This window comes from Prochlorococcus marinus str. AS9601, assembly GCF_000015645.1.
GTDB classification, from domain to species: Bacteria; Cyanobacteriota; Cyanobacteriia; order PCC-6307; family Cyanobiaceae; genus Prochlorococcus_A; species Prochlorococcus_A marinus_O.
The window spans coordinates 1,541,414-1,599,084 of the sequence record NC_008816.1 but is presented as its reverse complement, the minus strand read 5'-3'; the positions used below and the strand labels follow the sequence as shown (position 1 = coordinate 1,599,084).

The 57,671-nt window shown below is 33.2% G+C and carries 56 protein-coding genes, 2 tRNA genes and 1 other RNA gene (2 of these 59 running past the window's edge); 38 read left to right on the top strand and 21 right to left on the bottom strand.

Annotation, left to right across the window (positions count from 1 at the left end; all coding sequences use genetic code 11):
• A protein-coding gene (gene tig, locus A9601_RS17905; protein ID WP_011819265.1) for a trigger factor crosses the window boundary here: on the bottom strand, positions 1-1,061 show its 5' portion. The gene continues 364 nt to the left of window position 1, outside the view; only the first 1,061 of its 1,425 coding nucleotides appear in the window; it begins with the start codon at positions 1,059-1,061; its stop codon lies off the left edge, out of view.
• A 124-nt stretch (positions 1,062-1,185) separates the two neighbouring features.
• Here tig and A9601_RS17900 point away from each other — a divergent pair, with 124 nt between their 5' ends.
• The 3 genes from A9601_RS17900 (at position 1,186) to A9601_RS17890 (ending at position 5,185) form a co-directional block, all read left to right on the top strand.
• Positions 1,186-2,217, top strand: a complete 1,032-nt coding sequence (locus tag A9601_RS17900) for an aspartate-semialdehyde dehydrogenase (RefSeq protein ID WP_011819264.1) — start codon at positions 1,186-1,188, stop codon at positions 2,215-2,217.
• The gene (dapA, locus tag A9601_RS17895; protein ID WP_011819263.1) at positions 2,214-3,116 is read left to right on the top strand and encodes a 4-hydroxy-tetrahydrodipicolinate synthase; all 903 of its coding nucleotides are present in this window, start codon (positions 2,214-2,216) and stop codon (positions 3,114-3,116) included. The genes A9601_RS17900 and dapA overlap by 4 nt, the downstream gene beginning before the upstream one ends.
• Positions 3,117-3,196: 80 nt before the next feature.
• Positions 3,197-5,185 carry a ribonuclease J gene (locus A9601_RS17890; protein WP_011819262.1) on the top strand — a complete coding sequence of 663 codons (1,989 nt, stop codon included), beginning with the start codon at positions 3,197-3,199 and terminating at the stop codon, positions 5,183-5,185.
• On the opposite strand, the gene tilS is transcribed toward A9601_RS17890, so the two are convergent.
• Positions 5,182-6,192 (bottom strand): tRNA lysidine(34) synthetase TilS, encoded by a 1,011-nt coding sequence (gene tilS, locus A9601_RS17885; protein WP_011819261.1) that lies wholly within the window; start codon positions 6,190-6,192, stop codon positions 5,182-5,184. The genes A9601_RS17890 and tilS overlap by 4 nt on opposite strands.
• An 85-nt stretch (positions 6,193-6,277) precedes the next feature.
• On the opposite strand from tilS, the gene A9601_RS17880 reads away from it, so the two are divergent.
• Together A9601_RS17880 and uvrB are read left to right on the top strand one after the other, a co-directional pair.
• Entirely contained in the window at positions 6,278-7,054 is a 777-nt protein-coding gene (locus A9601_RS17880) for a DUF561 domain-containing protein (RefSeq protein WP_041484641.1), read from the top strand.
• Between the two features lie 29 nt (positions 7,055-7,083).
• Entirely contained in the window at positions 7,084-9,123 is a 2,040-nt protein-coding gene (uvrB, locus tag A9601_RS17875; protein ID WP_011819259.1) for an excinuclease ABC subunit UvrB, read from the top strand.
• Positions 9,124-9,130: 7 nt separating this feature from the next.
• On the opposite strand, the gene A9601_RS17870 is transcribed toward uvrB, so the two are convergent.
• On the bottom strand, positions 9,131-10,891 hold the full coding sequence (locus A9601_RS17870) for an aspartate kinase (RefSeq protein WP_011819258.1): 1,761 nt from the start codon (positions 10,889-10,891) through the stop codon (positions 9,131-9,133).
• Positions 10,892-10,930: 39 nt separating this feature from the next.
• Complete coding sequence (gene holA / locus A9601_RS17865) at positions 10,931-11,932, bottom strand: DNA polymerase III subunit delta (protein ID WP_011819257.1); 1,002 nt, start codon at positions 11,930-11,932, stop codon at positions 10,931-10,933.
• 58 nt (positions 11,933-11,990) lie between these two features.
• On the opposite strand from holA, the gene A9601_RS17860 reads away from it, so the two are divergent.
• Entirely contained in the window at positions 11,991-12,614 is a 624-nt protein-coding gene (locus A9601_RS17860; RefSeq protein ID WP_011819256.1) for a precorrin-8X methylmutase, read from the top strand.
• 31 nt (positions 12,615-12,645) lie between these two features.
• On the opposite strand, the gene mutS is transcribed toward A9601_RS17860, so the two are convergent.
• Complete coding sequence (gene mutS, locus A9601_RS17855) at positions 12,646-15,387, bottom strand: DNA mismatch repair protein MutS (protein WP_011819255.1); 2,742 nt, start codon at positions 15,385-15,387, stop codon at positions 12,646-12,648.
• Positions 15,388-15,528: 141 nt separating this feature from the next.
• Between mutS and psbZ the strand changes: the two genes are divergently transcribed.
• The 4 genes from psbZ (at position 15,529) to A9601_RS17835 (ending at position 16,863) form a co-directional block, all read left to right on the top strand.
• A complete protein-coding gene (psbZ, locus tag A9601_RS17850; protein WP_002807211.1) occupies positions 15,529-15,726 on the top strand; it encodes a photosystem II reaction center protein PsbZ in 198 nt (65 codons plus the stop codon).
• A gap of 49 nt (positions 15,727-15,775) precedes the next feature.
• Positions 15,776-16,252 (top strand): 6,7-dimethyl-8-ribityllumazine synthase, encoded by a 477-nt coding sequence (ribH, locus tag A9601_RS17845; RefSeq protein WP_011819254.1) that lies wholly within the window; start codon positions 15,776-15,778, stop codon positions 16,250-16,252.
• A 62-nt stretch (positions 16,253-16,314) separates the two neighbouring features.
• Positions 16,315-16,386, top strand: a tRNA-Gly gene (locus A9601_RS17840).
• A gap of 45 nt (positions 16,387-16,431) precedes the next feature.
• Positions 16,432-16,863: a nuclear transport factor 2 family protein gene (locus A9601_RS17835; protein WP_011819253.1), complete on the top strand. Its 432-nt coding sequence runs from the start codon at positions 16,432-16,434 to the stop codon at positions 16,861-16,863.
• Between the two features lie 27 nt (positions 16,864-16,890).
• Here A9601_RS17835 and A9601_RS17830 read toward each other — a convergent pair whose 3' ends face one another.
• Positions 16,891-17,346 (bottom strand): GNAT family N-acetyltransferase, encoded by a 456-nt coding sequence (locus A9601_RS17830; RefSeq protein WP_011819252.1) that lies wholly within the window; start codon positions 17,344-17,346, stop codon positions 16,891-16,893.
• 175 nt (positions 17,347-17,521) lie between these two features.
• On the opposite strand from A9601_RS17830, the gene secA reads away from it, so the two are divergent.
• Positions 17,522-20,353 carry a preprotein translocase subunit SecA gene (gene secA / locus A9601_RS17825; RefSeq protein ID WP_011819251.1) on the top strand — a complete coding sequence of 944 codons (2,832 nt, stop codon included), beginning with the start codon at positions 17,522-17,524 and terminating at the stop codon, positions 20,351-20,353.
• 8 nt (positions 20,354-20,361) lie between these two features.
• Here secA and cysE read toward each other — a convergent pair whose 3' ends face one another.
• The 4 genes from cysE to miaA all read right to left on the bottom strand — a co-directional run bounded on the left by cysE (position 20,362) and on the right by miaA (position 23,691).
• Positions 20,362-21,096 (bottom strand): serine O-acetyltransferase, encoded by a 735-nt coding sequence (gene cysE / locus A9601_RS17820; protein WP_011819250.1) that lies wholly within the window; start codon positions 21,094-21,096, stop codon positions 20,362-20,364.
• 6 nt (positions 21,097-21,102) lie between these two features.
• A complete protein-coding gene (locus A9601_RS17815; RefSeq protein WP_011819249.1) occupies positions 21,103-22,089 on the bottom strand; it encodes a GntR family transcriptional regulator in 987 nt (328 codons plus the stop codon).
• 77 nt (positions 22,090-22,166) lie between these two features.
• The gene (gene infC, locus A9601_RS17810) at positions 22,167-22,739 is read right to left on the bottom strand and encodes a translation initiation factor IF-3 (RefSeq protein WP_011819248.1); all 573 of its coding nucleotides are present in this window, start codon (positions 22,737-22,739) and stop codon (positions 22,167-22,169) included.
• Positions 22,740-22,791: 52 nt separating this feature from the next.
• Complete coding sequence (gene miaA, locus A9601_RS17805; RefSeq protein ID WP_011819247.1) at positions 22,792-23,691, bottom strand: tRNA (adenosine(37)-N6)-dimethylallyltransferase MiaA; 900 nt, start codon at positions 23,689-23,691, stop codon at positions 22,792-22,794.
• A gap of 149 nt (positions 23,692-23,840) precedes the next feature.
• On the opposite strand from miaA, the gene gyrB reads away from it, so the two are divergent.
• From gyrB to A9601_RS17775, 6 genes are all read left to right on the top strand, one after another.
• Positions 23,841-25,808, top strand: a complete 1,968-nt coding sequence (gene gyrB / locus A9601_RS17800; protein WP_011819246.1) for a DNA topoisomerase (ATP-hydrolyzing) subunit B — start codon at positions 23,841-23,843, stop codon at positions 25,806-25,808.
• Positions 25,805-26,134 (top strand): hypothetical protein, encoded by a 330-nt coding sequence (locus A9601_RS17795; RefSeq protein WP_011819245.1) that lies wholly within the window; start codon positions 25,805-25,807, stop codon positions 26,132-26,134. The genes gyrB and A9601_RS17795 overlap by 4 nt, the downstream gene beginning before the upstream one ends.
• 3 nt (positions 26,135-26,137) lie before the next feature.
• Entirely contained in the window at positions 26,138-26,509 is a 372-nt protein-coding gene (locus tag A9601_RS17790; RefSeq protein ID WP_011819244.1) for a FluC/FEX family fluoride channel, read from the top strand.
• Positions 26,506-26,835: a FluC/FEX family fluoride channel gene (locus A9601_RS17785; protein WP_011819243.1), complete on the top strand. Its 330-nt coding sequence runs from the start codon at positions 26,506-26,508 to the stop codon at positions 26,833-26,835. Before A9601_RS17790 ends, A9601_RS17785 begins: the two co-directional genes overlap by 4 nt.
• A gap of 43 nt (positions 26,836-26,878) precedes the next feature.
• The gene (gene mgtE, locus A9601_RS17780) at positions 26,879-28,285 is read left to right on the top strand and encodes a magnesium transporter (RefSeq protein WP_011819242.1); all 1,407 of its coding nucleotides are present in this window, start codon (positions 26,879-26,881) and stop codon (positions 28,283-28,285) included.
• A 100-nt stretch (positions 28,286-28,385) separates the two neighbouring features.
• On the top strand, positions 28,386-29,387 hold the full coding sequence (locus A9601_RS17775; RefSeq protein ID WP_041484575.1) for an RpoD/SigA family RNA polymerase sigma factor: 1,002 nt from the start codon (positions 28,386-28,388) through the stop codon (positions 29,385-29,387).
• Here A9601_RS17775 and A9601_RS17770 read toward each other — a convergent pair.
• Positions 29,372-30,286, bottom strand: coding sequence for an alpha/beta fold hydrolase (locus A9601_RS17770; protein WP_011819240.1), 915 nt, complete (start codon positions 30,284-30,286; stop codon positions 29,372-29,374). The genes A9601_RS17775 and A9601_RS17770 overlap by 16 nt on opposite strands.
• A gap of 89 nt (positions 30,287-30,375) precedes the next feature.
• Between A9601_RS17770 and A9601_RS17765 the strand changes: the two genes are divergently transcribed.
• Positions 30,376-31,374, top strand: a complete 999-nt coding sequence (locus tag A9601_RS17765; protein WP_011819239.1) for a carbohydrate kinase family protein — start codon at positions 30,376-30,378, stop codon at positions 31,372-31,374.
• Here the strand turns inward: A9601_RS17765 and tsaE are convergent.
• Positions 31,332-31,769, bottom strand: coding sequence for a tRNA (adenosine(37)-N6)-threonylcarbamoyltransferase complex ATPase subunit type 1 TsaE (gene tsaE, locus A9601_RS17760; RefSeq protein WP_011819238.1), 438 nt, complete (start codon positions 31,767-31,769; stop codon positions 31,332-31,334). The genes A9601_RS17765 and tsaE overlap by 43 nt on opposite strands.
• Positions 31,770-31,820: 51 nt before the next feature.
• Here tsaE and ahcY point away from each other — a divergent pair, with 51 nt between their 5' ends.
• Positions 31,821-33,239: an adenosylhomocysteinase gene (ahcY, locus tag A9601_RS17755; protein ID WP_041484639.1), complete on the top strand. Its 1,419-nt coding sequence runs from the start codon at positions 31,821-31,823 to the stop codon at positions 33,237-33,239.
• Positions 33,240-33,241: 2 nt separating this feature from the next.
• Positions 33,242-33,898 (top strand): DedA family protein, encoded by a 657-nt coding sequence (locus A9601_RS17750; protein WP_011819236.1) that lies wholly within the window; start codon positions 33,242-33,244, stop codon positions 33,896-33,898.
• On the opposite strand, the gene A9601_RS17745 is transcribed toward A9601_RS17750, so the two are convergent.
• Entirely contained in the window at positions 33,895-34,266 is a 372-nt protein-coding gene (locus A9601_RS17745) for a single-stranded DNA-binding protein (protein ID WP_011819235.1), read from the bottom strand. The genes A9601_RS17750 and A9601_RS17745 overlap by 4 nt on opposite strands.
• 132 nt (positions 34,267-34,398) lie before the next feature.
• Here A9601_RS17745 and A9601_RS17740 point away from each other — a divergent pair, with 132 nt between their 5' ends.
• The 6 genes from A9601_RS17740 (at position 34,399) to A9601_RS17715 (ending at position 39,516) form a co-directional block, all read left to right on the top strand.
• Positions 34,399-35,451, top strand: a complete 1,053-nt coding sequence (locus A9601_RS17740; RefSeq protein WP_011819234.1) for a rod shape-determining protein — start codon at positions 34,399-34,401, stop codon at positions 35,449-35,451.
• Positions 35,452-35,455: 4 nt separating this feature from the next.
• Positions 35,456-36,205 (top strand): rod shape-determining protein MreC, encoded by a 750-nt coding sequence (gene mreC / locus A9601_RS17735; RefSeq protein ID WP_011819233.1) that lies wholly within the window; start codon positions 35,456-35,458, stop codon positions 36,203-36,205.
• Entirely contained in the window at positions 36,205-36,723 is a 519-nt protein-coding gene (locus tag A9601_RS17730) for a hypothetical protein (protein ID WP_041484638.1), read from the top strand. The genes mreC and A9601_RS17730 overlap by 1 nt, the downstream gene beginning before the upstream one ends.
• A 182-nt stretch (positions 36,724-36,905) precedes the next feature.
• Positions 36,906-37,652, top strand: a complete 747-nt coding sequence (gene rpaB, locus A9601_RS17725) for a response regulator transcription factor RpaB (RefSeq protein ID WP_011819231.1) — start codon at positions 36,906-36,908, stop codon at positions 37,650-37,652.
• Between the two features lie 50 nt (positions 37,653-37,702).
• Complete coding sequence (gene lysS / locus A9601_RS17720; RefSeq protein WP_041484574.1) at positions 37,703-39,214, top strand: lysine--tRNA ligase; 1,512 nt, start codon at positions 37,703-37,705, stop codon at positions 39,212-39,214.
• A gap of 56 nt (positions 39,215-39,270) precedes the next feature.
• The gene (locus A9601_RS17715; RefSeq protein WP_011819229.1) at positions 39,271-39,516 is read left to right on the top strand and encodes a hypothetical protein; all 246 of its coding nucleotides are present in this window, start codon (positions 39,271-39,273) and stop codon (positions 39,514-39,516) included.
• 26 nt (positions 39,517-39,542) lie between these two features.
• On the opposite strand, the gene smpB is transcribed toward A9601_RS17715, so the two are convergent.
• The gene (gene smpB / locus A9601_RS17710; protein ID WP_011819228.1) at positions 39,543-40,037 is read right to left on the bottom strand and encodes an SsrA-binding protein SmpB; all 495 of its coding nucleotides are present in this window, start codon (positions 40,035-40,037) and stop codon (positions 39,543-39,545) included.
• A 52-nt stretch (positions 40,038-40,089) separates the two neighbouring features.
• Here smpB and ruvB point away from each other — a divergent pair, with 52 nt between their 5' ends.
• The 5 genes from ruvB to thiC all read left to right on the top strand — a co-directional run bounded on the left by ruvB (position 40,090) and on the right by thiC (position 44,891).
• On the top strand, positions 40,090-41,148 hold the full coding sequence (gene ruvB / locus A9601_RS17705; RefSeq protein WP_011819227.1) for a Holliday junction branch migration DNA helicase RuvB: 1,059 nt from the start codon (positions 40,090-40,092) through the stop codon (positions 41,146-41,148).
• Positions 41,135-41,923: a tetratricopeptide repeat protein gene (locus tag A9601_RS17700; protein ID WP_011819226.1), complete on the top strand. Its 789-nt coding sequence runs from the start codon at positions 41,135-41,137 to the stop codon at positions 41,921-41,923. Before ruvB ends, A9601_RS17700 begins: the two co-directional genes overlap by 14 nt.
• Before the next feature lie 3 nt (positions 41,924-41,926).
• Complete coding sequence (locus A9601_RS17695) at positions 41,927-43,111, top strand: amidohydrolase (protein ID WP_011819225.1); 1,185 nt, start codon at positions 41,927-41,929, stop codon at positions 43,109-43,111.
• Positions 43,108-43,323, top strand: coding sequence for a DUF3188 domain-containing protein (locus A9601_RS17690; protein WP_011819224.1), 216 nt, complete (start codon positions 43,108-43,110; stop codon positions 43,321-43,323). The genes A9601_RS17695 and A9601_RS17690 overlap by 4 nt, the downstream gene beginning before the upstream one ends.
• A 197-nt stretch (positions 43,324-43,520) precedes the next feature.
• Positions 43,521-44,891 carry a phosphomethylpyrimidine synthase ThiC gene (gene thiC, locus A9601_RS17685; protein WP_011819223.1) on the top strand — a complete coding sequence of 457 codons (1,371 nt, stop codon included), beginning with the start codon at positions 43,521-43,523 and terminating at the stop codon, positions 44,889-44,891.
• 14 nt (positions 44,892-44,905) lie between these two features.
• Here the strand turns inward: thiC and tkt are convergent, their stop codons facing one another.
• The 3 genes from tkt to acpP are packed head-to-tail and all read right to left on the bottom strand — an operon-like array spanning position 44,906 to position 48,446.
• The gene (tkt, locus tag A9601_RS17680) at positions 44,906-46,912 is read right to left on the bottom strand and encodes a transketolase (protein ID WP_011819222.1); all 2,007 of its coding nucleotides are present in this window, start codon (positions 46,910-46,912) and stop codon (positions 44,906-44,908) included.
• Between the two features lie 43 nt (positions 46,913-46,955).
• Complete coding sequence (gene fabF, locus A9601_RS17675) at positions 46,956-48,200, bottom strand: beta-ketoacyl-ACP synthase II (protein ID WP_011819221.1); 1,245 nt, start codon at positions 48,198-48,200, stop codon at positions 46,956-46,958.
• 6 nt (positions 48,201-48,206) lie between these two features.
• Entirely contained in the window at positions 48,207-48,446 is a 240-nt protein-coding gene (gene acpP / locus A9601_RS17670) for an acyl carrier protein (RefSeq protein WP_002808065.1), read from the bottom strand.
• Positions 48,447-48,579: 133 nt separating this feature from the next.
• Here acpP and psaC point away from each other — a divergent pair, with 133 nt between their 5' ends.
• Both psaC and glmS read left to right on the top strand, forming a co-directional pair.
• Positions 48,580-48,825, top strand: a complete 246-nt coding sequence (gene psaC, locus A9601_RS17665) for a photosystem I iron-sulfur center protein PsaC (RefSeq protein ID WP_007099573.1) — start codon at positions 48,580-48,582, stop codon at positions 48,823-48,825.
• A gap of 80 nt (positions 48,826-48,905) precedes the next feature.
• Complete coding sequence (glmS, locus tag A9601_RS17660) at positions 48,906-50,801, top strand: glutamine--fructose-6-phosphate transaminase (isomerizing) (RefSeq protein WP_011819220.1); 1,896 nt, start codon at positions 48,906-48,908, stop codon at positions 50,799-50,801.
• 29 nt (positions 50,802-50,830) lie between these two features.
• On the opposite strand, the gene rimM is transcribed toward glmS, so the two are convergent.
• Positions 50,831-51,370 (bottom strand): ribosome maturation factor RimM, encoded by a 540-nt coding sequence (rimM, locus tag A9601_RS17655; protein WP_011819219.1) that lies wholly within the window; start codon positions 51,368-51,370, stop codon positions 50,831-50,833.
• 25 nt (positions 51,371-51,395) lie between these two features.
• Between rimM and A9601_RS17650 the strand changes: the two genes are divergently transcribed.
• Complete coding sequence (locus tag A9601_RS17650) at positions 51,396-51,581, top strand: NAD(P)H dehydrogenase subunit NdhS (RefSeq protein ID WP_011819218.1); 186 nt, start codon at positions 51,396-51,398, stop codon at positions 51,579-51,581.
• 3 nt (positions 51,582-51,584) lie between these two features.
• Here A9601_RS17650 and A9601_RS17645 read toward each other — a convergent pair whose 3' ends face one another.
• Both A9601_RS17645 and rnpB read right to left on the bottom strand, forming a co-directional pair.
• Complete coding sequence (locus tag A9601_RS17645) at positions 51,585-52,334, bottom strand: ribonuclease III family protein (RefSeq protein WP_011819217.1); 750 nt, start codon at positions 52,332-52,334, stop codon at positions 51,585-51,587.
• Positions 52,335-52,356: 22 nt separating this feature from the next.
• Positions 52,357-52,734, bottom strand: an RNA gene (rnpB, locus tag A9601_RS18260) — RNase P RNA component class A.
• Positions 52,735-52,773: 39 nt separating this feature from the next.
• On the opposite strand from rnpB, the gene A9601_RS17640 reads away from it, so the two are divergent.
• From A9601_RS17640 to A9601_RS17630, 3 genes are all read left to right on the top strand, one after another.
• Positions 52,774-52,847, top strand: a tRNA-Arg gene (locus A9601_RS17640).
• Between the two features lie 78 nt (positions 52,848-52,925).
• Positions 52,926-53,258 carry a hypothetical protein gene (locus A9601_RS17635; RefSeq protein WP_011377237.1) on the top strand — a complete coding sequence of 111 codons (333 nt, stop codon included), beginning with the start codon at positions 52,926-52,928 and terminating at the stop codon, positions 53,256-53,258.
• 31 nt (positions 53,259-53,289) lie between these two features.
• The gene (locus A9601_RS17630; RefSeq protein ID WP_011819216.1) at positions 53,290-53,745 is read left to right on the top strand and encodes a hypothetical protein; all 456 of its coding nucleotides are present in this window, start codon (positions 53,290-53,292) and stop codon (positions 53,743-53,745) included.
• Here the strand turns inward: A9601_RS17630 and A9601_RS17625 are convergent.
• Entirely contained in the window at positions 53,738-56,284 is a 2,547-nt protein-coding gene (locus tag A9601_RS17625) for a glycogen/starch/alpha-glucan phosphorylase (protein ID WP_041484573.1), read from the bottom strand. The two genes, A9601_RS17630 and A9601_RS17625, sit on opposite strands and share 8 nt — an antisense overlap.
• Before the next feature lie 154 nt (positions 56,285-56,438).
• Between A9601_RS17625 and A9601_RS17620 the strand changes: the two genes are divergently transcribed.
• Positions 56,439-57,671, top strand: partial view of a cation:proton antiporter gene (locus tag A9601_RS17620; RefSeq protein ID WP_011819214.1) — the 5' portion only. It continues 135 nt past the right edge of the window; only the first 1,233 of its 1,368 coding nucleotides appear in the window; the start codon lies at positions 56,439-56,441; the stop codon falls past the right edge of the window.

Genomic DNA, 57,671 nt, shown 5'->3' with positions numbered 1-57,671 from the left:
GACTTAACTAATTCTGGAGTGAAAGTAGATTTAACATCAAGACCTTGTTGAGCGAATCTTTGAGCGGTTTGTTCAATATTATTCCTCACTTCTATATCAATCATAGATTTTGGAATTTCAGCAACCAATTCGTTTGTTAAGGCATCTAATAAAGCTTCAATTTTGATATCTTTTTGAGTTTTTTCAAAATTGTCTTTAAGTTGCTTTTCAATATCTTTCTTTAACTCTTTTAATGATTCTTTGTTGCCAGACTGTTTTGCAAAATCGTCATTAAGTTCAGGCAATTCTTTTTCCTTAAGATCCTTAAGATTTACTTCAAAAATTGCTTCTTTGCCTCTTGAATCCTCATGAGAATAATCATCAGGAAATTTAAGGTTAAGTGTTTTAGTATCACCAATTTTCATCTTTACGATTCCCTCAACGAAACCGGGAATCATTTTGTTCTTTTCTAACTCAAGATCCATTGATTCACTTGTTCCACCATCAATCTCTTTACCAGAATCTTTATATTTTCCTTTGAAACTAACTACAGCAATATCTCCTAATTTTGCTGCTCTATTGGTAACTGGAATAATGTTTGCAAACTGATTTCTAGATTTTTCTAGCGCTTCATCTATTGACTTAGGATCAAACTTTGTCTTTGATATTTCAACACTAAGTCCTTTGGATTTTTTAAGTTTTAATTCTGGGGCAACATCAGTTTGAAGAGTAACCTTAAGTGATTTTTCAGGACTAAACTTTGCAAGTAAAGATTCAAATCCATCCACCAATTCTGGCTCACTTAGTGGCTCTATAGATTTTATTTTTAACGCTTCTTGCCATGATTTATCAATAATTTTTTCCAGAGCAGAAGCATGTAATTGTGTGATGCCAATTCTTTGGATTAAGACTTGTTTAGGAATCTTACCAAGTCTAAATCCCGGAATTTTAGCTGAACGACTGATAGAATTGATTGTTTCATTTACACACGTTTTGCATGTCTCAGATGGTATTTCTAATTCGAATGAAATTCTACTTTGAGGCAGAGGAGTTGTTTTGACTATTAGTGCATCTTTAGCCATGTTTTTCTAAGTTATTACTTTGAACCGAATCTTAATTATTTCACATTATGTGATTTCCTTGAAAGTTAATTTTTTGATAAAGTAAAAAAAATAGTCAATCTATTCATAAAAATCATTTTAAAGTGTGAGACAATTTCCTTATTTGCCTAATAGGCCATTAAAAGTTGCTGTTTTAGGTTCTTCAGGTGCTGTGGGATCTGAATTGCTAAAAATTCTTGAACAACGTGATTTCCCAATATCAGAATTGGTCTTGCTTTCATCAGAGCGGTCAGAAGGAAAAAAAATTATTTGGAAAGGTGAAGAACTAGTTACAAAAAAAACAACTAAGGAAGAATTTAAGAATCTTGATCTAGTTTTGGCGTCAGCTGGCGGAAGTATTTCAAAAAAGTGGTTATCTACCATTATTGATCAAAATGCTTTACTGATAGATAATTCAAGTGCTTTCAGATTAGATAAGAACGTTCCTCTTATAGTCCCTGAAGTTAATGCTAGTGACGTACTTAATCATGATGGGGTAATAGCCAATCCAAACTGCACTACCATTTTGTTGACATTAGTTTTAGCTCCATTAAACAAACTTTCTACTATTCAAAGAGTTATTGTCTCAACATATCAATCTGTCAGTGGTGCAGGCCAACTGGCGATGGAGGAACTAAAACTTTTAACTGAAAAATATCTTCAAGGAAATCCTCAAAAAAGTGAAGTTTTGCCATACTCCCTTGCTTTTAATTTGTTTTTACATAATTCTCCTATGCTTTCAAATAATTACTGCGAAGAAGAGATGAAAATGGTTAATGAGACAAGGAAAATATTAAATATTGCTGATTTAAAGCTCTCTGCTACATGTGTTCGAGTCCCAGTTCTAAGAGCACATTCTGAATCGATCAACATTGAATTTGCCGATGTAGTTGAGCCTAAAGAAGCTCTTGAAGAATTAAAAAAATCTCCTGGAATTGAAATTATTGAGGATTACAAAAATAATAGATTTCCTATGCCAAATGACGTTATGGGAAGGGATAATATTGCTGTTGGCAGGCTAAGAACTGATATAAGTCATCCTCATGGATTAGAATTATGGTTATGTGGAGATCAAATAAGAAAAGGAGCAGCTCTGAATGCTGTTCAAATAGCTGAGTTATTAATTCCAAAAAAATGATTACAGACAAAACTGAGTGTAATAATCCATTATTTGGAAGAATATTGACTGCAATGGTTACTCCATTCACTGAGAATGGAGATGTAGATTATGAACTAGCTATAAAACTTTCAAATTATCTTTTTGAGAACGGTTCCGATGGAATTGTGTTGTGCGGTACTACTGGAGAATCTCCGACTCTTTCATGGGCGGAGCAGCATGATTTATTTATTGCGGTAAAAGGATCTTTGGATGCAAGCTGTAAAGTAATAGTTGGCACTGGTAGCAATTGTACAAGCGAAGCTGTGGAAGCTACAAAAAAAGCTTACGACTCTGGTGCCGACGGTGCTTTGGTCGTTGTTCCTTATTACAATAAGCCGCCTCAAGAAGGTCTTTATAAACATTTCAGTTCTATTGCTAAATCTGCAAAGGATTTGCCTCTTATGCTCTACAACATTCCTGGCAGGACTGGATGCAATTTATTACCTGATACTGTGAAGAAACTTATGGATTTCTCAAATATTCTCAGTATTAAAGCTGCAAGCGGTAGAATAGAAGAAGTAACAGAATTAAGAGCTATTTGTGGCTCCGAACTCTCTGTATATAGTGGCGACGATTCATTGTTGCTTCCAATGTTATCGGTAGGTGCTGTAGGAGTAGTAAGTGTTGCAAGTCATTTAGTTGGATTGCAATTGAAAGAGATGATTCATTCTTTTCAAAGTGGAAAGGTTTCCAATGCTCTTGCTATTCATGAAAAACTTCAGCCTCTTTTCAAAGCACTCTTTATGACTACTAATCCAATCCCAATTAAAGCTGCTTTGGAGCTCTCGGGATGGGATGTAGGTAATCCTAGAAGTCCTTTGTCACCTTTAAACAATGACATGAAAAAGCAACTATCTTTTATCCTGAATTCCCTATAATAGGGATTATATTTAACTTGATAATTAAATTTAAATAAACCTTATTTGATTACAAGCAGGCCTTCATAAATTTCAAAATTATGCAATCAAGTACAAATTCAACTGTAAATAGATCTACTCATGATTCATCTAGATCTAAAAGTAATACTCCAGCTCTACGAGTAATACCTCTTGGAGGATTACATGAAATAGGAAAAAACACTTGCGTTTTTGAATATGGCGATGAATTAATGCTTGTTGATGCTGGCCTAGCTTTCCCATCTGATGGTATGCATGGCGTAAACGTTGTTATGCCTGATACAACTTTTTTAAAAGAAAATCAAAGAAGAATAAAAGGAATGATTGTCACTCACGGTCATGAAGATCACATTGGTGGTATTTCTCATCATCTAAAGCATTTTAATATTCCCATTATTTATGGCCCAAGATTGGCAATGTCAATGCTTAGAGGAAAAATGGAGGAAGCAGGGGTATCTGATAGAACAACTATACAGACAGTAAATCCAAGAGATGTTGTAAAAGTAGGACAACATTTTTCTGTTGAATTTATTCGAAATACCCATTCTATTTGCGATAGTTTTTCTTTAGCAGTTACAACACCTGTTGGCACAATTATTTTTACAGGAGATTTTAAGTTTGACCATATGCCAGTAGATGGAGAGCAATTTGATATTGAAAGAATGGTGCATTATGGAGAGAAGGGAGTTTTATGTATGTTCAGTGATTCGACTAATGCCGAAGTTCCAGGTTTTTGTCCTTCTGAGAAGACTATCTACCCCTCTTTAGAAAAACATATTGCAGAGGCAAAAGAACGAGTTATCCTTACTACTTTTGCTAGTTCTGTGCATAGAGTGACCATGATCTTAGAATTGGCCATGAAACATGGAAGAAAGGTCGGTTTGTTAGGTAGATCGATGATTAATGTTATTGCTAAGGCAAGAGATATTGGTTATATGAAATGCCCAGATGATTTGTTCGTTCCTATCAAGCAAATTAGAGATTTGCCAGATAGGGAGACCTTATTATTGATGACCGGTAGTCAAGGAGAACCCCTAGCAGCATTAAGCAGAATCTCTCGTGGTGAACATCAGCATGTTCGTCTCAAGACTACTGATACTGTAATATTTTCAGCCAGCCCAATTCCTGGTAATACTATTTCTGTTGTTAATACAATAGATAGATTAATGAAACTCGGAGCAAAGGTTGTTTATGGAAAGGGTGAGAATATTCATGTTTCTGGTCATGGTTTTCAAGAAGATCAAAAGTTAATGTTGGCACTCGCAAAACCTAAGTTTTTTGTTCCTGTTCATGGAGAACATAGAATGCTTGTTTGTCATGGGAAGAGTGCACAAACTATGGGGGTTCCAAAAGAAAATATCTTAATTATTGAAAATGGAGATGTAGTTGAGCTAACACCTAATTCTATTCAAAAGGGTGATCCTGTAAAAGCTGGTGTTGAACTACTTGATAACTCACGAAATGGGATAGTAGATGCTCGAGTATTAAAGGAAAGGCAGCAATTAGCTGGGGATGGTGTAGTAACTGTTTTAGCTCCTATTAGTACAGATGGGAAGATGGTTGCGCCTCCCAGAGTTAATTTAAGAGGAGTTGTTACTACTGCAGAGCCAAGAAAAATGTCTATGTGGACAGAACGAGAAATAAGTTGGGTCTTAGAAAATAGATGGAAACAATTATCCAGACAAACTGGGCCGAATAATTTTGAGGTAGATTGGATTGGTGTACAAAGAGAAATTGAAAATGGTTTATCGAGAAGAATGAGAAGAGAATTACAAGTTGAACCACTTATTTTGTGTTTAGTTCAACCTGCTCCAAGTGGAACTCGTGCTTATATTCCAAAGATTACCGAAGAGCAAAATTTCTCCAATAGAAATAGAAATAATAATAATTTCCATAAGAAATCAAACAATAATAATCATCCCAATAGTTCAAATAACCCACAAAATACCCAAAAAAGTCCAAAAGTATCACAGAATCCATCAGCTGAGACTGCTACAGAAGATTCATTTGAAGGTAGAACAAGAAGAAGAAGATCTGCTGTTACATCTTAACTTTTTTCAAAATTTATATAGTTTTTATCCCAAACAATTTTTAAAAACTCTTGCAGATTAATTTGACCTTTATTTTTTTCATAAATTGAAGTTGCTAATTTTGTCAGATTTTTAGAACTACATTGCTTTGGAGATATTTCTTTTAAAAATCTATTTAAAATTGTGCATCTCGCTTCAATACACATACCATTTAGGAGATTCCTATCGATACCTTTAATATCTTTACAATAAAAATACGCAAGTTCACTTAGATCATTACGTTCATTATTGTATTTGCTCATTTTTTGGGAAAAATTATTTATCCTTTCAGAACAACCAGGATAGATGACTTCCAAGATAGGAATAATTTTTTTCCTTACTAAATTTCTTTTTAATTTAAGATCTGAATTTGTAGGATCTTCCCAGACAGGAATCTTCATTTCATTGCAAAATTGTTTTGTATCTTCCCTACTGAAAATTAATATTGGTCTTATTAAATAAATTTGATTTTCTATTAATCTTTTACTCTCAATATTACTCAGACCTGCAAAATTGCTTCCTCTAGATAAATTGAGAATAAATGTTTCTGCATTATCACTACTCGTGTGACCAGTCAGCAAATAAATATTATGTTTTTCCTGGTTTGTACTTAATAAAGTTTTGGCTCTTTCACATAATTTTTTATATCTCCATTCTCGTGCTTTTTCTTCTGAAGAAATATCTTCTTTATTTGCTTGATCAAAAGAGAATGAAATATTTTTATCTTCGCAATAATCTTTTAATTCAAGAGCATATAGTGATGATTTTTCGTGCCACTGATGATCACCATGCCAAACACTAATAGACCAATTATGTAGTTTTTTTAGGTCATTAATTAGGGTTAATAAGGCCATTGAGTCTTGACCCCCTGAAACACTTATTAAAATATTGGATCCTTTGGGAATTAATATTTTTTTGGCAAGAATCTCCTTATGAAGCTGATGATGCCATGATGACCAATTTTTCTGACTTAATTTTTTATCAGTCATTTTGTGTTGCTCAGATAATATTTTTTAAAAAATGCACTGTTTTACTAAAACAATGTCACAATCGGGTAATAAATTCATTAAGTCAATGAGTCTGATTAATCTTTTGCCACAAAAAATCAACGAAGAGTTAAGAAGCAAATCCTTACTCAAAGTTATTTCAGGATTGAATAATTTCGATGTTCAGTCTGTGAAAATAATTGTTGAGGCTGCTTCATTAGGAGGTGCAGATCTTGTCGATATTGCTTGTAAACCTGAACTCGTTGATTTAGCACTTAAGAATTCAACACTACCAGTTTGTGTTAGTTCAGTAGTGCCTCGCTCTTTTCAAGATTGTGTAAAAGCAGGAGCATCATTAATTGAGATAGGAAATTACGATACTTTTTATGAAAAAGGCATTAATTTTTCAGATAAAAAAGTTTTAAACATTACAAAAGAGACGAGGGATTTATTGCCTAATTTTCCTTTATCAGTAACTGTTCCTCATACTATGCCTATTGATAAACAAGTTGATCTTGCTGTAAAGCTAGTGGAAGAAGGCGTTGACATTATTCAAACAGAAGGTGGCACCAGTTCTACTCCTTACTCTCCAGGAATTCAAGGTTTTTTTGAAAAATCAGTACCAACTCTTGCATCTACCTATGCTATTCATCAAGAATTTAAGAAACAATCTCTGAATATACCAATCATGAGTGCCTCTGGATTAAGCCAAGTAACTTGTCCACTAGCAATATCCTCTGGAGCCTCAGCAGTTGGCGTTGGATCTGTAGTTAATAAATTAGATGATTTAATATCAATGATTGCGGTTGTTAGGGCCTTAAAAGAATCTTTGAAAAATTCAATCATTGGAGAAAAAATTTCTTAGTATAGCAATATCCTTTAGCTACTAGCTTGATGAACAACTATAAGCTTCAAGCTCCTTACGAACCAAATGGAGATCAACCAGAAGCTATTAAAAAATTAGTTAAAGGCGTAAATAATGGTAAACAGTTTCAGACTCTTTTAGGAGCTACTGGAACTGGAAAAACATTTACCATTGCCAATGTAATTCAACAAACAGGAAGGCCAGCACTTGTTTTAGCCCATAACAAAACGTTGGCTGCACAACTATGTAATGAATTAAGGGAATTTTTCCCAAAAAATGCTGTTGAGTACTTCATTTCTTACTACGATTATTATCAACCTGAAGCTTATGTACCTGTAAGTGATACTTACATAGCCAAAACTGCTTCAATCAATGAAGAAATAGATATGCTTAGGCATTCTGCAACACGCTCATTATTTGAAAGAAAAGATGTAATTGTTGTAGCCTCAATAAGTTGTATTTATGGTCTTGGTATACCGAGTGAGTATTTAAAAGCTGCAGTTAAATTTGAAGTGGGAAAATCAATAAATCTACGTTCTTCTTTGAGGTCTCTGGTTGAAAATCAATATACTAGAAATGATATTGAAATTACTAGAGGTAGATTCAGAATTAAAGGTGATGTTTTAGAAATCGGTCCAGCTTATGAAGATAGATTAATAAGAATTGAGTTATTTGGTGATGAAGTCGAGGCTATTAGATATGTTGACCCTACTACAGGAGAAATACTTGAAAGCTTGGAACAAGTTAGCGTTTACCCAGCGAAGCATTTTGTAACTCCAAAAGAAAGACTTGAGAGTGCAATAAGTGCAATTAGAAGTGAATTAAAAACTCAACTAGATAAATTTACATACGAAGGAAAATTATTAGAGGCTCAACGTCTAGAACAACGTACAAAATATGATTTAGAAATGCTTAAAGAGGTTGGTTATTGTAATGGAGTTGAGAATTATGCTCGTCATTTATCAGGTAGGGAGGAAGGTTCACCGCCAGAATGTTTAATAGATTACTTTCCCAAAGATTGGTTGTTGGTAGTTGATGAGAGTCATGTAACATGTCCTCAACTTCATGCGATGTACAACGGTGATCAATCTAGAAAAAAAGTTTTAATAGATCATGGTTTTAGATTGCCAAGTGCTGCAGATAATAGACCTTTAAAATGTGAAGAGTTTTGGGAAAAATCAAAACAGACATTATTTATAAGTGCAACCCCCGGTCAATGGGAATTAGATCAATGTGATGGTGAATTTATTGAGCAAGTTATAAGACCAACTGGGGTATTAGACCCGGTAATTGATGTAAGACCTAGTGAAGGCCAAATAGAAGATCTGTTATCTGAAATAAGAATTCGAGCTGAAAAGAATCAAAGAGTGCTTGTGACAACACTTACTAAGAGAATGGCTGAAGATCTAACTGATTTTTTATCTGAAAATAAAGTAAGAGTTAGATATTTGCATTCCGAAATCCATTCAATTGAAAGAATTGAAATTATTCAAGACCTCAGAATGGGCGAATATGATGTTTTGGTAGGAGTTAATTTATTAAGAGAGGGACTAGATCTTCCAGAAGTATCCTTAGTCGCCATTTTAGATGCTGATAAAGAAGGTTTTCTGAGGGCAGAAAGGTCATTGATTCAAACAATAGGAAGAGCTGCCAGACATGTTGAAGGTGTTGCCTTGCTTTATGCGGATAACTTCACAGATTCAATGAAAAGAGCAATATCTGAAACTGATAGAAGAAGAACTATTCAAAAAAAATATAACCAAGTCAATGGTATTACTCCAAAACCTGCAGGCAAAAAAATAGAAAATTCAATATTATCTTTTCTAGAACTTTCCAGAAAACTTGATGCTGGTGGTTTATCTAAAGATTTAATAAATATAGTTAATAACAAAACTGACGCAATTCTCAGTTCCAGTGATAATCAATGTTTGCTCGAAGAATTGCCTGACTTAATAGAAAAGTTAGAAATTAAAATGAAAGACGCTGCAAAAGAGTTAAATTTTGAAGAAGCAGCAAATTTGAGGGATAGAATCAAAAAATTAAGGCAAAAATTGGCAAGAAATAATTAAAAAGAACTTATTTTTCTAATTCGAAATGATTATGAATCGCATTAACTGCTTTGTCACAATCTTTTTCTAAGACAATACATGAAGTCCTAATTTCACTAGTGGCAATCATTTCAATATTGATATTTTGGTCAGCCAATGCTCTAAATATTTTTCCAGCGGTTCCAACCTTAAATGCCATTCCCGCTCCTACAGTACTTACTTTTGCTATAGCAGGGCCATCTTCAACGTATGATCCGGGTAATTTTTTTGTTAAGGCCTCAAAAACTAAGTTAGCTTTATCTCTATCTTGTTTATTCATTGTAAGACTAATATCCTTAGTTTTTAAAGTGGAAATTCTTTCAGACTGAACAATAGTATCGATAAGTAAATTATTTTCAGCTAATGCTAAACATATCGATGCTGCTACACCTGGACGATCAGGCAGTTTTCGAAAGCTTACCTGAACTTGGTTTCTATCTAATGCAATTCCTCTTACTTCAGGTTGATCTTGTTTTTCATTGATTGGATTAACAAATATTTGTGTTTCTGATAACTTAAATTTCTCAGCAACAAATCTAATAGCTTTTGGTATATTATTAACTTCAATTACACAGCTGACTTTAATTTCACTAGTAGCTATTAACCTAACGTTTATATTCGCTTGAGATAAAGTGTCAAATAAATCAGCTGAAACACTAGGTCTGCCCATAATGCCTGCTCCTTGAATACTTAATTTTGTCATGTTGGTTTTTAAGTTAAATTCTCCCCCTAATTGACTAGTTATAAGTTCACATTGTTCTGCAGTTTTTTGTACTTCTAATTCACCAACAGTAAATGTAATATCGTTTTTATTTCCATCATTTGTCGCTTGTATTATTAAATCTACGTTAATACTTGCTTCTGAAAGTTTTTCAAATATTTGCGCAGCAATCCCAGGCCTATCAGGTATATTTGAGAGACTGAATACTGCTTGGTTTTCTAATACTTCAAGACTATTGACTGTTTTTGTTAATTCTAAGCTTCCTCTTTTTAGTGGGAGAGGTTGGATTTGACTTTCTAGGAGAGTCCCACTGGAGTCACTTTGGCTTGATTTGACACACAATTTAATTCCATAATTGCGAGCAATTTCTACTGCTCTTGGATGGAGAACTGAAGCACCGACGCTTGCAAGTTCAAGCATTTCCTCACAGCTAATTTCATCTAAGAGTTTTGCATTAGGAACAATCCGTGGATCAGTAGTAAGAACCCCTGGAACGTCTGTATAAATTTCGCAAGTCTCAGCTCCTAAAGCTGTTGATAAAGCTACCGCGGAAGTATCTGAACCACCTCTACCCAAAGTTGTAATTTCCATTGAACCCGTATGGCTTAATGTTGTTCCTTGAAATCCAGCCACTACAACTACAAAACCCTGATTTAAATAATTTTGGATCCTTTCTGTTTTAATATCCAGAATTCTCGCTTTCCCATGAATTGATTCAGTAATAATTCCAACCTGGCTACCAGTCATTGAAATTGCAGGTATTCCGCATTCGTTTAATGCCATTGATAGAAGAGCTATGGTTACTTGCTCTCCAGTTGAGAGAAGCATATCCAATTCTCTTCGATTAGGATTTTTACTAATTGATTCCGCTAAACAATTTAAATCATCTGTAGTTTGCCCCATCGCAGAGACAACTACGACAATTTCATTACCTGCTTCTTTACTTTGACAAATGCTACTTGCAATATTTTTAATTTTTTTTATATCACCGATAGAAGTACCGCCAAATTTTTTTACTAGTAAAGCCATATTTAAATGATAATGTAAATTCTTAAACTTATAATTTGGTTAACTTAAATTAATTAATTTCTCTGTAAAAACATTTATAGGATTATTACCTTGTTTTAGTAATGATTCAATATCTAGTAAGTTACTCATTAAATTAATTAAATATTCTTGAGATACATTTTTGACTTTTCTTCGAATAAAAAAAATTCGTTTTGGATTAGAAATGCCTGCAAGATTACAAATCTTTTCTGCATTATCGTTACCTGAATTAACTGCTAGTTTTATAATGGTATGAATTCTTATTTGACTAATTAAACCAGCATTTAGTTTTAAAGCAGGTTCTCCTTTTTGTAAAGAATAATTTATTTCAATGAGGCTTTCATTAATATTTTTTTGTAAGAGAAGATCAATGATTTTGAAAATATTGGATTGATGATCACTAAATATTTTTTTTACATCAATACTTTTAAGAAAAAGTTGTGAATTCGAATCACCTGATAATGCAGAGAGGTATGTTTTAGCTTTGGCTAATTCATTTATTAGTTTAAAGCTGTCATTACCAACTGAATCAATTATCAATTCAGCTGCATTTTTATCAATTTTGATATTCATTTCATTTGCGGCATCTTCTAAAAATCTTTTTTGGCCCTCATAGTCCCAGATTTCTGGTAAAGAAAATGATTTTTCTTTGGCTAAATTATCTTTGATAAGTTTTTGTAAAAATTTAGTACTCTTTAGTCTTGAGTCTGGTTTTTTTGTATTTTGCAAAATGAAATAAGTATTTTGAGGTATATTGTCATGAATTTTTTCAAATTTAGTTCTTAGATCCTCATTTTTGGCAGTAAAAATGGGATTATTTTTCAATGTAACTATTCGGTATCCATCTCCAAAAGGAGGTGTAAGAACTTCATCAAAAGCTTTATTGACTTGCTTATCATCATCTCCATTTAAATTAGTTACGTTTATTTCTTTCCATTCTTTGGATACTTCCTTATCAATTAATTTTTGAATAAATGTATTTTGAGCATTTAGATCATTACCCCATAATATTTGTATTGGCATAATAGCTCAATAAAAACCATATATTAACTATGATTACTTCTAACACAAATTAAATTTAATGGTAATAGATCATCCAATTTTTTTGGAAAGCATCAAATTCATAAGATCTCGTTTAGTAGCTAATGAACTAAATTATTTGGAAAAAAAAGTATTAGAGAGATTAGTCCATACTTCAGGAGATTTTACGGTTCAAAATCTTGTAAATTTTAGTGAAGGTGCTTGTGAAACGGGTCTTCAAGCACTTAAAAATGGTGCTCCGATTTTAACTGATACCGATATGGCAGCAGCAGCAATAAAAACCATGGCAGAAAATACAACTAGGAATAAAGTATTCACCGCTAGAATGTGGTTTGAAAAAAATAATCATACAAACTTAACTAAAACTGCATATGGCTTAAGTGAAGGTTGGAAGGAGTTATCCGCTATAAATCCTGGAAGCAAATCTCCTATTGTAGTTATTGGCAGTTCGCCTACAGCGTTAACTTATTTAATTGATATTTTAGAAAATGCAAAAGATTTACCTAGTTTAATTATCGGAATGCCTGTTGGATTTATTGGAGTAGAGAATAGCAAAAATAAACTGATTTCCACCGATCTTCCTAGAATTGTTTTGAATTCAACTAGAGGAGGTGCTGCCATGGCAGCTGCTGCTGTTAACGCCTTATTAAGGGAAACTATTTAAAGAGTATTTATTTTATAAAAATGTCAAAAATCTACTTTATATCATAATTTAATTTGTTATTTTCTTCTAAAGAATTTAAAACTGATTTTGCTTTTTCTATAACTTCTTTTGGGACTCCTGCTAATTTAGCTGCTTCTATGCCATAGCTTTTGTTTGAGCCCCCTTTAACAATCCTGTGGCTAAAAATTAGCTGATCGTTATTTTGTTCTACTAAAACTTGAAAATTTTGTATATTCTTATTTGTATTTTTTAAATAATTAAGCTCATGATAGTGCGTAGCAAAAATAGTATTACATTGAATTTTTTTTGCAAGATATTCACTTACTGACCAAGCTATTGAGAGTCCATCAAAAGTAGATGTCCCTCTGCCAATCTCATCAAGTAAAACTAGTGAGCTAGAAGTTGCCTGATTTAGAATTGATGCAGTTTCAGACATTTCTACCATAAATGTTGATTGTCCAGATGATTGATCATCAACTGCCCCAATTCTTGTGAAAATCCTATCTGCAATCTTGATTTCAGCATTATTAGCAGGAACAAAGCTACCAATTTGCGTGAGAATTTGTATTAAACCAAGTTGTCTTATAAAGCAACTTTTTCCGCTTGCATTGGGACCGGTTAATATAATTAATTTTTGATTATCCTCAAAAGAGATATCGTTTGCTACAAACTTTTTATCACTTAACAATTGCTCTACAATTGGATTTCTTCCTGCGATAATTTTTGTACTATTTTTTGTCATTGAATCATTTATTGGTATTAATGAAGGTTTTATAAAATTGTTTTCTACTGAAGTAATTGATAAACCAAGTAGTGCATCAAGAGATGCTATGGATTTTGCGATTGATCTTATTTGTTTTGTTTTTTCAGCAACTATATTTCTTAATTCGCAGAAAATTTCATATTCTTTTGATGAAGCTCTACTTTTTATTTGGAAAATCTTATTTTCTTTATTTTTAATTTCAGAAGTGATATACCTTTCTTCATTAGTAAGTGTTTGCCTTTTGATCCAATGTTGTGGAGCTAAATTAACTTTTGACTTATTAATAGAAATGTAATAACCAAAATTTTTATGAAATTGAATTTTTAGGTTTGAAATTTTGCTAATTTTTCTTTCCTTTGATTCCTCTTTATTTAGCCACTCAGAGTAATCATCCATTAAATTTCGTAAACCATCTAATATATTGTCAACACCATCGTGGATCATGCCTCCTTCACTAATATTTAGAGGAGGATTTTCTACTAATTTAAAACTTATAGTATCAGCTAATTCTAAGAGTCCTTCATCAATATTTTTTAATTGATCAGTCCAATCTGGGAGATCATATTTAAATAATTCAATTATGGATTTTAGTCTAGGCAATTTTTTTAAACCTTCTGCTATTGCAATTAAGTCTCTGGGACTTGCATGACCTGCACAAGCTCTACCTGCAAGTCTTTCTAAATCCCCCATTGCTCTAAGTAAATTTTGGGTATCTATACGTAATTTTTTAGATTCTAGAAAGTTTGTAATTATATTTTGCCTTTTATAAATTTCATTAACGTTTAATAGTGGTGAATCTATCCACCTTCTTAAACACCTTGCGCCCATGCAGGTATAAGTCCTATCAATACTCCATAGTAGCGAACCTACATAATTGTTTTCTCGTTGCGTATTTTTGATTTCTAAGTTTTTTTGAGTTTGATAATCAATAATTAATTTGTTGTGACCATATTGGATTTGTGGAAAGTCTAATGAAATTTTTAAAGAAGAATCTTTATCTAAATTTGAAGGATTAATTTTTTCTAAATAATTTAATAAACCTCCAAGTGATCTAGTGGCATTGTTTAAATTTTTAAGTCCTATTCCCTCTAGGTTTGCAATTTGGAAATAATTTTTTATTAGATAATTTGCTTCATTAATTCCAAAATTAGTCTCTTGAGAAACAGTATATGTAATTTGACTATTTCCTTTAATTAATAAATCTCTTGCTGTATTGCTTCCTACAATGATTTCTGAAGAATCTAATTTAATAATTTCATCAAATAGTTTTGACAGAGATTGGCCTTCTAAAGTTATTAATTCTCCTGTGCTTACATCAGCTTTTGATATGCCCCATTCATAAGATTCATCTGAGTTTTCTTCTGATAAGTAAATAGCACTAATCCAATTATTTTTCTTTGCTATCAACATCCCCTCTTCAATTACAGTTCCAGGAGTAATTATTCTTGTTATTCCTCTTTTAATTGGAGTCCCATAATTTCCAGAACTTTTTTCTAATTGATCGCATATAACCACAGAATAATTTTTTTTAATTAAATCAGCACAGTATCTCTCCATTGCATGATGGGGAACCCCTGCCATAGGGATCTTACCAATCTCTTTGCCAGCATCTTTACTGGTAAGCGTTATTTCCAAAAGGTTAGATATTAATACAGCGTCCTCAAAAAAACATTCAAAAAAGTCTCCTAATCTATAAAGTAATAACCTATCTTTATTTTCTTCTTTTAGAGTTACATAATGCTTCATTACAGGAGTTAATTTCAGTTTTGAAACTGTTTTATAGCTATAAGATTCTTCATTGATGCAAACATTTTTGTTATTTGAAATTAAATCAGTCTTGAATTTATTTATTAAATTAGTTGAATTTTTTCTTTGTCTGGGTCTTTTTTGCGATTCTTTTTTTAAATCTTCCAAAGATAAATTTTCTGGAATTTTTGTTATTTTTTTTTGTTCATTAATATCATTACCAATCGCAAATAAATTCTTTTGAATTATCGTGTCTTCTTGCATACTTTTTTAATTCCTAAATAGATATTAGGTAGAATTTTTTTTTTTGCATTTAAAGTGGCTAAAGTATGTAAATTTTCTCTAAAAATTATCATTTTCATGAGATTATAGTATTTATAATATTTGAAACCTTAAGACTGAATTATGCAGGCTGTTAACTTTTTTTTCGTAAATGCTCTACTATTTGCTTCTTTAATTGCGGTAGTTGGAGTACCCGTTTTATATGTAACTCAACCTTCTACTGAGGAAGGACAGAGAGAAAGTAGGAGAAAAATTTATTCTATTGCTGCTGTTTGGGTTGTTTTGGTTTTTGTTACAGGGATAGTTTCTTCATTAGTTTGAACTTAATACCTTTTCGTGAGAGTCTATTAATATATCTAAGTAAAATTTAATGGCTATTTTTGAGGGTTCTTTTACTACGGCCTCTACTTTAAAAGTTGGGATTGTAATAGCAAGATTTAACGATTTAATTACAAATAAAATTCTATCTGGTTGTCTTGATTGTTTAAAAAGACATGGTTTAGATACTTCTGAATTAAGCAATCAAGTAGATATAGTTTGGGTTCCAGGTTCATTTGAATTACCAATCGCAGCTAAAACCCTCATGAAAAAAAAGAGTTATGACGTTGTAATTGCTCTTGGGGCTGTGATCCGTGGTGAAACTTCCCACTATGATGTAGTTATATCTGAGGCGAGCAAAGGTATTTCGCAAGTTTCAAATGAAAATAATGTTCCAATTATTTTTGGAGTTTTAACTACTGATACTATGCAGCAGGCTTTAGAAAGAGCAGGGATTAAGAATAATCTTGGTTGGAATTATGCTTTACAAGCAATTGAGATGGGATCTTTAATTAAAAATTTAAATTAATTGAAAAAAATTTAATTATTTTTATCATTGATCCCTTCTTTGAGATAAAATAAAAAAGTTATGCGGATGTAGCTCAGTGGTAGAGCATCTCCTTGCCAAGGAGAATGTCGAGAGTTCGAATCTCTTCATCCGCTTTTAATGTTTGTATCTTTTAAAATACTTTAAAAGATAATTGCGTAATGAAAAGAGTAATTTCTATTGAAGATTTAAAGGGATTATTTACTAAATCTTATGGAACAGATGCACCTACAAAACAAAAGTGGGCTGAATTTTATAATGAGAATGTTATTTTTACAGATCCAACTCAGGAAACAGAGGGCTTAGATTCTTATGTCAAAGCTCAAGAAAAGCTAGTTAAAAGATGTGATGATGTTTTTTTAGAAACTCATGCAATTTCCATAACTGGGGATTGTGGATTTGTTGAATGGACAATGGGTTTAAAAATTATGGGTAAAGAATTTATTTATCCTGGAACTACTCGTTTATTATTTGGCGAAAATGGATTAATAAAAGAGCACAGAGATTACTTTGATTTTTGTGGTCCAACTTTTGGACCAGTACCTATTTTAGGACCTTTTATAAGATGGCTTTATAGTAAATTTGTATCTTGATTTTGTTTTTATGAAAAACAGAGTTCTTTATATTTCTCGAATTAATAAATTTTGAGATATGACTTCTTTAAAATCAAATTGAGAATAAAATAATTTTTTATTTGTTGTCATTAAATATAATTTTTTTGTATTTTTAATTTTTTTAGAAGATAAAAGATTTTTTACAATTAATGTGCCAAAACCTTTGCCTTGGTGATTTTGATCTATAACAATATCCCAAAGCACTCCGCGATAAATCCCATCAGTTAAAGCTCTACCAAAACCAACTATTTCTTTACCAACCCAAAGACTTATTACGACATCACTGTTAGCAAGACATTTTTTTAGATCATTAATTGTTCTATCTTTTGCCCAGAAAGCATTGTTATCTAGTAATTTTTGTAGCTTAATTAGTCCGTTTGTTGGTTTAAGATTAGGACCTAATCCAAAAATCCTTAATCCTAAAGCTCCTTTAGTATGGTTGATTAGAGATATTTCTTTCATTTATTAAAAAGATTTTTGAAAAGTGATGTCAGCTAGGTTATTTTTGTGACTTCAATCTAAACACCTTAATCGATCATTATCTATTAAATAAAGAGATAATAGCTTTCTTCATTCTGTTGTAACGCACTCATTTATAATGTTTGTAATAAGATGAATTTTTTAAGGACTTTGACTTATGCTAAAACTTTTGTTGGGAGATCCGAATACACGAAAGTTAAAGCGCTATCAACCAATAGTGGAAGAGATAAATTTTTTAGAAGAAGAAATTTCTCAATTGACTGATGATGAGCTTAGAAAAGAAACTCAAAATCTTAAATCAAATATTTCAGCAGAATTAGATTTTAAAAAGCAAAAAGAACTCCTAGAAGAATTTCTTCCTAAAGCCTTTGCAATTGTAAGAGAAGCAAGTAAACGTGTTCTTGATATGAGACATTTTGATGTTCAGTTAATAGGCGGGATGGTTTTGAATGAGTGTCAAATTGCAGAGATGAAGACTGGAGAAGGAAAAACTCTTGTTGCAACATTACCTTGTTATTTAAATGCTCTTACGGGAAAAGGTGTTCATGTTGTTACTGTAAATGATTATTTAGCTAGAAGGGATGCAGAGTGGATGGGGCAAGTGCATCGTTTTTTAGGTTTATCCGTTGGTTTGATTCAGCAAGATATGAATCCAGTTGAGAGAAAGAAAAATTATGATTGTGATATAACTTATGCCACAAATTCAGAATTAGGATTTGATTATTTGAGAGATAATATGGCTACCGATATTAGTGAGGTAGTTCAAAGAAAATTTAATTACTGCGTAATTGATGAGGTTGATTCAATATTAATTGATGAAGCAAGAACGCCTTTAATCATTTCTGGCCAAGTTGAAAGACCACAAGAAAAATATCAAAAAGCTGCAGAATTATCTCTGGCATTAATCAAAGCAAAAGAATTAAGTAAAGATGGTATTGATCCAGAAGGGGATTATGAAGTTGATGAAAAACAGAGAAGTTGTATATTAACTGATCAGGGTTTTGCAAAATGTGAAGAGTATTTGGGAGTGAATGATTTATATAATCCTCAAGATCCCTGGGCGCATTATATAACTAACGCTTTAAAAGCTAAGGAATTATTTATTAAAGATGTAAATTATATTATTAAGAACGAAGAGGCTGTAATAGTTGACGAATTTACTGGTAGGGTCATGCCAGGAAGGCGTTGGAGCGATGGACAACACCAGGCGATAGAAGCAAAAGAGAGTCTTAAAATTCAACCTGAGACTCAGACATTGGCATCTATAACTTATCAGAATTTTTTCCTTTTATATCCAGGTTTAGCAGGAATGACGGGAACCGCAAAAACTGAAGAGGTTGAATTTGAAAAAACTTATAAATTAGAATCAACAGTTATACCGACAAATCAAATAAGAAAGAGACAAGATTGGTCTGATCAAGTATTTAAGACAGAGATTGGTAAATGGAAAGCCGTTGCTAAAGAAACTGCAAAAATTCATAGAGATGGTAGACCTGTTTTAGTAGGTACAACAAGTGTTGAAAAAAGTGAATTATTAAGTTCACTTTTATCTGCCGAAAAAATCCCACATAATTTGTTAAATGCTAAGCCAGAGAACGTTGAACGTGAGGCAGAAATTGTTGCTCAGGCAGGAAGAGCAGGTGCTGTCACCATTGCGACTAATATGGCTGGAAGGGGAACAGATATAATTCTTGGCGGTAATAGTGACTATATGGCAAGGCTTAAATTAAAAGAAATTTTAATTCCTTTGTTAGTTAAGCCTGATAATGAGCACAAGCCACCAATACCTAAACAAAGAAATTCAAAATCTAAGGGTGGTTTTTCTAGAAAAGCAGGTTCAAATTTGAAAAAGAAAATTTCAAATTCTTCAACAAATCTTTTCCCTTGCAAACTAGATGAAGTAATTGAAAAGAAACTCTCTCTTTTATCTGATGAACTTGTTAAAAATTGGGGAGATAAACAACTTTCTGTCTTGGAGCTTGATGACAGGATAGCTACAGCTGCAGAAAAAGCACCAACTGATGATAAGTTGATAAGGCTTTTGAGAGAATCTTTGTCTGATGTAAAAAATGAATATGAAAAAGTTTTGATTCATGAAGAAGAAAAAGTAAGAGAAGCTGGCGGTTTACATGTTATTGGTACTGAGAGACATGAATCAAGAAGAGTGGATAATCAACTTAGAGGAAGAGCAGGAAGACAAGGTGATCTTGGAAGTACAAGATTCTTTTTATCTTTAGATGATAATTTATTAAGGATTTTTGGAGGTGATAGAGTAGCAAATTTAATGAATGCTTTTAGGGTAGATGAAGACATGCCTATTGAGTCAGGAATGCTTACAAGGTCTTTAGAAAGTGCTCAAAAGAAAGTTGAAACTTACTATTACGATATTAGAAAACAAGTTTTTGAATACGACGAGGTAATGAATAATCAAAGAAAAGCAGTTTATGGTGAAAGACTCAGAGTATTGAAAGGCATTGATTTAAAGAGACAAGTAATAGGATACGGAGAAAGGACAATGATTGAAATTGTAGATGCTTATATTAATCCTGATCTTCCACCTGAAGAATGGAATATTGAGCAATTAATTTCTAAAGTCAAAGAATTTATATATTTATTAGATGATCTTAAAGTTGAAGATATTAATTTACTTTCAATAGAGGAATTAAAAAACTATCTTCAAGAGCAGTTGCGAATAGCTTATGATTTAAAAGAGTCACAAATAGACAAGATTCGTCCAGGATTAATGCGAGAAGCTGAAAGGTTTTTTATTTTGCAGCAAATAGATAATTTATGGCGAGAACATCTCCAATCAATGGATTCCTTGAGGGAATCAGTAGGATTGAGGGGTTATGGTCAAAAAGATCCTTTAATAGAATATAAAAATGAAGGGTATGATATGTTTCTAGAAATGATGACAAATATGAGGAGAAACGTTATTTATTCAATGTTTATGTTTCAACCAAAAACTGACAAGAATGATAAAAATTAAATCAATATTTAATCATCTCCAAGATATTCAAAAATTTCTTTGTCTTTAAGATTTTGAGAATCACCGAGTTTAGAAATATCAATAGATTCCGAGCTAGCTATACATTGTAGAGTTCTTTGTAATTTAAGTATTTCATTTTCGAGAGAGTCTATTCTATCCATTAAATTTTTTATAACATTAGCTTCTGCATCTGGTAAGGCAGAGTGAGCTAATGGATTGACTTTGACACCACTTTGATGCACTACCCTGCCAGGCACTCCAACCACAGTACTGTTCCCATCTACATTTCTAACAACTACTGAGCCAGCGCCAATACGGGTATTAGGTCCTACCGTAATAGATCCAAGTACTTTTGCGCCTGCTCCAACTACGACATTTTCCATCAATGTTGGGTGTCTTTTGCCATGGCTTTTACCAGTACCTCCTAATGTCACTCCCTGATATAGCAAACAATTATTTCCTATCTCAGCTGTTTCGCCAATTACAACGCCCATTCCATGGTCTATGAAAACTCTTTTACCAATTTTTGCCCCTGGATGGATTTCAATGCCTGTCGCTAGCCTATTAAGATGACTGAGTATGCGGGGAATTAAAGGAATCTTTAATTGCCATAACTTATGCGTAAACCTATGTATAACTATGGATTGGAAACCAGGGTAGCAAAGAAATATTTCTATTATTCCTCTAGCTGCAGGATCTCTCTCTCTGATAATTTCTATATCTGATTTAAAAGTTCTTAGCATCTTGGTCTAATTAATAACACCTATTTCTTTTTTTAATTGATTTATTGTTTCGATACTTAGATAATTTTTGGCACATGTTATTTGGGGTAATCTCATCAACTGAGAACGATTTTTTAATAATGTGTTTTCTACAACTGTTAAACTAGGTCCATCACAAACTATATGGTTCGAAGCCTTTAAAAGTGAGAGTAATCTACTGTTATTGTCTGAGACTGTCGTCATAAGGATTAATTCACTACCTCGCATGCTGTGTATAATAACCTCTGCTGCTCTCAATAAACCAGGGCTTATGCTAACAATACCTACACAACTTCCAGCATTTAATTCCTTGATAATTTTTAATTCTTTTTGAAAGTCGCTTAAGTCAACTGCAATAGCGCGCACTCCATGTTGCTTAGCAACTTTTTCTAGAGGCTGCAAAAAATATCTGCTAGTGACAATAGTACCATTATTTGAATTGTTCAAGACTTTTTCTAATTCTTCCATTGGAACAACCTCTACTGGGACATTAATTTTTGAAGAAAGGTCTTCTGCTATTAACATAGAAGCCCCAATATCCTCTCGAGGAGTGCTGACTATGATTCTTGATCCGCACTTAATACGCCAATCAATTTCATTGGTCAATATATCTCTCGTTTCTTGTAAAGTGCATCCAAGATTTATCAAGTTGTCAATTACTTTTTTTGCTTCTTGATCTGGAGGTTTACTTATTTTATTTTTTGAGTAAAGTGATTTTTTAAATTCTCTTTTAGTAATATTATCTCTTACATAAATTCCTGATCCAGCTATTGCTTCAACGACCCCATCTATTTCTAGTTGTCTGTATACTTTGCTAATAGTATTTCGATGGAGTCCAGTCTGCATTGCGAGTTGCCTTGTACTCGGAAGTCTGTGACCCGGAGGGTAATGTCTTGCTGCAATTGCAAAGCAAATTTGATTATATAGTTGCGTAGATGCTGGAATATCACTTTCTTGTTGAATATGGAATCTCACTTTCTAAAAACCCTAACTAATTCATTTTTGACCATATTGACACTTTAACATTCGTCATATTTTTTGATAGCAACTTTTCAACCATCATCTTTTTTAATAAGAGGAGTTTTTCGAGGGCTTAAAAACATAATCATGTTTCTCCCTTCTCTTTTTGGTTTTTGTTGAACTTCTGATTGTTCTTCTAAATCATTAGCCATTTTCAAAAGAAGTGTTTCAGCTAAATTTGAGTGTTGAATTTCTCTACCCCTAAATATTACAGTGCATTTTACTTTGTCTCCTGATTTTAAAAATTTAGTAGCTTGACCTATGCGGACATCATAATCATGCTTGTCAATTTTGTACCTCATTTTTACTTCTTTAACTTCTGTTTGATGGGATTTTTTCCTTGCTTCTTTAGCTTTCTTTTCTTGTTCAAATTTATATTTTCCGTAATCCATTATTCTGCAAACAGGAGGATTTGCTTTTTCGCTCACCAAAACTAAATCAAGTTCTCTTTGAGAGGCTATTTCTAATGCTTTTAATCTATCTATGACACCTAATTGTTTCCCATCTGAATCAACAACTCTCAATTGAGGGTATTTTATTCTTTCATTTATATTTGGTAGCTCTCTTACTGGAGCTCGGCGGTCAAAACGTGGGCGTGGTGGCATTCAGTTAATTTAATAATTTGAGTGGATGATGAAAAAATCTATTTTTATAAAGTTAGCTTAAAAAAGACTCTATCTTAATTATTGCATCTTTTAGAAGGTTTTTGTTATCAAGCCAAAGAGGATTATTTTTATTACGAAACCAAGTTTTTTGTCTTTTTGCATATTGGATAGTTTTTGTCGTAGTTAACTCAATTGCTTTGTCAATGGTTGAATGGTTTTTTAAAACATCCTTAGCTTCTCGATATCCAATGGTTTCTAATATTGGCAAATCAAATCCGTATTTAGAGATGAGGTAGTTTGTCTCTTCAATAATTCCCGCTGAAAACATATTTTTTGTCCTTTGTAATATTCTTTCTTTTAAATTATCTCTATCTAATCCAAGCTCTAGTATTCTCCAGTCAGGCGCCCTTTGCACTTTCAAAGTTGACAAAGGTTTTCCTGTGACGTAAAAGACTTCTAAAGCTCTTATTGTTCTAATATGGTCAGCAAAATTAATTTTTTTTGTTGATAATGGATCACAATTTTTTAATAAGTCCCAACATTTTTTCTGACCAAGTTCTTCCAATTGTTTTCTCAAATCATTTTGAGGTGGGACGTCTGGTACAAAAAAACCTTTTGTTATCGAGTTCATATACAACCCACTACCTCCAACAAGAAAAGGTAGATTATTTTGTTTAATTTCACTTTTTATTGATTTTTGAGCAATTCCTTGAAATTGTTTAACATTAATTGGATGGATTGGCTCCTCAATATCTATTAAAAAATGCTTGATTTTTTTTTGTTGGTTTTTAGATGGCTTGGCTGTTCCAATATCCATGGACTTATAAATTTGCCTTGAATCGATATTATGTATATGAGTTTTAAAATATTCTGCAATTTCAATAGCTAATTCTGTTTTGCCACTTGCAGTAGGCCCAATCAAAATTATGACATTAGGAAGGTCTCTAGACATATGAATTTATGAAGAAAAAAAAATTAGCTATATAATTAAAGAGATTAAACTTTTCATTGACTTCGAGCCTTTATCTGATTGCGGTGGTAAGTTTAAATAAAGATCTTTTAAAAATAACATTTTAAAAGTTGAATATTTTTTTATATTAAATGAGTGAGGACAAAAGATCTAATAAAATCTCAAATGATTATGGCGCGGATCAGATTCAGGTTTTAGAGGGGTTAGAACCAGTTCGAAAACGACCTGGTATGTATATAGGTTCAACAGGGCCTAGGGGATTACATCATTTAGTATATGAGGTAGTTGATAACTCAGTTGATGAAGCACTTGCAGGACATTGTGATCACATTGAAATAGTTCTTCGAGCAGATGGTTCTGCTTTTATTTCTGATAATGGAAGAGGTATTCCAACAGATATTCATCCAAGAACAGGGAAAAGTGCCCTAGAGACTGTACTAACTGTTCTGCATGCAGGAGGTAAATTTGGAAGTGGTGGTTATAAAGTCTCAGGGGGTTTGCATGGAGTTGGAATATCTGTAGTTAATGCTCTAAGCGAATGGGTTAATGTGACTGTTTATAGGGATGGAAGCGAATTTAATCAAAGATTTGAAAAAGGTGTATCAAAGGGTGAATTGCAAGCTAAAAAGCAGACTGGTAAGCCATTTAAGAAAGGGACAAGTATTTGCTTTAAACCCGACAAAACTATTTTTTCTGGCGGAATTGAGTTTGAATATGCTCTTCTTTCTTCTAGATTAAGGGAATTAGCTTATCTAAATGGCGGAGTAAAAATTGTTTTTAGAGATGAAAGAAATCAATTATCAGATGGTTCCTTTAAAGAAGAAATTTATTTGTATCAAGGAGGTATTAAAGAATATGTTGAATACATGAATGCTGAAAAAGATTCTATTCATCCTGAAATAATTTATGTTGACTCACAGAAAGAAAATGTATATGTAGAAGCAGCTTTACAATGGTGTTCAGATGTATATTCAGATAATATTTTAGGGTTTGCGAATAATATTAGAACTATTGATGGAGGGACTCACATTGAAGGGTTAAAAACAGTTCTGACAAGAACTTTCAATAATCTTGCAAAAAAGAGGGGCAAAAGAAAAGATATTGAAAAAAATTTAGCTGGCGAAAATATTAGAGAGGGTTTGACTGTTGTTTTATCGGTAAAAGTCCCAGATCCCGAATTTGAAGGGCAAACAAAAACAAAGTTAGGAAATACTGAAGTACGAGGAATTGTGGATTCTCTCATTGGGGAGGCTCTTACAAAATATATGGAATTCAATCCTGCAATTTTGGATTTGATCCTTGAAAAAGCAATTCAATCATTTAATGCAGCAGAAGCTGCGAGAAGGGCTAGAGAATTAGTAAGAAGAAAAAGTGTTCTAGAAAGTTCCACTTTACCTGGCAAATTAGCAGATTGTAGTTCTAGAGATCCCTCAGAATCAGAAATTTATATAGTTGAAGGAGATTCAGCTGGAGGTTCTGCAAAACAAGGACGAGATAGAAATTTTCAGGCTATTTTGCCTCTCAGGGGAAAAATTCTTAATATTGAAAAAACTGACGATACTAAAATATATAAAAATACAGAAATACAGTCATTAATAACAGCTCTAGGATTAGGAATAAAAGGAGAGGAGTTCGACGAAAGCTCTTTGAGATATCATAGGGTTGTTATTATGACGGATGCTGATGTTGACGGTGCTCATATAAGAACTTTATTGCTGACATTTTTTTATAGATACCAAAGAGAACTTGTTGAGAAAGGTTTTATATATATTGCTTGTCCCCCTCTTTATAAAGTTGAAAGAGGTAAAAATCATAATTACTGTTATAACGAGAATCAATTAAAGGATACAATTCAAGGTTTTGGAGAAAATGCAAATTATAATATTCAAAGATTTAAGGGACTTGGTGAGATGATGCCAAAACAATTATGGGATACAACTATGAATCCCCAAACGAGGATGATGAAAAGGGTTGAAATCGAAGATGCACTTGAAGCTGACAGAATATTTAATATATTAATGGGAGATAAAGTTGCACCAAGAAGAGAATTTATTGAAACCCATAGTGGCAACTTAGATATGGCAACTTTAGACATATGATTAATAATGTTCTCAAGAATTTTTGTTTAATTACTTTTGCATTAATTGCTCCAATTACATTACCTGCTGGTGGGATCCAAAGAAGTTTAAATCAAAATAAGTTCCCTAATAATACAAATGAAATTATATTGAGTTCCAAGGCTTCTCTTTATTCTTATCCTGAAATTTATGCTAAGGAATTATTAGTTCTTGATGTAGGTACAACTTTATCAGTATTACGTAGTTGGAAAGTCAGTAAAAGCGAAACTTGGGTTAGGGTTGAATTAGCTTCTAATAAATTCTTAGATGATCCTAATATGATTTTAAAAGGTTGGATAAAAATGTAAATTTTGGATTTTAGTTCAATAAGTATAATTTTACTCGGCAGTACTTTTGGATTAATACTTAGGATATTCATACAAAATAATTTTAAAAAAAGTATAGGTTTTGATATTCAAAATACTTCAATAGTAAATTTTTTATCATCTTTTTTTTTAGGAATATTAGTAGCTTTAAATTTTAATAATAAAGAAATATTAGTATTATTTTATGGCGGTTTTTTAGGATGTTTTAGTACATTTTCTTCTTTTATATATCAGCTATTTATCCTATTTAAAAAGAGAAAATTTCTAATATTATTTTTCCACTATATTTTGGTGATTACTTTTTCATTCCTTTTCTTTTATTTAGGTTATTTTCTTATTCAGTTTTTTTTAAAGTGAAAATAAATAATTTTATATATATTATTTTAGCTGCTTACCTAGCTACTTTTTTAAGATTAACTATAACTAATAATTTTTTTATTTCAATAATAGGATCATTTTTCTTGGGTTTTTTTATCAGTAAGAGATTAAGCTATTCAACTAAAAAAATTTTATTGAGTGGTTTTTTTTCTTGCTTTACATCCTTTAGCGGATTTATATATTTTTTGTACAAAATTTTAAATCAAGGAGATTGGATAAAATTTATAATTTATTTTAATTTAATCGTCATCGTTAATTTATTCACAATGCTGTTCGGCTTCTGGATAAGTAGAAAAATTACTTAGATTTCATATAATAGTGTTGTTACTTTGATAAGGGGTTATATATATGAATGAAAATAATCTTGAAACAGTTACATCGCTATCTTCAGATTTAAGTAAAAGAGAAAATATTACTATTCAGCTTGAGGAATTGCTCATCACTGGCAATTATGATGAAGCAAAGTTACTTTTAGAGCCTTCCCAACCTGTTGATATTGCAGATGCTATTGGAAGCCTTCCACTAATATTGCAAGCATTAGCATTTCGGTTATTAAAGAAAAATGAAGCAATCGAGGTTTATGAATATTTAGATCCATTAGTTCAGCAAACTTTATTAGAAAGACTTCGTTCAGGGGAAGTTTTAGAAATTGTTGAAAAAATGTCTCCTGATGATAGGGTTCAACTCTTTGATGAATTACCTGCAAAAGTTGTACGAAAATTTTTGTCTGCTCTTAGTCCTGGTGAAAGGAAAGTAACAGCTGAATTACTTGGATATGAGCCTGAAACTGCTGGAAGATTAATGACAACTGAATTTATAGACCTTAAAGAGATGCAAACAGCAGAAGAAGCTCTTTCTCTGGTAAGAAAAAGAGCCCCATTTACCGAAACTATTTATAGCTTATATGTTACAGACAAAGAAAGACATTTAACTGGTATTCTCTCTTTAAGAGACCTTGTAACTGCTGATCCTTCTAGGCCAATTGGAGACGTCATGACAAGAGATGTAGTAAATATTTCTACCAACACTAATCAAGAAGAGGTTGCTAGAGCAATACAAAGATATGATTTTTTGGCTCTTCCAGTTGTTGATAAGGAAAAAAGACTTGTTGGGATAGTAACTGTCGATGATTTAATTGATGTCATAGAACAAGAAGCAACAAGAGACATTTATGCTGCCGGGGCAGTACAACCTGGAGATGAAGATGATTATTTCCAAAGTAGTTTGTTTACGATTGCTAGAAGAAGAATTTTATGGTTATTAATTTTGGTTTTAGCAAATGGTTTAACGACAAAAGTTATAGCTATGAATGATCAAATCTTAAAAGAAATAGTTTTATTAGCTGCATTTATTCCACTTCTTATAGGTACAGGTGGAAATGTTGGTGCTCAAAGTTCAACGGTTGTCATTAGAGGTTTAAGTACTCAAAAGTTGAAGTCTCTTGGTGCAATTAAGGCAGTAGTTAAGGAGGCAATAACAGGCGCTCTTTTAGGTGTTTTCATGATGCTTGTAGTATTTCCCTTCGCTTGGTGGCAAGGAGAAGGGCCTCTAATAGCTTCTGCTGTGGGAATAAGTTTGATATCTATAACAACTTTAGCTGCTACAACAGGAGCGATGCTCCCTTTGCTTTTTGACAGAATGAAATTGGATCCAGCTTTAATGTCCTCCCCCTTCATTACAACTGTCACCGATATTGCGGGTGTATTTATTTATCTGACTACAGCAAAATGGCTATTAAGCTCTTCATTAGTTTGAATTCACTAGGTATTTATTCTCATTTTTGTAAAATTGTGGATTTTTTGGTTTAACTTTACATTTCTTAATGGTATTGTTTACAAAATATCATTTAACTTTAATGTCCTCTGAAATAATAAATGAAAATAAACTAGCTTCAATCGCAAGTATAAAAGCTAGTAATGATGTTGATCTTGTTCGATCATACTTGAGGGATATAGGAAGAGTTCCATTGCTATCGCATGAGCAAGAAATAACTCTAGGTAGACAAGTGCAAGAGTATATGGAAGTTGAAAGAATAGAACTAGAAATTATTGAATTGACAGGAGAAAAGCCTAGTATTGATGAATTATCGGCCAAATTAAACTTAACCACTTCTACAATAAAAAAAAGATTGAGAGCTGGACAAAGAGCTAAAGAGAGAATGGTTGCAGCTAACTTAAGATTGGTAGTAAGCGTCGCAAAAAAATATACTAAAAGAAACATGGAACTTTTGGATTTAATTCAAGAGGGAACTATAGGACTGGTCAGAGGAGTTGAAAAATTTGATCCAGCAAGAGGTTACAAGTTTTCAACATATGCTTACTGGTGGATTAGACAAGGTATCACAAGAGCAATAGCTGAAAAAAGTCGGGCGATAAGATTGCCAATTCATATAACTGAAATGTTGAATAAGTTAAAAAAAGGTCAAAGAGAACTTAGTCAAGAAATGTCTAGAACTCCAACTGTGAGTGAACTTGCAAAATACGTAGAGCTCCCCGAAGATGACGTTAAAGATTTGATGTGCAAAGCTGGGCAGCCAGTTAGTCTTGAAACAAAAGTTGGTGACGGCGAGGACACTGTTTTATTAGATTTACTTGCAGGTGGCGAGGATTTACCAGACGAACAAATAGAGATGGATTGCATGAGAGGTGATCTGCATTCTCTTTTACATCAATTACCTGATCTTCAATGTAGAGTTTTAAGAATGAGATATGGAATGGATGGTGATGAGCCAATGTCTCTTACAGGTATTGGTAGAGTATTAGGAATAAGTAGAGATCGAGTAAGAAACTTAGAACGAGATGGTCTAAGAGGCTTGAGAAGACTCAGTGATAATGTAGAAGCTTATTTTGTTTCTTGAATAAATTCATTTATTAAATTATTTGTTTTTTCAGGTTCTTCATCATGAGGACAATGACCAGCTCCGCTTATGATATCTAGTCTTTTAATATTTCTGAATTCTTTCTTCCACTCCTTTGCTTCATCTAAAGATTCCCAAGGATCTTTTTCTCCCCAAATCAATTGTATTGGAGCATTTACTTTATCGAAAAGGTCAGTAGCAAGATAGTCATCAAATAAGTTAATAAAACCACGAAATGCTTCTTTAGAGTTTTTCCTTTGGGAGGGTTGATAAAGTATTTCAATCAATTCTTTATCGATATTTTTTCCTGAAGGGTAAGCTTGTTCAAGTATTTTCTTTATAACTTTGGGATTAGCAGCTCTTGTAAAAAGTGTATTACTAATTACTCTTTGCCTGACTATTGTTTTGAGAAAGGGCCTCAGCAGATTCATAAAGATATCACTTTTTTTTAAACGTTTATCATCCATAGTTCTTTGCGCACAATCAATCAAAATTACACCTTTGCAATTATCTTTGAGGATTTCAGCAGTTTTCAATGCAATAACACCACCAATTGAATTTCCTACCAAGTAAACAGGAGATTTTATTACCTCTTTACAAAATGTTGATATTTGATTACTCCATAAGTCAAATGAATATTTAATTGAATTTTCTTTATCAGGTTCGTAATTTAATAAAGCACTAGGCTGACTGCTTTTCCCAAATCCTAATAAGTCAATTGCGTAGCAATTAGAAAATTTACCAAGAAAATCTTGATTATGTCTCCAGTGGTTTTTTGATGCTCCAAATCCATGAATTAACAAAATTTTAATGTTTTTTTCAGAAGTAGATTCTTTGGATAAAGACCAAGAAATTTCCCAATTTTTCCACTTCCAAGTTTCAGATTTATTTAAAGACACTATGTATATGCTTTTAATTAAACTTTAATTCAAAAAAAAATTATTCGTTTTTAATAAATTATTCTTAGTAAAGAAAAAGCGTTCATTTTATGAAAAAGAAAAAGGTTATATGTATTGGTGAGGCTTTAATAGACAGAATCAGAAATAAGTCAAATAAGGGATTTACAGATTTTTTGGGTGGTGCGCCGGCTAATGTCGCTTGTGCATTGAGAAAATTAAAAATAGATTCAATTTTTATGGGAAGTTTGGGTAATGATGATTATGGAAAAAAATTTATTTCGCAATTTGATCAATTGGGAGTTAATTTAGATTTCTTGCAATTAAATAATGATTCATCTACTCGTGTGGTTAATGTAAATAGGGATCAATTTGGAGATCGTTTTTTTTCAGGCTTTGAGGAAAGTTCTCATGCATGCTATGCAGACGAAGTTCTTAGCAAGAAATTAATAGAAAAAGAAATTTTAAATTTGGAGAAATCTTTTCTAGAAATAAAATATTTGGTAACAGGAACGAACTTATTATCATCTCCAATATCAGCAGAGACTATTTTTTTTCTTATTGAACAGGCTAATAAATTTGAAGTCAAAATAGTTATTGATTTGAATTGGAGAGAGGTTTTTTGGGATCATGCAAGTTTCTCATCAGAAATTAGTAAAGCCGCGAGAGTTAATTTAATCAAGAATTTTTTAAATTATGCAAATGTTTTAAAGCTTGCGAAGGAAGAAGCAATTTTGTTTTTTGAGGATGAAAACCCCTTGCTAATATCTCAACGACTGTCTAATAGACCAGATGTAATAATAACTGATGGAAAAAATCCTGTTTTATGGAGCATCAACGGATTTCAGGGAATTACCGAAACTCCTACTTCACAAAAAATTGTTGATACAACCGGGGCAGGCGATGCTTTTCTAGCTGGCTTTATTTCAAAATTAATTTCTTCTGGCTATCCTACAAGTGATTTAGAGATAGAAGATTGCATTAAGTTCGCAGGTGTTTGTGGATTATTAACTTGTCTTGGTGAAGGCGCTATCGAGCAACAGCCATATTATGAAAAGGTTAATAAATTTTTGGGATCTCTTATTTCGTAGTTTCTTCCATAATCTTTTGCGTAACTAATTTCTATTTTCCAGAAATTATCAATAACTGGTTCTATTAATTCTGGCCATTCAATAACTAAAATAGCTTGTCTTTGTATTGCCTCTTCTTCTTCAGAAAAAAAAACTTCCTTTGCTGAAGATACATTTCCTAACCTGTATAAATCAAGGTGGATTAGTGGAATTTTTCCGGAGTTATAGTGATGCGATAAAGCAAATGTAGGGCTTGTAATGTCCTCAGAGATTGATAAGCCTTTAGCAATCCCTTGTACGAATGAAGTTTTCCCAGCCCCAATTGGACCCTTTAATAAAATAATTGATTGTGGATTTAATTTGTGTGAGAGTTTTTTTCCTAAATTTAAAGTTTCTTTTAAATTTTCAACAAACACAAAATTACACAAAAATCATTTATAGTCTAATAATAAATGTATTTACTAGATATGGTTATCGCAAATTCAGTTAAAACCTCTACACCAAATTATGTAATTGCTGATATCTCCTTATCAGATTTTGGCCGTAAAGAAATTAAAATTGCCGAAACGGAAATGCCTGGATTAATGGCACTTAGAGATAAATATCAATCAGAAAAGCCACTAAAAGGTGCAAAAATAGCCGGAAGTTTGCATATGACTATTCAGACTGCAGTCTTAATAGAAACTCTTGTTGATCTTGGGGCAGAAGTGAAATGGGCTTCATGCAATATTTTTTCAACTCAAGATCATGCGGCGGCGGCTATTGCAGATCAAGGAATTCCTGTATACGCAAAAAAAGGTGAGACACTTGATGAATATTGGCAATATACCCACTACATTCTTGATTGGGGTTCAGACTCTCCAAATATGATTCTTGATGATGGTGGGGATGCAACTGGTTTATTGATACTCGGCAGTAAAGCGGAAAAAGATTTGTCTGTTTTAGATAATCCTGGTAATGAAGAAGAAATTGCTTTATTCAACTCTATTAAATCTAAATTAGAAAATGATAGTGACTTCTATTCTAGAATTAAAAGTAATATCATTGGTGTCACTGAAGAAACTACGACAGGAGTTGCAAGACTGTATCAACTGCAAAAGCAAAATGCTTTACCTTTCCCTGCGATCAACGTTAATGATTCAGTAACTAAGAGCAAATTTGATAATTTATATGGCTGTCGCGAATCTTTAGTTGATAGTATAAAGCGCGCAACTGATGTGATGATTGCTGGTAAGGTTGCTTTGGTAATGGGTTTTGGAGATGTAGGTAAAGGTTCAGCCCAGTCATTGCGTGGACTTGGTGCAATCGTAAAAGTTGCTGAAGTTGATCCAATTTGTGCTCTTCAAGCGGCAATGGAAGGTTTTAGCGTTGTTACGTTAGACGATGTTGTGGAGGATATAGATATCTTTGTTACAGCAACTGGGAATTATCAAGTAATTACAAATGAAAATCTCGTCAAGATGAAAGATGAGGCCATAGTTTGTAATATTGGTCATTTCGATAATGAAATTGATGTGGCTTCATTGAAAGATTATCCATGGGAAAATATTAAGCCGCAGGTTGATCACATAACTTTACCGAGTGGCAATAAAATAATTCTTTTAGCCGAAGGTAGATTAGTTAACTTAGGCTGTGCCACTGGACATCCAAGTTTTGTTATGAGTAATTCTTTTACTAACCAAGTATTAGCTCAAATCGAACTTTTCAATAAGTCAGAGCAATATGCGAAAGAGGTTTATGTTTTACCAAAGCATTTAGATGAAATGGTAGCTAGATTACATCTTGATAAAATTGGTGCAAAATTAACAACATTAACTAAGGAACAAGCTGACTATATTAATGTCTCTGTTGAAGGACCTTACAAACCAGAGCTTTATAGATACTAAGTTTGAGTTTAATTTTTGTAAATTTTCTTACTTCAATTCCCGACTATATTAGTTTAGCTGTTGAAAAGAATTCAACAATTGCATACCTCACTATTTGTTTGGCTATGTTTTTGGAAAACATAATACCTCCAATTCCTTCGGAAATAATAATGCCATTAGGAGGTTTTTTTGTTTATCAACAAAAATTAAATTTCTATATTTTAGTTTTTTGGGGATTACTTGGAACTATTTTAGGTTCATTGCCTTGGTACTATTTAGGTAGATTAGTAAATGAAAAAAGACTTTCAAATTTTCTAGATAAAAAAGGAAAATATCTCGGTATTTCCTCTGATGATCTAAATAAAAGTAAAAGGTGGTTTGATAAATACGGTGTTTCTTTAGTTTTTTGGGGCAGATTAGTACCAGGTATAAGAACTTTAATCTCAGTTCCTGCTGGCATAGAACTTATGCCATTAAGAAAATTTTTGCTTTGGACTACATTTGGGAGTCTGATATGGGTAGTACTTCTCACTTATTCAGGTTATTTATTTGGTGAAAATTATCGAATCATTCAAACTTATTTAGATCAAATCAAATATGTTGTAAAGCCAATTTTAATTTTAATTTTCTTATATATTTTTATAAGAATACTTATTAGATTTCTTAAAAATAGAGCTTAAAATGGAATTTCACTTGAGTTATTGCTATTGGAATATTGGTTATTATCAGAATCCTTTCGTGAGCCTAGTAAGTTTAATCTATCTACCCTAACAACTGGTTTAAATCTATCTTCTCCAGTATTTTTATCTTTCCAGCTATCAATCTTAAAGCTTCCTGTAATTCCAATTAATGATCCTTTTTTCACATAATCTGCGGCTATTTGTGCTTGCTTGCCCCATATTTCTAAATTAAACCAATCTGGCTCTTCATCTCTGCTTCTTCTGTTAACTGCAATTGTGAAGTTCGCTACTATACTGCCTGATTCAAAATATCTGACATCTGGTTCTCTTCCTGCTCTGCCAACAAGGTTAATAGTGTTAATTTCCATAAATTTTTTTTTTTATAATACTCATATTTTTAGTTTCTGCTCAAAGTTTTACGTGCTATTCATAACTAAACGTCAGAATTCCGAGAGCTTATCAAAAAATAGATATATTATTTATAAAAAGAAATTCTTATTGTGATTTTTAACAGATTTAAATTTTCTCGAGATATTGGCATAGATTTGGGAACGGCCAATACTCTTATACATGTATCAGGAAAAGGCGTTGTTTTACAGGAGCCTTCTGTGGTAGCTATGGATTTAGAAGAAGGGATTCCATTAGCTGTTGGTAAAGAAGCAAAGTTAATGCTTGGAAGGACCCCTGGCAATATAAGAGCTGTAAGACCACTAAGAGATGGAGTTATCGCAGATTTTGATGCTGCAGAACAAATGATAAAAACATTTATTCAAAAATGTAATGAAGGCAAGGGGATAGTAGCTCCAAGGATAGTGATTGGAATTCCAAGTGGAGTGACTAGTGTTGAGCGAAGAGCAGTAAGAGAAGCTGGATTAGCGGGAGCTAGAGAAGTTCATTTAATAGATGAACCTGTCGCAGCAGCAATAGGAGCATCATTACCAGTAACTGAGCCAATTGGAACAATGATTGTTGATATTGGTGGAGGTACTACTGAGGTTGCAGTATTAAGTTTAGGAGGAACTGTTTTGAGTGAATCTGTTCGAATAGCAGGCGATGAAATAAATGAGTCAATTGCACTTTATCTTAAAAAAGTTCACAATTTAGTTGTTGGAGAGAGAACTGCAGAAGATATCAAGATAAAAATTGGCTCTGCATTTCCAGATGATGATTTTGATAAAACTACTTTAGAGGTTAGAGGTTTACATCTTTTATCTGGTCTACCTAGATCAGTCACTTTGACATCAGGAGAAATCAGAGAAGCTATGGCTGAAACACTTAGCAAAATAGTCGAAGCTGTAAAAAGAACTTTAGAGCGAACCCCCCCTGAACTTGCTGCAGACATAGTTGATAGGGGGATTATGCTTGCAGGTGGTGGAGCTTTAGTGAGAGGTATTAATGATTTATTGAGCGATGAGACAGGAATTTTTACTCACATAGCAGAAAACCCACTGCTTTGCGTAGTGAATGGTTGTGGAGAGGTGTTGGATGATTTTAAAAAACTCAAAAGAGTTGTTGACACTCCAGAATTTATAAGGAATGCCATAAGAGATTAATGTTATGTTAGTTATCCGACGAATTTCTAATAGTCGTTGGTGGCATAAAAAGAAAAATTGGCTATTTTTTGCAATTTTTTTATTTTTGGTTTTTGTAAGAATATCAAAAGGAGCTTTTTATAAAGATTTTTATTATTTTATTTCAAAACCTTTTTGGCCTGGTCAATTTCAAAAAGAAATTGTTCTTAAAAGTATTGATCAAGAATATTTAATAAAGTTAAATCTTCTTAAAAAAGATAATATAAGACTGCGACAAATCTTATCTCTTCAGGAATCATCTAATGATGAACATATTTCAGCTGCAGTTATTTCGCGAAAAACAGGTAGTTGGTGGAGACAAATAATTTTAAACAAAGGTTCAAAGGATGGAGTAGAAATTGGCAATATTGTGATTGGTCCAGGTGGATTATTAGGTAGAGTAAAGAATACTTCTTTATTCACTTCGTCGGTAACTTTAATAACTTCTCCAGAAAGTAAGTTAGGCGTTTGGGTGGATAGAATTCAAATCAATGGATTACTAGTTGGTTCAGGAGATGATTATCCTAGCCTAATACTCTATTCAAAAGATGCCGATATTAAAGTCGGAGATTTTGTATCATCATCTCCAGCTAGTACGTTATTACCTCCAAATATCCCTATTGGTATTGTCCAATCTATAGATGAGACGTTGAAATCAAAAAAAACGGCAAAAATTTCACTTTTAGGAAAACCTCATGTAATTGATTGGGTCAAAATTTTGAAAGTAAATATTTAATGATTAAATTTCTTACAAAAAAATTATCCATAATAAGCTTTATTTTTATCCCAATTATTTTTTTGTGGCACCCTAATTGGCTTGGATTTTTAGGTGTTCAGCCATATTGGCCATTATTTTGGTTATTGCCTTGGTCAATGATTAATGGATCAATAAATGGATTAATAGTTGGTTTGTTTTTAGGTCTCATCTTAGATTCTCTAACTTTAAATGAAAGTTTTACTCAAATACCAGGCTTAATTTTTTGTGGGTTTTTCTTTGGGAGAATTAAATTACATAGTGATATTTTGTTGGGACATTTTAGGTATGGTTTAATTTGTTCTTTTGGAAGTTTTTTATGTGGGAGTCTTTATTTTTTGCAAATTTTGTTTAGAAATTTTTTAGATAGTAATTCTTTAATGTTGATACCCAGTATTAAAAATATTTTAGCGGAAGTTTTTTTGACAGGTTTTTTTGCTCCCTTTATTTGCTCCCAACTTTTAAGGATGTTTAAATTTTCAAGAAGAAAAATACAGTAATAAATTTTGCTAAGAGTTAAAAATGCTTGAAAAATTTATATATATTTTCAATTTATTTAAAATGTTTGTAAACCTTAGGAATATCTCTTTGAGGGTTCGTAATGTTATATTTTTAATTGTTAGAATAAATATTCAATGCAATAATTCTTTGCTTTGAAATATCGAGAAATCTTTTTTTAACTATGTCAAAAGCAAGAATTTTAGTTGTTGATGATGAACCAGCAGTTTTGAAGGTATTAGTTACGAGGCTTCAACTAGCAGGATATCAGGTGTATTCAGCCACTAACGGCGAAGAAGCTCTTGAGTCTTTTCACAGGGATTCCCCAGATTTGATAGTTCTTGATGTTATGCTTCCAAAAATGGATGGATTTGCTGTTTGTAGAAGAATTAGAGCTGAATCAGTAGTTCCAATAATATTCTTAACAGCTCTAGAGGCTATTTCAGAGAGAGTTGCTGGTTTGGATTTAGGAGCCGATGATTACTTATCTAAACCATTTAGCCCAAAAGAGTTAGAGGCCAGAATAGCTACAATTTTGAGAAGAATGGGGCCAACTGTATCGGTTACTGAAACCAAAGAAGTTCCTTCAGGCAAAGGAGTTATGAAATTTGGAAGTTTAGTTGTTGATACTAATCGCAGACAAGTTTCTAGAGCTGGAGATAGAATTAGTCTAACTTATACTGAATTTAGTCTCCTAGAGTTATTATTTGACGAACCTGGTAAGGTTGTTCCTCGAGCAGAAATTTTGGAACAGCTGTGGGGCTATCCTCCTCGTAGAGCGGCAGATTTAAGAGTTGTAGATGTATATGTTGCAAGACTAAGAGGTAAATTGGAACCAGATCCAAGAAATCCAGAATTAATACTAACTGTTAGAGGAATTGGTTACGCATCTCAGAGAGTTGGCGAAACAGCAACATCTTTGGCAAGTTGAGCAATAGTCTGATAATTTTATTAAATAAAACAAATATATTTAAATAAATTTTGTCTGAAATTAAAGAAGCGCGCTTACAAAAAGCTAGTTCACTCGTGAATAAAGGATTTGCTTCTTACGCACAAAGCTTTAAGGTATCACATACTACCAGTTTTCTTATTCAAAAATTTGATCATCTAGAAAATGGTCAAGAGGAAGACTTCAGTGTTTCTATTGCTGGTAGAGTTCTGGCAAAAAGGGTAATGGGCAAAATTGCCTTTTTCACAATAAGCGATCAAGAAGGTCAGATTCAGCTTTATCTAGATAAAAGGATTATTAATTTCAATTTAGAAAAACAAAAATTACTTTCTTTTGAAGATCTCAAAGAAATAGTAGATATTGGTGATTGGATAGGAGTCTATGGAACTATTAAAAAAACTAATAAAGGTGAGCTTTCAATTAAAGTAGAAAAATGGGAAATGTTATCCAAATCATTACAACCTCTCCCAGATAAATGGCATGGATTGACTGATATTGAAAAAAGATATAGACAACGTTATTTAGATTTAATAGTTAATCCTCACTCTAAAAATGTATTTAAAACCAGAGCGAAATGTATAAGTTTTATAAGAAAATGGCTAGATAATAGAAATTTTTTAGAGATAGAGACTCCAATTCTGCAATCTGAAGCTGGTGGTGCTGAAGCAAGACCATTTATAACTCATCACAATACATTAGATATTCCGTTGTATTTAAGAATAGCTACAGAATTACATTTAAAGCGAATGGTTGTTGGAGGTTTTGAGAAAGTCTATGAATTGGGAAGAATCTTCCGTAATGAGGGGATAAGTACAAGGCATAATCCAGAATTCACCTCAGTGGAAATTTATGAAGCTTATTCTGATTATGTAGATATGATGAATTTAACTGAAGAATTGATTAAAGATATCGTAGCTGATGCATGTGGGTCCTTAATTATAAATTATCAAAATAAAGAAATTGATTTTTCTAAGCCTTGGTCAAGAATATCCATGAAAGCTATTGTCAAAAAATATACAGGGATTGATTTTGATTCTTTCAGTGGAGACTTTCTAGCAGCAAAACAAGCCGTTAAAAATATCAATGTTGATTGTTCTAATAAAGTAAATACTATGGGAAGACTTTTAAATGAGGTCTTCGAGCAAAAAGTAGAATCAAAACTTGTAGAACCCACTTTTGTTATTGATTATCCTGTTGAAATTTCTCCTTTAGCTAGGCCTCATCATGATAATAAACAAATAGTTCAGAGATTTGAATTATTCATTGTTGGTAGAGAACTGGCAAATGCGTTTAGTGAGTTGATAGATCCAGTAGATCAAAGAGAAAGAATGCAATTACAGCAATCTCTTAGAGACGAAGGAGATCTTGAGGCTCACTGTATAGATGAAGATTTTTTAAATGCTTTAGAGATTGGCATGCCGCCTACGGGAGGATTAGGTATAGGCATTGATAGGCTAATTATGTTAATTACTAATAGCGCATCGATTAGAGATGTAATCCCTTTCCCATTGTTAAAACCAGAAATAACTTCCAAAAAAAGTTAAAAATTACCCTCGAATGAAGTAAAATAGTTAAATCAATCCAATACGAAATTTTTTAAATGAGTGGTGAACGTGTTGGTTTCCGTTTCAAACACGCGGATGCAGTAGTAAAAAGAAATCCTCAAGGCCGATCAAGAAGAGGATGGGTTATTGAACCAGTAGAGCAAACTACAAGTAGAGGTACAAAAATGCCTGCATACAAAATTCGCTGGAGAGATAGTGAGAGGCCAGAAACTGTATTGCAGCATATGCTAATTGCAGATCCAGATCCTTCCCCACCTCCAACTTCAGTAAGTTTAGATTGATACTTTCAATAATTCTGAATAATCTTTTATCTTTTTAGTGCAGAGTTGATTTCTTTTTTTATGCTTTTTTGTTTTTCATCTTGTCGTTTGTCATGTAATTTTTTCCCTTTACCAACTCCAATAGTTAGTTTTATCCATGAGCCTTTTAAATAAAGAGATAATGGAACAATAGTCATTCCTTTTTTTTCAGTATTAGATTTCATTTTTATTATTTCTTTTTTATGTAGTAGCAACTTTCTATTTCTTAGTGGATCATGATTAAAGAAAGACCCCACATTTTTATGTGGTGAAATGTGAACATTTAATAATAAGATCTCCCCATCTCTGAATGAACAGTATCCGTCTCTTAAATTTGCTTTTCCGTTTCTAATAGACTTTACTTCAGTCCCTAAAAGCTCAATTCCAGCTTCGATTGTTTCAGATATTGCATATTGAAATTTTGCATATCTATTATCAGCTAGAAGTTTAAAATTATTTGCTTTATTAGTATTTTTTTTAACTTTGTTTGAATTTTTTGCCATTTTAGTTGTAAAAAATCTTTCTACTCAGAACAATTGCAATTAACCTTTCATTATGGCAATAATTTCTTCCAATATAGGCGATAATGACTTTTCTTTTCGAAAAAAAGAACTTAGGCTAGTTGATTCAAAAAACATTCCAGAAGAAAAGAGAAATAATAATTTGAACTTAGCCCGGCCTCTTAATTTAAAAGAATTTATTGGCCAAGAACAACTTAAATCTTCTTTAAGAGTAGCTATAGATGCTTCAATTATTAGAAAAGAACCTTTGGAGCATACTCTTTTATATGGACAACCTGGTCTAGGTAAGACTACTCTTGCTTTTTTGATAGCCCACGAATTGAATACAAAATGTAGGATTGCGACTGCACCAGCAATTGAAAGACCAAGAGATATTGTAGGTTTACTTCTTGGATTAAAAGAAGGTGAAGTTTTATTTATCGATGAGATACATCGCTTAAATAGGTTAACTGAAGAGTTGTTATATTCTGCAATGGAGGATTTTAGACTTGACTTAACGATGGGAGCTAATAGAGGAGCCCGTTGCAGAACAATTAATCTTCCTAGGTTTACTCTGATTGGTGCGACAACTAAATTAGCCTCAATAAGTGCACCTCTAAGAGATAGATTTGGGATATCTCAGAAAATTGAATTCTATACATGTGATGAATTAAAACAAATTATTGTTAATTTCTCCCGATTAATAAACCTCAATTTAGAAGATGAAGCATCTTATGATTTGGCAAAGATATCTCGAGGGACTCCAAGAATTGCATTAAGATTATTAAGACGAGTTAGAGATTATGCTCAAGTTGTTATGAAAACTAATACTATCTCAGTGAATTTAATAAAAAAAGCTTTAAATTCTTACCAAATAGACGAAAAAGGATTGGATTCTTTAGATAGACACTATTTATCTTTTCTTAACCAAAACAATAATATTCCAATTGGCCTTGATTCAATTGCATCTGGGTTGGGCGATGATTCTTCAATGTTAGAATTTGTTGTTGAGCCATATCTTATTAAAATTGGTTTTCTTACGAGAACTCCTCGAGGAAGATTGCTTACTGCTTTAGGGAAAAAGTACATTGATTCAAAAGATGATAACTTTTAAAAAAGTTAAGGTTTGTTTTTTATTAATTTTTATTTTTTTCAATATTTTTTATATTGCACCATGCTATTCATTATCTTCGAGAGAGGATTTGTTTAAAAATGCGTTAGATCTTAGTTCAGGCGGAAAATTTAATCTCGCGTTACAAGAATGGAATCAATATCTCGATTCTTATCCTGATGATGCTGCAGGTTTTAGCAATAGAGGAAATGTAAGACTTGTCGTAGGAGATGTTAAGGGATCAATAGATGACCAAAATAAGGCAATAAGTTTGAATCCTAGTGAAATAGACCCTTACATTAACAGGGGGATTTCTGAGGAAGCATTGGGTTTATGGTCGCAAGCGAAAAAGGATTATATGTTCGTTATTTCCCTAGATAGTAAAAATTTCTCTGCATTATATAATTTAGCTAATGTAGAAGGTTCTACATCCCATTGGGATAAAGCAAGAGATTTATTCTCCAAAGCTGCTTTATATAATCCAGGATTTGCCATGGCTAGGTCAAGTTTGGCGTTAGCAGATTTCCAGTTGGGAAATATTGATGAAGCTGAAAAAGAATTAATAAAGTTAATTAGACGTTATCCAACTTTTGCAGATGCTAGGGCAGCTTTAACAGCTTTGAGTTGGTCTAATGGTGAAGCTGGTAAAGCAGAGAGTAATTGGATAGCGGTAACTGAATTAGATCCTAGATATAGTGATGAAGAATGGTTAAAAAAAATAAGAAGATGGCCTCCTCAACCAATTAAAGATTTAATGAATTTTATCGATTTAAAATAAATAATGAATAGAGATCAGTTACATAAAAAAATTGATTCGTTTAATGATGAACTAATTAACTTAAGAAGACATATCCATGAACATCCGGAATTAAGTGGACTTGAAAATCAAACAGCGATCTTGATCAGTGGTTTTTTAAAAGATATTGGTTGGAATGTTAGAGAATCTATAGGTAGGACTGGAGTTATAGCTGATTTTGGACCTCTAGATAAAGGTATTATAGGTTTAAGAGTGGATATGGATGCATTGCCAATATTTGAGGAAACTAAATTAAGTTTTTCTTCAAAAGTAGATGGTGTTATGCATGCCTGTGGTCACGATTTGCATATCTCGATTGGATTGGGTGTCGCAAAAATTATTAAGGATTTAAAACTAAATTTTGGGACTCGGATAATTTTTCAGCCTGCTGAAGAAATTGCAAGTGGAGCTAGATGGATGATTAAGGATGGTGCAACTAATGGTTTAACCCATATTTTTGGAGTTCATGTCTACCCCGATTTATCCGTAGGGACTATTGGCATTAAAGAGGGAAGTTTAACTGCAGCTGCTGGAGAACTTAATGTTGAGATTAAAGGAAAATCAGGCCATGGTGCTCGACCTCATGAAGGAGTTGATGCTATTTGGGCTGCCTCAAAAGTTATCTCGGGAATTCAAGAATCAATAACACGGAAGTTAGACCCTCTAGATCCAGTAGTAATAACTTTTGGGAAAATAAATGGTGGCAATGCATTCAATGTTCTCGCAGAAAAGGTTAATTTAATTGGTACTGTTAGATGCACTAATCGTAAAGTATTTATGAATATTGGTAATTGGCTCAATGAAAATATCACTTCTTTAGCTAATAGTTGCGGAGCTGAAGCAAAAGTAATATTTAGAGAAATTACTTCGGCAGTTAATAATAATCCTGAAATGAATAGAGTCCTCAGAGACTCGGGAATTAAGGTTTTGGGTCAAGAAAATGTAATCGAATTACAAAAACCATCATTAGGAGCTGAGGATTTCGCTGAATTCTTAAATGAAATTCCTGGAGCTATGTTTAGGCTTGGGGTTTCTAGTTCCGATGGATGTGCTCCTCTTCATAGTTCTAAATTTGATCCGGATGAAAGAGCTATTGCTGTTGGAATTAAAGTGATAACAGAATCCATAGTAAAATTAAATAATGAAATAATTAATACTATTGGCAAATGAAAATTAATAAAAGATTTATTTTATCTTTTGTAGCTCCTTTCATGATTTTTATATCTGCCATTGGATTAATATTTAGGGATAATTCCAAGAAGATTTTTTATTTACCTGTTGGCTTAATGGGGATTGTAATTATTTTGGAGAGGGGTATGAGCAGACAATTGGATAGAAAAAATATTTTAAAAAAGATAAAGTCTTTTCAAAAAAATAAATAAAACAATTTTATTTATTTTCACGCAACATGAGATGACTTATTTTTAGAAAAGAGCTATTAATAAGATAAATACTAGGGGTGCTAAGAAATTTAACTTAGCTGAGATCATACCCTTTGAACCTGAATCATTAATTTCGATGCAGGGAAGTTGAGATTTGATCAAACTTTAGTAATACCACTTTTAAAAATTAAGAAATTATGAGAAGTTCTTGGATTAAGCCTCGCCTAGGGAAAGACAATGTAACTCAGATGAACTTTGCGAGAAATGGATATATCACTGAAGAAATGGATTTTGTTGCTAAAAAAGAGAATCTTCCTTCTTCTTTAATAATGGAAGAAGTAGCAAGAGGAAGATTAATTATTCCAGCTAATATTAATCATTTGAATCTTGAGCCAATGTCTATAGGTATTGCTTCAAGATGCAAAGTTAATGCCAATATTGGTGCTTCCCCTAACGCAAGTGATATCAATGAAGAAGTAGAAAAGCTCAAACTTGCTGTTAAATATGGTGCTGATACGGTTATGGATCTTTCTACGGGAGGAGTAAATTTAGATGAAGTCCGACAAGCAATTATTCAAGAATCTCCTGTTCCCATCGGAACTGTTCCTGTTTATCAAGCTTTAGAAAGTGTTCATGGTTCAATAGATAGACTAACAGAAGATGATTTTCTTCATATTATTGAAAAACATTGTCAGCAGGGCGTAGATTATCAAACTATTCATGCTGGTCTATTAATAGAGCATTTGCCAAAAGTTAAAGGAAGAATTACTGGAATTGTCAGTAGAGGGGGAGGTATTTTAGCCCAATGGATGTTACATCATTTTAAACAAAATCCTCTTTACACAAGGTTTGATGATATCTGTGAGATTTTCAAGAAATATGATTGTACTTTCTCTCTCGGAGATTCGCTTAGGCCTGGATGTTTGCATGATGCTTCTGATGATGCTCAGCTAGCTGAATTGAAGACCTTAGGCGAGCTTACTCGAAGAGCATGGGAACATAATGTTCAAGTAATGGTTGAAGGTCCTGGTCATGTCCCTATGGATCAAATTGAGTTTAATGTGAGAAAGCAAATGGAAGAATGTTCAGAAGCCCCTTTCTATGTACTTGGTCCATTAGTAACAGATATTTCTCCTGGTTATGACCATATATCAAGTGCTATTGGGGCGGCAATGGCGGGGTGGTATGGAACTTCGATGCTATGTTATGTAACCCCAAAAGAACATCTAGGCCTTCCAAATGCAGAAGATGTAAGAGAAGGATTAATTGCTTATAAAATAGCTGCTCACGCTGCTGATATAGCAAGACATAGAGCTGGAGCTCGTGATCGAGATGATGAACTTAGTCATGCAAGGTATAACTTTGATTGGAATAAACAATTCGAACTTTCTTTAGATCCGGAAAGGGCAAAGCAGTACCATGATGAAACATTGCCTGAAGAGATCTTTAAAAAGGCTGAGTTTTGTTCAATGTGTGGCCCAAAACATTGTCCAATGAATTCAAAGATTTCAGATGAATCACTAGATCAACTAAAAGATAAACTTGAAGAATGTAATACTTCAGTTTAGTTATCAATTACAAGTTATAGAATTTCCTTAGTCTTATTAACTACGTTTTCTACTGTAAATCCAAAATTTTTCATACATTCTCCACCTGGTGCTGATGCACCAAACCTATCCATAGTGATACAAAGACCATCAAAACCTGTATATTTATGCCAACCAAATGAATGAGCTGCTTCTACTACAACTCTCTTTTTCACACTACTAGGTAAAACACTTTCTTTATAAGATTCTTCTTGCTCTTCAAAAAGTTCTACACAAGGCATAGAGACAACTCTAATTTTTTTACCCAAGCTTGAAAGTTCCTTACTTGCTTCAATGCAAAGATTCAGTTCGCTTCCAGTACCAATAAATATTAAGTCTGGTGTTCCTTCACAATCGGAAACTACATATCCTCCTAGAGCAACTTTGTCTATCGAAGTATTTTCTTGATTTGGCATACCTTGTCTACTTAAACAAAGGGCAGAAGGTCTTTTTCGATTTTGAATAGCAAGCTTATAAGCCCCACTCGTCTCGTTGCCATCTCCAGGTCTGAAAACTAGCATGTTAGGCATTGCGCGAAGAGAAGGGATAGTCTCAATAGGTTGATGTGTTGGCCCATCTTCTCCTACACCAATTGAATCATGTGTTAAGACATAGATTACTCCTAATTCGCTAAGTGCTGAAAGCCTCATTGAGCCCCTCATATAATCGGCGAAAACAAGGAAGGTTCCACCATAAGGGATAAGACCACTATTGTGATAGGCAATACCATTAAGTACAGCTGCCATTGCATGCTCTCGTACACCAAAATGTAAATATCTTTTTTCAGGGCTATGTGGCTGGAATGATCCAGTTTCTCCTTTTATATCTGTGTAATTAGAGTGAGTTAAATCTGCTGATCCGCCAATTAATTCAGGTAGGTTAGGACCTAGAGCACCCAAACATATTTGTGAATGCTTTCTTGTGGCTAAACCTTTATCATTAGGCGAATAAGAGGGGAGGTCTGAGTCCCAATTCTCAGGTAATTGACCCTCTAACATTCTTTTTAATTCGGCTCCTTCAGAGGGATATTTTTTTTGATATTCTTCAAATTTAGAATCCCATTCTTGCTCTAAATTTTCACCTTTGTTTATTGATTTTCTAAAATGCGTATATACTTCATCGGGTATTTTAAAAGGAGGATATTCCCAGTTTAGAAACTCTCTAGTTAATGCAGCTTCTTCTTCTCCGACAGCTGCTCCATGAATTCCAGCAGTATCTGATTTATTTGGAGAACCGTAACCTATGGTTGTAGAAATTTTTATAATTGAAGGCTTGTCTGTAATTAATTTCGCTTTTTCGATAGCTTCGGTGATTCCTTTAACATCATGATTCCCATCTTCAACATGTTGCACATGCCATCCATAAGCTTCGTATCTTTTTAAGACATCTTCAGTAAAAGAAACGTCGGTCCGTCCATCAATTGTAATTTGATTATCGTCATAAAGTGCAATTAATTTCCCAAGCTTAAGATGACCAGCTAATGAGCAGGCCTCTGATGCGATACCTTCTTGATTACAGCCATCACCCATTATTACGTAAGTATAGTGATCAACAATATTGCAATCAGGCTTATTAAATTTAGCTGCTAAGTGTGTTTCAGCTATTGCTAAACCAACTGCATTTGAAATTCCTGCTCCAAGAGGCCCAGCTGTAACTTCAACACCTTCAGTTTCGAATGTTTCTGGATGTCCAGGAGTTTTTGATCCCCATTGCCTAAATTCTTTAATATCTTCTATGGAAACTGATTTATATCCTGTCAAATGAAGCAAGGAATACAACAGCATACAGCCATGACCAGCTGATAAAACAAAACGGTCTCTATTGAACCATTTAGGGTTGTTAGGGTTGTGATTAAGTATGTTTTGCCATAATGCATAACCCATAGGTGCACATCCCATTGGCAATCCAGGATGACCACTATTAGATTTATTTACTGCATCTACAGCAAGCATTCTTATACTATTTACACAAAGTGATTCTAATGAAACAGATGCAGCGACCATTGTTTTAAATTAAGTTAAGTTGGAAATACAGAATTGGTTGTCTTCAATTCATTTTGCTGAAAGCAAGGCAAACATTGTGACCACCAAAGCCGAAAGAATTAGAAAGAGCAACTCCTATTTGAGCTTCTCTTGCATTATTTGGTACATAATCAAGATCACAATCAGGATCTCGATTGACGTAGTTAATTGTAGGAGGGATAAAATTATGTGTCAAAGAAAGTATACAAGCTACAGCTTCTATACCTCCTGAGCCTCCTAAGAGATGACCTGTCATCGACTTAGTAGAGCTTACAGGAATGAGGTAAGATCTGTCTTTAAAAATAGATTTAATTGCAGAAGTTTCATTTTTATCATTAGCTGAGGTACTTGTTCCATGAGCATTTATGTAGTCAACTTTTTCAAGGCTAAGACAAGCATCTTCAATTGCTAATTTAATAGCTTCGGCGCCTCCAACACCGCCAGGAGATGGAGCAGTAATATGATGAGCATCACATGTTGTCCCATATCCAACTATTTCTCCATAAATTCTGGCATTCCTTTTTTGTGCATTTTCTAAAGTTTCTAAAACAAGAATTCCAGATCCTTCTCCAATAACAAATCCATCTCTTTCTGCATCAAAAGGTCTGCTAGCAGTTTGAGGGCTGTCATTTCTGGAAGAAAGAGCTTTGGCACTGGCAAAACCAGCTACTCCGAGAGGCGTAATACTTGCTTCTGCTCCCCCACAGATCATTGCATCTGCTTTTCCAAGTTGGAGTAGTCTAAATGAATCACCTATAGCATTTGAACCGGCAGCGCAAGCGGTGGAAACAGAGGAACTTGGTCCTTTTGCACCCAAAGCGATTGCAGCCAATCCAGTTGCCATGTTTGGAATCATCATTGGGACTGTAAATGGGCTTACTCTTTTAGCCCCTTTATGACTCAATATTTGAGCTTGACTTTCCATAGTTAGTAAGCCTCCAACACCAGATCCAATAATCACTCCAATTCTTGATGCATTATCTTCAGTAATTTCAAGTCCGGAATCATTAAAGGCTTGCTTTGCAGCAATAACTCCAAACTGGGAAAAACGATCCCATCTTTTGGATTCTTTAGTTTCAATAAAATTTTCAGTTTGAAGATTTTTTACTTCTGCCGCAAATTTGCAGGGATGTTGTTCAGGATCAAAGAGAGTAATACCTGAGACCCCATTAGTTCCTGTTTGAAGACCGACTAAATATTCATCAATGTTATTACCAATTGGAGTGACTGCTCCGATACCAGTAACAACTACTCGATGGAAATTTGGCATTCTTTATTAACCTTTTTTTTCTTCGATGAATTTTACTGCATCGCCAACAGTTGCGATTCCTTCAGCGGCTTCATCAGGAATTTCGATATCAAATGCTTCTTCAAGAGCCATCACTAGTTCAACAGTATCTAGAGAATCTGCACCTAAATCATTTTGGAAATTTGAATCTGATTTTACTTCTCCTGCTTCAACACTTAATTGTTCTGAAACAATAGAACAGACTTTTTCGAGGATTTCTTGTGACATAGTTTATGTAAATTACTAATTATCTATATGATTTTATGCCCTAGAGTTAACAAGAGTGAAGCATATCTTAATTTTTTTAATTTCTTTGTAAGACAATAGTATTATAAAACGAGGTTCAAAAGACAATTTTTACATGTCACACGCAGTTAAAATTTATGACACTTGCATTGGTTGTACCCAATGTGTAAGAGCTTGCCCACTTGATGTTCTAGAAATGGTTCCTTGGGACGGCTGTAAAGCTGGTCAAATAGCTTCATCTCCTAGAACAGAAGATTGTGTAGGTTGCAAAAGATGTGAAACAGCTTGTCCAACAGATTTCTTAAGTATTCGTGTTTATTTAGGAGATGAGACTTCTAGGAGTATGGGCTTAGCATATTAATTTTTATAGTGCAGTTTTAAGAGAGTCCATTTTTTATTAAATACGCATTTTATTTCAATATAATTGAAAAAAAGTTTCGTATGTGTGGAATAGTTGCTGTAACTGGATATAAAAAAGCTCTTCCATTATTAATAAATGGTTTAGAAAAACTCGAATACAGAGGTTACGATTCTGCAGGTATTGCGATAATAAATACCGAAACAAATTGTATTTCTTGTAATAAAGCAGAAGGAAAACTAAAGAATTTAATAAATAATCTTAATAATCACAATATTCCTGGAACTGTGGGTATAGGTCATACCAGATGGGCAACTCATGGAAAGCCTGAGGTTAAAAATGCTCATCCTCATACCGATAGTTCTGGGAACATAGCAGTTGTACAAAATGGCATTATTGAAAATTTTCAAGATTTAAAGAATAAATTAGAGGAAGAGGGCATTAGTTTTAATTCTGATACAGATACCGAGGTAATTCCTCATCTAATTCAAAGAGAGTTAAATACATTAGGTAAACTTAAACTTGAGAATAATGGTTCGACATTATTAATAGCTGTGAGAAATGTAATATCTGATTTAGAAGGATCTTATGCTTTAGCAGTTTTATGGTCTGGAGCCCCAACATCTTTGGTAGTTGCAAGAAAACAAGCGCCCTTGATTATTGGTTTGGGTGAAGGAGAATTTATTTGTGCTAGTGATACTCCAGCTATTGCAAACTTTACGAATATTATTTTGCCTATGGAGGATGAAGAAATAGCTTTATTAACTCCGCTTGGAATTGAAATATATGACTCAAGTAACGAGAGACAATATCGAAATCCAGTTTCTCTAAAAGTCTCTGAGCAAATAATGGATAAGATGAACTTCAAACACTACATGTTAAAAGAAATATATGATCAGCCAAAGACTGCAAAAAACTGGTTAGAGAATTATTTAATTAAGAACTTAGATAATGGTCAATATCAAATCAAGTATCCTTTTGATACAAAGTTTTTCGAATCAATAGAAAGAATTGAAATTATTGCTTGTGGTACAAGTAAACATGCTGCAATGGTAGGTAGCTTTTTATTAGAACAATTTTCAGGTATCCCTACAAATGTCTTTTATGCAAGCGAATTTCGATATTCTCCACCTCCATTATTACCAAATACATTAACTATTGGAGTCACTCAATCTGGAGAAACTGCTGATACCATCGCGGCTATCGACATGGAAATTAAAAGACGTTCTTCAATTGAAGATAAAAAATTTAAACCTAACCTTATTGCAATAACAAATAGAAAAGAGAGTTCCATAGGAAGGCAGGTTTCTAATATAATTGATATCTGTGCAGGAATAGAAGTTGGAGTAGCTGCAACAAAAACTTTTTTTGCTCAATTACTTTCTTTTTATGGATTAGCCATAAAATTTGCTCAAATTAAAGGCAACCAAAGTCCTGATGAAATAGGAAAATTAATAAACGAACTGATAAAACTTCCTCCATTACTGGAAGATCTCTTAGAGAAGCATAATAAATCTTCAGAAAAACTAGCACATGACTTTTTTAATATTAAAGATGTTATTTTTTTAGGGAGAGGAATAAATTATCCAATTGCTCTTGAAGGTGCGTTAAAACTTAAAGAAATTAGTTATATTCATGCTGCTGGATATCCTGCTGGTGAAATGAAACATGGTCCAATAGCTTTATTAGATAAAAAAGTACCTGTAATTTCAATTGCCTCTCCCGGTGAAGTTTTTGATAAAGTTATTAGTAATGCACAAGAAGCGAAAGCTAGAGATTCATATTTGATTGGGATAGCTCCTGAATGTAATGGAACTGAAATCTTTGATTATTTAATGAAAGTTCCCTCCACTAATGAATGGATTTCACCTCTACTTAATATATTGCCTTTACAATTATTGAGTTACCATATCGCAGCTCATAGAGGCCTTGATGTGGATCAACCAAGAAATTTAGCTAAAAGTGTAACTGTGGAATAATTATTTTCTTAAAAATTTGTATTTTAAATTTATAGTTCTAAAAGTCCATTTGGAGGATTGATGATTAAAAAATTATTTTTAATATCTACTAATGGGACTATTTCTTTAACAAATGGAATGAGAACTTTTTTTTGATTTTTAAATAGTTCAATAATAAGTAAATTATTTTTTTCATTTTCTAAATTAATAACTTTCCCAATTATTTTTAATTCATCATTTTCTAAAGTCTTGACCTCCAGATCTATAAGTTCTAACAAATGGAATTCTTCCTTTTTTAGCTTAGGTAGTTTATCACTTTTTACAAGAAGTTTACATTTTTTAAGTTGCTCTGCATGATTTCTTGTATTTATTCCTTTGAACTTAACTATAAAGATTTCTTTACCAGGCTGTTTGAAACCAGATATAAGTTCTATTTTTGAAGGATGTTCACTTTCTTTTTGTAACCATCTCATTCCAGGTTTTAAAAATCTTTCTTCAAAATCACTTAGAGATTTAACTTTTAACTGACCATTAATTCCATGACATGATGTTATAAATCCAACAATCAACCATTCATTTTTAATTATCATAATATTGTACTAGAAGGATTACTTTATGGAATTATCTGCAAAACCAATACTCCCTGGTTCTTTTGTTATTGTAAAAGACAATGACTCTATATACAGAGGATATAAGGGGTTTGTACAAAGAGTTACAAAAAAAAGGGCAGCTGTTCTGTTTGAAGGGGGTAATTGGGATAAACTCATAACTTTTCAGCTAACGAATTTAGAAATAGTATAAAAATTAGATTTGACCTTTAGCTATAAATTTTTCTATCAAAACTCTAGCTGCATTTGTTTCTGCTTGTTTATGGGATTTGCCGAATGCAGATGACTCTTTTAATCCTTCGATAAATATATTGCAATAGAATCTTTCAGGGTCCCCATTTTTTTTTGAGACTTCAATTATTTTATAGACTGGCAAATCAAAACCTTTACTTTGGCACCACTCTTGCAATACTGTCTTAGATTTGAATTTATATGGAGATTTTAAAAATATTTCCGAATCTTCCTCCCAAATATCATCTAACCAAAGATTTACTTCCTTAATTGAACTAAAGCACTTATAGATAGCACCGATTAAAGCTTCTGTAGCTTCACAAATAATAGTATTTTTTGAATTTTCATCACCAATAGCTTTAGGTCCTTTAATTATTAATTTTTCTATATCAATTTTTTCGCCTAATTTAGTTAACCATTCATCACTTACAATTTGTGCTCTTAGCTCTGATCTTTCTCCTACACTCATTTGAGGATATTTTTTTTCAATAAAATTTGAAGCAGCTAATCTGAGCACTGCATCTCCGAAAAATTCTAGTTTTTCGTAATTTATTATTTTGTCCTCTGAGGAGTGGATAAATGCTTGATTAAAATCTTGAATAACTGAAATATCTTGATTTCTAATTATTTCAGAAAATCTTTTCGATTTAATATTTAAAGCCTTTAAGAAAGTAGTTATTTGATTAATTCTCTTTGCATTAATTATATTTGTCATCTGATTTGAATAATCACAACAATTAGAAAGCAGGTCATAAGCCGGGTTCTGTTCATCTTAATAAAGATGGGCAATCATCTATCTAGGACTGGAATTACTTCACAGTCTCAAGCGGCGCTTAAAAGTAGATTTTGTAATGGTCATAAATCTACTAAGCCTTGCTCCCAGCCGGGGTTTACCTAGCCAACACTTCTCAATGTTGCTGGTGCGCTCTTACCGCACCCTTGCACCCTTGCCATACATAAAGTATTAGGCGGTATGTTTCTGTGGCACTATCCTCACGGTTGCCCGCACTGGGAATTACCCAGCAAGCCTGACCATGTGGGAGCCCGGACTTTCCTCAAGAAAGTTTTATTTTGGAAACAAAATAAAACTTTCTTGCGATTGCCTCTCCTGCTTTTATTTAGCATAATGCTTATTACTCCAAAAAACATCTATTGGGGCTGTAGCTCAGCAGGATAGAGCAACGGTTTCCTAAACCGTAGGTCGTGGGTTCGAATCCCGCCAGTCCCGTAAAAATAAAAAACTATATGTAGTATGTGTGCAAAATTGCTACTCTCTAGCTAGCGTATAGTTAGTAGTAAATCTTTTATGGCTAAGTTGCATGATATGCGTTTAAAGCTCTTAATTCAACAAGAGCATGAACGCATTTCTAAGTCTCAACCTAATGATTTAGATCTTTCAATAGTTCAAGCAAGATGTTTGTGCTGGCTTGCTCTTTTGGCGGAAGCTCACGAAGATCAAGCAAATGATGCTGAAAAAAGAGGCGATGCCGAGCAAGCAATGGGATGGTTTGCTGATTCTATGAGGCTAAGAGATGTTATTAATTTGGTTACCAGTATTGAAATACCTTTGCCAGATAGTCCAGATTCACTCGATGAAAATGACGAATTATTGGATGGCCCGACAATTTTGCCTAAATAGTGAGATGATATGAAAAGAATTACATTTTCTTTTGGCTGAAGAACCATGTCAATGCTCTGATTGTCAGAGATTTTATAAAGAGCATGATCGTCTGATTAGAGAATTTCCTACTTTCAAGCAGCAACAAGAATTGAATTGGGCATCTATTCAATCTTTCAGAACTCTTTGTACAAAAATTACTGATGAGTTGCAGAGAGAATTATCTGAAAGAGAATCAAATGAAGATATCAGTCAAGAAGAAAAACATATTTCTAATTCAGAAATTACTGAAGCTTTAGATGAACTTGAAATTGTTAATGCTTATTTATATTCAATTGAAGCATTAATGGAAAGAATATTTGATACAAAAATTTCTAACAATATTGAATCTAAATTTAAAGAAATTGCAAATGAATTAGCTCCAGACCCATTAAATATGGATCGATTAATTTTGAATAGATTATTTCACCAAACTCCAGATTCGCCAGATAAGAAAAATATTAATTAGTTAATTCTTCGACATCGCAAGTAATTTCAACTGGCATTGGAGATACTTTCCAAATGGATTTGCAGTACTCTCTAATAGATCTATCTGAAGAAAAATATCCTGATCTAGCAGTATTTAATAATGCCATTTTATTCCAAGCTTTTTTATTATTCCAGCATTCACTTACTACATCCTGTTTATTTAGGTAGTCTTCAAAGTCAGCCATAACAAAGAATGGATCATGACCAGTCAAGCTATTTAATAAAGGTTTGAATAATTCTTTATCCCCATTGCTAAAGTGGCCTATTTCAATGAGGCGTATAACCTCTTTAAGTTCTGTACTTTGATCAATAAAAGTTTTTGGGGAATAATTGTTATTTTTTAAATTCATTATTTCGCTTTCAGTTTTACCAAAAAGGAAGAAATTCTCTTTTTTTACAAGATCTCTTAATTCCACATTAGCTCCATCTAAGGTTCCAATAGTTAACGCTCCATTCATTGCAAATTTCATATTTCCAGTTCCAGAAGCTTCTTTCCCAGCAGTTGAAATTTGTTCTGAAAGGTCAGTTGCAGGATAAACTATTTCACCAAGTTTAACGTTATAGTCCGGTAGAAAAACAACTCTCAATAGACCATCCATATCTGGATCAGAATTAACTACATCAGCAATACCATTTATAAATCTAATCATCAGTTTTGCCATAAAATAACCTGGTGCAGCTTTACCTCCAAATACTATGGTTCTTGGCACTTCATATTTGTTTTTACCATTTTTGATTCTTAAATATTGAGCAATAATTTGGAGAGCGTTTAAATGTTGCCTTTTATATTGATGTATTCTTTTTACTTGAACATCAAATAAACTTGATGGGTCTACAAGTATTCCAGTTTTTGAATGGATAAAACTAGCTAATTTTCTTTTGCCATTTAGTTTAGTTTCTTCAAATTTTTCTAAAAAATTATTGTCATCTTTTTTTTCTTCTAACTTCTTAAGAAGTTCCATATTTGTTATCCAATTTGGACCAACTTCTTCTTCTAGAAGGTTGGATAAAGATGGATTAGATAAGGCAACCCATCTTCTTGGAGTAACGCCATTAGTTACATTTGTAAATTTTTCAGGCCATAATGCTGCGAATTCAGGCAGAAGTTGTCTTTTAATTAGATCTGAGTGAAGAGCAGCAACACCATTTATATGATGAGCTCCTATTGTAGCCAAGTGAGCCATCCGAACTGATTTGGAGCCTTCTTCATCAATTATTGAGAGTTTTTGAAGGATCTTGTCATCTCCAGGATAACGTAGTCTTAATTGTTGTAGAAATCTCCAATTAATTTCATAAATAATTTCTAAATGACGAGGAAGAAGATCGTTAAATAAACCTAAATCCCATTTCTCTAAAGCTTCAGGTAGTAGTGTGTGGTTGGTATAAGCAACTGAGGAAGTTGTTATATTCCAAGCTTTATCCCAACCTATTTGATATTGGTCAATAAGAAGTCTCATTAATTCTGCAACTGCAATGGCAGGATGTGTATCATTTAACTGGACCGTCCAATGCTTAGAGAATTCTGTTATGGGAATTGATCTTTTTTCAAGACTTCTCAACATATCTTGTAGAGAACAACTTACAAAAAAGTGTTGTTGTTTGAGTCTTAATCTTCTTCCTTCGTCAGTTCCATCATTTGGATATAGAACTTTTGAAAGAGTTTCAGATGCAACTTTTTCTTCTACTGCACCATAATAATCACCAATATTGAATGCATAAAAGTCAAAACTTTCAGTTGCATCAGCTCTCCATAATCTTAATCTGTCACATGTATTAACTCTGTATCCTAAAACTGGAACATCATGAGGTACTCCAATCGCATGTTCTGAAGGGATCCATCTTGATCTGTAGTTTCCTTTATCATCTCTATAACTTTCAGTTCTGCCTCCAAAACCAACAAAACATGATTCGTCTGGTTGTGGAAGTTCCCATGGCCACCCACCTTTTAACCATTTGTCAGTGACCTCTACTTGCCAACCATCCCTAATTAATTGATTGAATATGCCAAATTCATATCTAATACCGTAACCAACTGCAGGAACTTGAAGAGATGCTAATGATTCCATATAACAAGCTGCAAGTCTGCCAAGCCCACCATTACCTAATCCAGGCTCTTCTTCAACTTCAAGAATTGTTGACAATGATTCAATGCCGAATCTTTTTAAAGCATCTTCTGCCTCCTGTGTTATTCCAAGATTGAGAAGATTATTACTTAATTGAGGTCCTATTAGAAATTCTGCTGATAAGTAGGCGACTGTTTTTTGTGGTTTTTTTCTTATGACTTCTTGGCTGGCTAAATATCGAGTCATTAGCCTATCTTTAACTGCATAGCTTAAAGCCATGTACAAGTCGTGAGGACTTGCAGAAGTAGCTAACTTTCCAAGAGTATAAAAAAGATGGGCTGTCATTCCTTGAAAAACAGCATCAGAATCCATGCCAGCTTTCTCAGGATCTAAATAACAGCCTGGGGTAGGCAAACGTAGATCAAAGGGTTCGTTGGTATTCATTGGATTAGCCATATAACAGACAATAGCCATTTTTTAGAAAATTTCTTTGTAGTAACTTCAGATCCACACTTGTTGAGTATTTTTGCTTTTTTCTTACATATTTCTTAAAGTGGGCCCTTAATAAACTATCTTCCAATTAAGTAGTTTATTTTTTCTCTCATTTCATATGTATTCTTTACTTGCTGAATTAAGTGCACATGATTTAGAAGTCGCTGAAACGTTGATAGGAGTTATAAGGTTTCTATTGATATTTTTAGCTGCAAGAGCATTAGCAGAAGTCTTAGTAAGATTAAGTTTACCAACCATTGTAGGCGAGCTTCTTGCAGGGGTTGTAATAGGGGCCTCAGGATTCCATTTGTTGATACCGCCCTCAGCTGGAACCGAATTAAATGAAGGGCTTGTAAATGTTATTAGCTCATTAGCGTCGATTCCACCAGAAGCTGTACCTGATGTTTATTTCGAAAGTTTTCCATCCCTCCAGGCAGTAGCAACTCTCGGGTTATATGCTCTTTTATTTTTAACGGGATTAGAAAGTGAGTTAGAGGAATTAGTAGCTGTCGGAGCTCAGGCTTTCACTGTCGCAATGGCTGGCGTAATTTTACCCTTTGCCTTTGGTACTCTTGGATTAATGTTTATTTTCCAGGTAGATCTAATTCCAGCAGTTTTTGCTGGAGCATCCATGACGGCAACAAGTATAGGAATTACTGCAAGTGTTTTTGGTGAGTTGGGATATTTAAAAACTAGAGAAGGGCAGATCGTTATTGGAGCGGCTGTTTTGGATGATATTTTGGGTATTGTTATTCTTGCAGTTGTAGTCGCCCTTGCTGCAGGAGGTTCTTTAGAAATTGCGCCCATTATTAAATTAGTTGCAGCAGCTGTAGTATTTGTTATTGCTGCGATCGCATTAAGTAGAACAGCTGCCCCAGGTTTTGACTGGTTATTAGATAGGTTAAAGGCCCCTGGAGCTGTAGTGGTAGCTTCTTTTGTGATACTTGTATTGTGTTGTTTTGTCGCAACAGCAATTGGATTGGAAGCAGCTTTAGGTGCTTTTGCTGCTGGACTTATTCTTAGTAGTTCTAAAAATAATCACGCAATTCAACAATCCGTTTTACCTCTAGTATCTTTATTCGCAACTATTTTCTTCGTATTAGTAGGTGCTGGAATGGATTTATCAGTTATCAATCCACTCGATCCAACAAGTAGGTCAGCACTTGTAGTTGCAGGATTTTTACTAGTTGTAGCAATTATTGGAAAAATTGCAGCAGGATGGGTATTTTCAAGTGATAAACCCACAAATAGATTAGTTGTAGGTTTGGGTATGATGCCTAGAGGAGAGGTTGGTTTAATATTCCTTGGATTAGGAACAAGCGCTAAGTTGTTAACTCCTTCTCTTGAAGCA

Bases quoted from the DNA above. Each gene is read 5' to 3' on its own strand.
- dapA (WP_011819263.1), top strand. From the start codon at position 2,214: ATGATTACAGACAAAACTGAGTGTAATAATCCATTATTTGGAAGAATA.
- A9601_RS17890 (WP_011819262.1), top strand. From the start codon at position 3,197: ATGCAATCAAGTACAAATTCAACTGTAAATAGATCTACTCATGATTCA.
- tilS (WP_011819261.1), bottom strand. From the start codon at position 6,192: ATGACTGATAAAAAATTAAGTCAGAAAAATTGGTCATCATGGCATCAT.
- A9601_RS17880 (WP_041484641.1), top strand. From the start codon at position 6,278: ATGAGTCTGATTAATCTTTTGCCACAAAAAATCAACGAAGAGTTAAGA.
- uvrB (WP_011819259.1), top strand. From the start codon at position 7,084: ATGAACAACTATAAGCTTCAAGCTCCTTACGAACCAAATGGAGATCAA.
- A9601_RS17870 (WP_011819258.1), bottom strand. From the start codon at position 10,891: ATGGCTTTACTAGTAAAAAAATTTGGCGGTACTTCTATCGGTGATATA.
- holA (WP_011819257.1), bottom strand. From the start codon at position 11,932: ATGCCAATACAAATATTATGGGGTAATGATCTAAATGCTCAAAATACA.
- A9601_RS17860 (WP_011819256.1), top strand. From the start codon at position 11,991: ATGGTAATAGATCATCCAATTTTTTTGGAAAGCATCAAATTCATAAGA.
- mutS (WP_011819255.1), bottom strand. From the start codon at position 15,387: ATGCAAGAAGACACGATAATTCAAAAGAATTTATTTGCGATTGGTAAT.
- psbZ (WP_002807211.1), top strand. From the start codon at position 15,529: ATGCAGGCTGTTAACTTTTTTTTCGTAAATGCTCTACTATTTGCTTCT.
- ribH (WP_011819254.1), top strand. From the start codon at position 15,776: ATGGCTATTTTTGAGGGTTCTTTTACTACGGCCTCTACTTTAAAAGTT.
- A9601_RS17835 (WP_011819253.1), top strand. From the start codon at position 16,432: ATGAAAAGAGTAATTTCTATTGAAGATTTAAAGGGATTATTTACTAAA.
- A9601_RS17830 (WP_011819252.1), bottom strand. From the start codon at position 17,346: ATGAAAGAAATATCTCTAATCAACCATACTAAAGGAGCTTTAGGATTA.
- secA (WP_011819251.1), top strand. From the start codon at position 17,522: ATGCTAAAACTTTTGTTGGGAGATCCGAATACACGAAAGTTAAAGCGC.
- cysE (WP_011819250.1), bottom strand. From the start codon at position 21,096: ATGCTAAGAACTTTTAAATCAGATATAGAAATTATCAGAGAGAGAGAT.
- infC (WP_011819248.1), bottom strand. From the start codon at position 22,739: ATGCCACCACGCCCACGTTTTGACCGCCGAGCTCCAGTAAGAGAGCTA.
- miaA (WP_011819247.1), bottom strand. From the start codon at position 23,691: ATGTCTAGAGACCTTCCTAATGTCATAATTTTGATTGGGCCTACTGCA.
- gyrB (WP_011819246.1), top strand. From the start codon at position 23,841: ATGAGTGAGGACAAAAGATCTAATAAAATCTCAAATGATTATGGCGCG.
- A9601_RS17795 (WP_011819245.1), top strand. From the start codon at position 25,805: ATGATTAATAATGTTCTCAAGAATTTTTGTTTAATTACTTTTGCATTA.
- mgtE (WP_011819242.1), top strand. From the start codon at position 26,879: ATGAATGAAAATAATCTTGAAACAGTTACATCGCTATCTTCAGATTTA.
- A9601_RS17775 (WP_041484575.1), top strand. From the start codon at position 28,386: ATGTCCTCTGAAATAATAAATGAAAATAAACTAGCTTCAATCGCAAGT.
- A9601_RS17765 (WP_011819239.1), top strand. From the start codon at position 30,376: ATGAAAAAGAAAAAGGTTATATGTATTGGTGAGGCTTTAATAGACAGA.
- ahcY (WP_041484639.1), top strand. From the start codon at position 31,821: ATGGTTATCGCAAATTCAGTTAAAACCTCTACACCAAATTATGTAATT.
- A9601_RS17745 (WP_011819235.1), bottom strand. From the start codon at position 34,266: ATGGAAATTAACACTATTAACCTTGTTGGCAGAGCAGGAAGAGAACCA.
- mreC (WP_011819233.1), top strand. From the start codon at position 35,456: ATGTTAGTTATCCGACGAATTTCTAATAGTCGTTGGTGGCATAAAAAG.
- A9601_RS17730 (WP_041484638.1), top strand. From the start codon at position 36,205: ATGATTAAATTTCTTACAAAAAAATTATCCATAATAAGCTTTATTTTT.
- rpaB (WP_011819231.1), top strand. From the start codon at position 36,906: ATGTCAAAAGCAAGAATTTTAGTTGTTGATGATGAACCAGCAGTTTTG.
- A9601_RS17715 (WP_011819229.1), top strand. From the start codon at position 39,271: ATGAGTGGTGAACGTGTTGGTTTCCGTTTCAAACACGCGGATGCAGTA.
- smpB (WP_011819228.1), bottom strand. From the start codon at position 40,037: ATGGCAAAAAATTCAAACAAAGTTAAAAAAAATACTAATAAAGCAAAT.
- ruvB (WP_011819227.1), top strand. From the start codon at position 40,090: ATGGCAATAATTTCTTCCAATATAGGCGATAATGACTTTTCTTTTCGA.
- A9601_RS17700 (WP_011819226.1), top strand. From the start codon at position 41,135: ATGATAACTTTTAAAAAAGTTAAGGTTTGTTTTTTATTAATTTTTATT.
- A9601_RS17695 (WP_011819225.1), top strand. From the start codon at position 41,927: ATGAATAGAGATCAGTTACATAAAAAAATTGATTCGTTTAATGATGAA.
- A9601_RS17690 (WP_011819224.1), top strand. From the start codon at position 43,108: ATGAAAATTAATAAAAGATTTATTTTATCTTTTGTAGCTCCTTTCATG.
- thiC (WP_011819223.1), top strand. From the start codon at position 43,521: ATGAGAAGTTCTTGGATTAAGCCTCGCCTAGGGAAAGACAATGTAACT.
- tkt (WP_011819222.1), bottom strand. From the start codon at position 46,912: ATGGTCGCTGCATCTGTTTCATTAGAATCACTTTGTGTAAATAGTATA.
- fabF (WP_011819221.1), bottom strand. From the start codon at position 48,200: ATGCCAAATTTCCATCGAGTAGTTGTTACTGGTATCGGAGCAGTCACT.
- acpP (WP_002808065.1), bottom strand. From the start codon at position 48,446: ATGTCACAAGAAATCCTCGAAAAAGTCTGTTCTATTGTTTCAGAACAA.
- psaC (WP_007099573.1), top strand. From the start codon at position 48,580: ATGTCACACGCAGTTAAAATTTATGACACTTGCATTGGTTGTACCCAA.
- glmS (WP_011819220.1), top strand. From the start codon at position 48,906: ATGTGTGGAATAGTTGCTGTAACTGGATATAAAAAAGCTCTTCCATTA.
- rimM (WP_011819219.1), bottom strand. From the start codon at position 51,370: ATGATAATTAAAAATGAATGGTTGATTGTTGGATTTATAACATCATGT.
- A9601_RS17650 (WP_011819218.1), top strand. From the start codon at position 51,396: ATGGAATTATCTGCAAAACCAATACTCCCTGGTTCTTTTGTTATTGTA.
- A9601_RS17645 (WP_011819217.1), bottom strand. From the start codon at position 52,334: ATGACAAATATAATTAATGCAAAGAGAATTAATCAAATAACTACTTTC.
- A9601_RS17635 (WP_011377237.1), top strand. From the start codon at position 52,926: ATGGCTAAGTTGCATGATATGCGTTTAAAGCTCTTAATTCAACAAGAG.
- A9601_RS17625 (WP_041484573.1), bottom strand. From the start codon at position 56,284: ATGGCTAATCCAATGAATACCAACGAACCCTTTGATCTACGTTTGCCT.